The following is a 57,671-nucleotide window of genomic DNA, read 5'->3' on the forward strand; positions in this document are numbered from 1 at the left end:
ATGGAGAAGGTGACAGACTACTGCGGAAAAAATAACCTGGTTAAGCCGGCAATCGCAATTGAACCCGGACGCAGTGTTGTTGCGGAGGCAGGAATTACGCTGTATACTGTAGGTGCAATCAAAGAAATTCCGGGAGTCAGGAAGTATGTCGCCGTTGACGGGGGAATGACTGACAATATCCGGCCTGCACTGTATCAGGCAGTATATACAGGCGTCGTTGCGAACAGAGCAAACGAACCGAAAAAGGATACGTACACGATTTGCGGTAAATGCTGTGAATCCGGCGATATCGTGATAAAAGATCTGAAGGGGGCCGCTCCGCAGACCGGTGATATCTTTGTGGTATTCTCTACAGGGGCTTACGGCTATTCCATGGCGAGCAACTATAACAAAAATACAATTCCGGGGGTTGTATTCGTTCGGGAGGGTAGAGACCGTCTCGTGGTGAAGGCACAGAGTTACGAGGATATGATTTCCAGAGAGATATAAAGGAGAGCAGAGTACATGAGCAGATTTGTACGGAAAACAAAAGGCTATGATATTAAACAGGTGTTTGCTGATGAAAATTTTTCGTCCTGTCCGATCTGTGGAACAGGGACGCCGGAATGGCTCACCTCGTATAAATACCGGGGCCTGCTCAAATACTATCTGTTCAAGTGCAGCCACTGCGCCAGTGTTTTGTCAATCTCCGAAGCGGACGCTACCGGCTGGTCTTATACCAATGCATCGGTTTACGGCAAAATGAAGAGTAAGGATGGAAAGGAAGCCAGAACCAACTATATCCGTGTAGAAGAGATTGGCCTGGATATCCGCGATCCGTTGCTGCTGCGGCTGGAAAAGAGAGAGATTCCTATGGAGGAACTGAAAAACTATCGAAAAACCATAGAATGAGATGAATTTCTCAGTCCCATAACAACAAGAAAGCCGCTGTCGGATGACGGCGGCTTTTCCGTGAACAAAAATATTCGGGCGAGTTTCCAGAAACCGCCCGTAACCTCTCCCGGAACCGTCCGGATTTCAGGATGAAGGATATCAGAATCCGGACACCGGTGCATTTTCTTTGTCGCCGCGGGAAAGGAATAATCGCAAAATTTGAAGTATTTCAACCGGTGTCTTCTTGTGACGGCAACTCGGCATGATAAATGCTATGTATAAAAATATGTCAAAATGGTTACTGCCCAGAGTTACACAGAAACGGAGGAAGTGATGAAAAGAAAATTAAGCTGTATCTTTCTGAGTCTTGCGCTGATGATTACCATGAGCGCGGGGCTGACCGGTACCGCCTATGCAGCGGACCAGGGAAACCGGGTGAACTACAAGGTCTCGGTCGACGGCAAGGATTATACTGTCAAAGGATATAATGCGTCCTATACCTATAATACTTACGTTTCTCTGCGGGATCTCTGTGCGTCTCTGAACGGAACGTCAAAAAACATGAGCATGGAAAAAGTTGACGCGGAGGATCCTGAGGATGTTCAGTGGAATATCACGACCGGAAAGGATTACGCTCCCGTCGGGACAGAAAACAAACCGTTTGAAAGTGTGTATAAGGGCAGCTATGAGAACGACGATGTCGTGCTGGAAGCAGCCATATTTAACATTGACGGGAAAAAGCGGCAATACCGGATTTATTATCCGAAAACAGACAGCGGAGAGGCTACGGATGATCCGTATATGAAGCTGGTGGATCTCGGTCTGGTTTTCGGGATCAATGTCGATTATACCGATTATGACAGACTGACCGTCAATACAAAATCGAATTTCTCGGTGGATATGAAAAAACTGGAAGAAGATGAATATTTCCATGATCTTGACGGTGTTTATCTGGGAAATGCGACGACCGGGGAAAAGCTGTACTCCTGGGATGCGGATCATCAGACCGAAATCGCCAGCACCTCCAAGCTGATGACATTCCTTCTGGTCGAGGAGGCGATTCGGGACGGTAAGATCTCTTTGGACACCAGATACTCCATATCAGAGCATACAATGGAGGAGGCGAAATCAGAAGACAGCACCGGAATCTGCCGTAATAACTGGAAGACGGGAAAAGAAGTGACGGTACAGGATCTGATTGCGGGGATGCTGCTCCCGTCTGCAAATGAATGCGCAACGGCGCTTTCTGAAGTCGTGGCAGGGGCGTATGGCTGCAAAACCGATTTGGAAGCGAATTTTGTCAAAATGATGAACCGGAGAGCGAAAGAACTTGGACTGACCTCCGCGAAATTCATTAATCCCCACGGTCTTCCTCAGTATGTGAAGAGTCAGACTACCGGCAAACGGCAGAACAAGATGAGTGCCGGCGATATGTTCCGGCTGACCAGTTATCTGATCCAGAACTACAGGGCGCAGCTGACTTCATTTACGACGAAGGAACAGATTGAGGTACCCTCATTCGGTGAAGACGTATACGCCACTTCAACCTATCGCACTCTGATCTGGAACATGGGTGTGATCGGACTGAAGACCGGCACCACGAACCGTTCCGGCGCCTGCATCGTCACTGCGATCGACATCCCGTATAAGGGGCGGACGCAGACAGTCGTATCGGTTGTGTTCGGCGCGGAGAATAATATGCAGCGCTATGAGGCCAGCAATATGCTGCTGAAATATGCACAGCAATACTATGAGAAGAAAGCTCTCGAGCCGTCGCTGCCGGAAATTTCCGTAGAACAAAAGGAAGTTCAGAAGACCGGAATCAGGCTGACTGCAGCGGCGAAGAAGAAGGCCGTCCGGCTGAAATGGAAAAAGCGGGGTTCCGCAAAGCTTACGGGATACTATGTCTATAAGGCGACAAAGAAAAACGGAAAGTATAAGAAAGTCGCGACAACAAAAAAGACCGCTTATACAGTGAAAAAACTGAAATCCGGGAAAAAGGTTTACTACAAAGTAAGGGGCTACAAAAAAATCAACGGGAAGATCATCTTGACGAAATGGTCCAATGTTGTGAAGAAGGCAGCGAAATAGCTGTCAACACGGGGTTACCCGTTCGTCGGCGAAATTCGATGCAATCCCGTAGCAACGTATAGGGTATAACTGTCGGGGAGTGTTGTCGCATCCAGGGCGGTGAGCTCCCTGACTTTTTTACGGGGTACTTTTGCATGGCGCTGATAAACTATTAATGGAAAACGACAGCCGCCCGGCACATCACACCGGACGGCTGTCACTGCAGGAGCAAATAATGCGGGCGCTGTCTCAGTACTTCACGCATTTGAACTTATTGGCCTTCGCATATTTATGGGCGGCGCTGCCTTTTTTGCCGTAGATCTTGAAGCCGGGTCTCTTTACAACTATGTCGATGGTGGTATTTTCTTCTTTGACCACGGTATACGTGATTCCTTCGTGTTCGACTGTCTCGGGCACGATCAGCTCTCTGTCATCGCCGCGATAACTGTCCAGCCGGACGCTGTGATCGGACGTATTGATAATCGTATATATACAATTATCACTCATAAAGGACGTTTCGTCTTCCGCCATAGCCTTTTCGCCCATCACCGGCATCAGTGCCAGCATGAGCACCAGGGCCAGAATGATGGTCAGACCCTGTGCGGCAGTGTGTTTCAATCCATTCTTTTTCATGATATTTTCCTCCTCCGGATCTCAGTCCGTTTTTCGAAAGTACCCGAAGGGTACTTTGGTACTTCGCGTATGAAGGCGCACCTCGGAGAATTGGTTTTTGTTGCCCGGGGGCCAAAGGGAAAGTATAATAGTAATACAGATGAATTTCTCAGAGGAGTAAGTGTATAGAAAAGATGAATGAAGAGATGGATGATTCAACTGTCGCAAAATTTGCGACAGTGCAGAATGAAGACGGCGGAGAAGTTACACGAAATGTGAAATATGTAATCTGCATATGATCACCAGAATATTGAAAGACTGAAAAGAATGAGGCTGTTTATATATTGACAGTATGATCTTTTGTACCCGACGATATAAGGAGGAACCGGCATGCGGCATAATATGGCGAAGCACAGCAGACCCGGCACCCTGGAGATGCCGACGAAGAAACTCACGGAGAAATTCAATGAATTTCAGGAAAATGCGAAGGAAATCCTGAAGGATGAGAACAGGATCGAGGATCTTCTGCTGCAGGCGCGGCAGAAACTGAAGGAACTGCCTGCTGGCGGAGACAAACTGGCGTACATACCGGAACTCATCCTGATGATTCACAGCTTTGTGCGAGGGGAATACACGGCGATTTCCATGCCGCATCTGGTTGCGATTGTGGCGGCGCTTATTTATTTTGTGACTCCCCTTGATGTAATTCCGGATACTGTTCCCGGCGCAGGTCTTCTGGACGATGCGGTTGTGGCGGGCGCCGTGGTGAAGTGGTGTCAGGACGATATCGACAAATTTATGATATGGCTGGAAAATAAGCGTAAATAACGGCGCAGACCGTATGACGGAGCTGCCTGTGCGGACCGGTCGCGGATCATATGACAGGGTCGACGTCTGTGCAGTGCGCCTCGCTGAACCCGGCGCACAGGTCCGATTTACACCAAATTTACATTTTTTTTACGGTAGGCATAGTTTTGTTGCGGAATTTATTGTAGAATAAGGTGGAGTTATTTTTCAGGAGCATTAAGCATTGAACACTAGAGTTAAGGAAAAGATTATGAGAACACCAGAAGAATTACTTACAACCCCCAGCAATTTCGGCAACATTGGTCTTGTGGCGACGGAGGGCGCGGAAGAACTGGCGAAGATGGTCGACGCCTATCTGCGCCGCTGGACAGGAGAGAATGCTGAATCATATCTGGTCAGCAGCAAATGTCCCCGCTTTTCATCCGGCGACGCCAAGGGCATGATCAACGAAACAGTGCGCGGACGCGATCTCTATGTCTTTGTTGACGTCGGCAATTACGGATGCACTTACGACCTGTTTGGTTATGTCAATCATATGTCTCCGGACGATCATTACCAGGACATGAAGCGGCTGATTCAGGCGGCGGCCGGAAAGGCGCACAGAATTTCCGTCATCATGCCGATTCTGTACGGGGGACGCCAGCACAAAAGAAGTTTCCGCGAGTCGCTGGACTGCGCCTGCATGCTGCAGGAACTTCAGACCATGGGCGTGACAAACCTGATCTGCTTTGACGCCCACGCCCCGATGATCCAGAACGCGGTGCCCCTGATGGGATTTGACAATATCATTCCGTATTATCAGGTGCTGAAAAAGCTGAAACGGACCTTTCCCGACCTGAAATGCCGCAAGGAAAAGTTCATGATGGTCAGCCCCGACGAAGGTGCGATGAACCGGAACATGTATTATTCCTCTGTTCTGGGCGTGGACCTGGGGATGTTCTACAAACGACGGGATTACGCAACTATGGTGAACGGACATAATCCCATCGTCGCCCATGAATATCTGGGCGCGTCAGTGGAGGGGAAGGACATTTTCATCACCGATGATATCATTTCCTCCGGCGAATCCATGCTGGACATTGCCTATGAGCTGAAGCGCAGAAAGGCCGGCAACATTTACTGCTATGCGACCTACGGTCTCTTTACCAACGGACTTGCGGAGTTTGACAAAGCCTATGAAGAGGGCGTAATCAAGGGCATTCTCTGCACGAACCTGACTTATCGCAAGCCGGAGCTTGTGAACAAAGAGTGGTTCTACGAGGTGGACGTCTCCAAATATGTGTCCTACCTCATTGCGGCGCTGAACGGTGATATCTCCGTCAGCGATATTATCGATCCCAGAACGAAAATCGCTGCACTGCTGAAGGAGTAACGCAGCCGAAGAGACTTTATCGGCCGGAGAAACTGTGCCTGCCGGAGAGACTGTGCCGATTGGAGAAACTCCACCGACCGGAGAGACTGTGTCGACTTGCGGGTGCTTTATTTGTGCAATCGGAAACGGGCATCCGCCGGCAAACCGGCGAAACTGAGTGACAAACCCGCAGAGATAGGCATTAAATAAATCGAAACAAACCGAGGGCGGATTCCGAAAAAGAGAGTCCGCTCTTTTCATGCGCCGTGAAAAATGGTACAATGTCTTAATCAAAGGGAGGAATGGATATGTGGAGATCCAGAAAGAGCAAGGGCGACAGCCCGGCGGATCAGACACGGGTCTATCGCCGGGGGAGTTTTGAACAGGAAAACCATCGCCGCCGGTTCGCCGATGACGATTCGGGCGCAGGCGAGGACTTTGTTCCCCGCAACGCACGACGAGCGGAGGAGCCGGAAGAACCAATTTACAATTCTTACGAGGAATATCTGAAAGCGCACCAATGGCGGCGCAGCGACGATGAGATCGATCCGGCCGGTGCTGATTCCCGGCACGGCAGTACCGGAGAGAGCGGTATCAAAGAGCCGTCCTTCGGCGACGGCGATTTCGGCATGCCGGAATTCAGAGACGGCGTTCGTTCCCATGGGGCGAGACATTCCGCTGAATCCGGTCTGCTCGGTCTGACTGCCCTGCTGCGTGATAAATATGGCGAGGCTACAGACCGGATTCGTGCACTGCCCGGAGTCCTGCTGCGTTACCTGCACATCGGTTCCGGCTATACAGGCAAGCACTCGGACGAAAAAGAACGCGAGTTTGTAGCCTTTGAGGATTTGGATTTCTGGTCCAGATTCGACAGAAAAAATAGGAATTCTCAATCCGGCAGAATGACGCAGACCTCCTGGAATGCATGGGAGCCGGAGCCTAGGGGAAATGCCTGCGATGAATGGAATGCCGAGTCTCCGGAGAATGCTTATGACGAGTGGAATCAGGAGTCTCCGGAGAATGCTTATGACGAGTGGAATCAGGAATCTCGGGAGAATGCCTACGATGAATGGAATGCCGAGTCTCCGGAGGATGCTTATGACGGGTGGGTATCGGAGACTAGGGGAAATGCCTACGATGAATGGAATCCGGAGCCATGGGACGATTCGTGGAATCATCAGCCCGCCGAATCATCCCGAAGTGCATGGGAATCCCGAGAACCCGCGCATCGGGAACCGCCACGTTCCGGCCGAAAACTGCGGACGCAAAGAACCGGACGCAGACTGCGCCCCAGGCAGATCTTGATGATTGCGCTGCTTATCGTAATTGCGTGGGCGGCTCTGCTGGGAATCAGCATGAAGAACGGAGCCTCTTTTCTGGACGGGAATTCCGCGATGGTGGAAACAGCCCGACAGGAGCTGGGGAATGAGGGCGGCGAAAAGTTCTGGAGTTGGTACGGGTTTGATTCCGAGGTGGACTGGTGCGCCTGTTTCGTGTCCTGGTGCGCCGATCAGAACGGATACCTTTCAGAGGGGAAGGTTCCGAAATTCTCCTACGTGCAGACGGGTCTTAACTGGTTTAAGGACAAAGAAAAATGGCGGAACGCCGGCGAAAAACCGGTGGCCGGCGACATCATCTTTTTCGACTGGAATGACAACGATGTGGCCGACCATGTGGGTATCGTTGCCGGGTACCACTTAGGCCGTGTATTCACCATCGAGGGCAACGCCTCAGGCGATATCTGCAAGCGAAAATCCTACTGGGTCTTCAGTAAATACATTATGGGGTACGGAACGCCTGAAAGCGAATAATCATAGAGTGGGCAGTGCGCGGACATGCGATCGTTTCCCGACAGCCGCATTCCGGCTGATGGTTCCCGCCGGTTGCACCTCACCCGACGACGGCCTGTGCCGGCGGCTATTTCTCCAGTTCTCCGGCCCAACGGCTGATTCCACCCATGTTGACGACGTGCTCATATCCCATTTTCTTCAGATTGTTGCAGGCCTGCCGACTGCGCGCTCCGCTGAGACAGTACACGAAAAGCGGCGTGCTGACGGGACCGAGTTTTCCGATGGAGAACTGGATATCCGGCAGCGGGATATTGACGGCGCCGGGCAGATGCCCCTGCTCGTATTCTTTTCGGTTCCGAACATCTACAAGGACGGCTCCACTCGTGTCGCGGGCTTCCTTTGCGTAATCGTTGATATCTTTTTTGCTGAACAAAATAAAATCCTCCTGTGTTTCTATCCTGCGAACTATGACGGCCGGCGCTGAGGACTGCCTGCAGCCGCCCGGCCGCTTTCGATGCCTGCGCCCGGCGGCTTTACGGCCCGGCTATCTGCCCGGCGCTCTCTGAGCTGGCCGCGTTCGGCTGGCTTTACAACTCCGCCATGTCCTCCAGACGGCCGTGTTTTTCATAATTGGTGATGCGGCTGATCTGATTGTTTTCATCCAGAAAAACCACAGACGGACGATGCCGTTCGGCTTCCTCCGGCGTCATATGGCAGTATGCCATGATGATGATTTTGTCGCCGACGCAGGCACAGCGGGCCGCCGCTCCGTTCAGGCAGAAAATTCCGGATCCTCGCCGGCCGGCGATGGTATAGGTCGAAAAACGCGCTCCGTTGTCAACGTCGACGATGTCAACGCGCTGATATTCCGCGATTCCGGCGGCATCCATCAGTTCCTCGTCGATGGTGATGCTGCCGATGTAGCCCAGCTCGGCTTGGGTGACCGTGGCCCGGTGAATCTTTCCCTTTAACATTTCAATCTGCATTGGACTGTCCCTCCTGGAATTCGATGGGCGGCTGACCCACGGTGAAGTTGTCGATCAGACGGGTGCCGCCGATGCGGACCGCCATCGCAACCAGATCGCCCTCCCGGAACGTATCGACAGGCTGCATGTTTTCGCCGTTGACCACCTCTACATACTCCACGTCCGCCATCGGCTCCGAAGCCAGTTTTTCTCTCATGGCGGCGAGCAGCGTCTCACTGCTGCGTTCGCCCTCATCGGCAATGCTCTGACCGAGACGGACCGCTCTGGAAAGAATTCGGGCTGCCCGGCGTTCGTCCGGATTCAGGTATGTGTTTCGGGAGCTCTTCGCCAGTCCGTCCGCTTCCCGCACGATAGGACATCCGATGACCTCTACATTGAAGTTCAGATCCCGCACCATGCGTCGGATGATGGCGAGCTGCTGAGCGTCCTTTTGCCCGAAAAAGATTTTGTCCGGCGTCACGGTGTTCAGCAGTTTTGTGATAACCGTGCAGACGCCGCGGAAATGAATCGGTCGCGTCTTGCCGCACAGCGTCTTGCTCAGCACGTCGATGTCCACGAAAGTGCAGAAATCGTCCGCATACATCTCAGCCGGTTCCGGGTGGAAGACCAGGTCAACGCCATGGGCCTCCAGCAGTTTGCAATCGGATTCAAAATCCCGGGGGTACGTGGCCAGGTCTTCATTAGGTCCGAACTGGATCGGGTTTACAAAGACTGAAGCGACGGTGCGGTCGCAGCTCTTGACGGAGGCGTCCATGAGCGAGGCGTGCCCCTCGTGGAGATAGCCCATGGTGGGACAAAGGCCGATGGTGAGGCCTTCGGCCTTCCAGGCCCGGACCTGCTCGCGGAGCTCGTTGATTGTGTTTACAGTGTTCATAGTTTTTTCGTCCTCTTTTCCGTTTTCTCAATGTGATTTCTGATGTGACGCGGCGCTTCGGATTCGGCGCGGCCTGCGACCGGACGTCGGTCTGCCGTTACACCTGCCGCCGCGGCAGTCTTTCGTCTGCGGCGCGGCCTGCGACCGGACGCCGGTTTGCCGTTACACCTGCCACCGCGACTAATACAATCTTGAAAGAATGTCTTCGTTTTTCATTTTGAAGGAGTGCTCCTCGTCAGGGAATGCGCCGGAGCGGACTTCGGAGATATAATCCCGGAAGGCCCGGCTCATTTCTTCTCCGATGTTGCTGAAGTGTTTGACGAACTTGGGCGTAAAGTCGTTGAACATGCCCAGCATATCCTGGTAAACGAGAATTTGTCCGTCGCACCCGTTTCCTGCTCCGATGCCGATGGTGGGGATCTTAAGTTGCTGACTGATCCTGGCGGCCAGCGGAGCGGGAACACATTCCAGGACGACAGCGAAGGCTCCGGCGTCCTCGATTTTGTGGGCGTCCTCCATCAATTGCCTCGCGGCATCGTCAGTCTTCCCCTGGACACGGTGTCCGCCGAAAGCGTTTACTGACTGCGGGGTCAGACCCAGATGTGCCATAACGGGGATTCCGGCGTCTGTCATCGCACGGATCTGGGGACATACCCGGGCTCCGCCCTCCAGTTTGACGGCCTGACCGCGGGCTTCTTTCATCAGGCGTCCCGCATTCATCAGTCCCTGTTCCACAGAAAGCTGATACGACATGAACGGCATATCCATGACAACCAGTGCGTTTTCGCAGCCCCGGGCGACGCCGGTGGAATAGCGGATCATGTCCTCCATCGTTACGGAAAGTGTGTCCGGATATCCCAGCATGGTGTTGCCGAGGGAATCGCCGATCAGCACGCCGTCGATGCCGGCCGCATCCATCAGACGTGCGGTGGAATAGTCGTAGCATGTGAGCATGGCGATCTTTTCGCCCTTTTCCTTCTTTTCACGGAACGTCATAATACTGTTTTTCATTCTGCAAATTCCTCCAAGATTTTTTCGACCGCGGTATAGTCCCGGTCGGGGTGCTTCCTCTGCGCGATGTCTGCAAGGCGCAGGGACAAAAGAGAGTACAAAACTCTGTCGCGCCGGCTGTCCAGGGACGCCAGGTGTTTCCGGACGGTTTCGGTGTCGCTCCGTTCCACAGGTCCGGTCAGGGCCTGTACCGTCCCGTCCCGCAGCAGATGCCGGACGTTGCCGAGTACCAGAGGCGTCAGCGCCGCCCGTGCGTCTTCCTCGGAAAACCCGCATTCGCCCAGCATTGAAATGCTCTGATCCAGCAGCCCGATTACCAGGTTGCTTGCCGCCGCAGCAGCGGCGTGGTAGCGGGTTTTATCCGCCGGGTCGATGAGCCGCGTCTGAAGTCCGGCTTCAGAGAGCATCCCGCGGATGCCGTCCAGATGATCTTTGTTCCCCTCAATGGTAAAAAAAACATCCGGAAGTTCCTCGTAAGCATGGTATTTATCGCTTACGGCGAACAACGGATGAACGGAATATTCGTATGCACCTGTTTTGTCAATGTCCGGGAACGCCTCGGCAGAGGTCTTCTCTCCGCTGCAGTGACAAATGTATTTCCCCCGAATCGGATGTGCCGCGATCTCTTCGTATACGGAAGTGATGCTGCTGTCAGGAACTGTCAGGAACAACACGTCGCTTTCGTGAATGAGCTCTGCGAGCGAATCGCAGGCCTTCGTGTCTGTGAACTGTGCTGCCTCACGGGCAGAATGAGTGTTGCGGCTGTAATAGCCTGTAACCTTTTTTCCATGTTCTGTGAGATACTTCCCGAGGGTAAATCCCACTTTTCCTGCTCCTATAAATCCTGTCTTCAATCAATCACCTCTTTCGGGTGACGTGATGTCCTGGCCCTTCCGGCCGGTTCGGAGTTCTTCCGGTACAGTTTCCTTCTGGAATACCGTCCATCGGTTGCAGTATAACGCTGTCGGAGGGGTTTGTAAAGAGTTTTTTTAGGCGAGGCGGAAATACATGACGAGCGGGGGAACAAAGGCGGCGAACGGGGAAAATGTGCAGTGGTGAGTGGGAAAGTAATACGGCGGCGAACGGGGAAGGACTGAACCCTCCCTGCCCCCGAAATTTCACCGGACGTTCATCTGTGAAAACCCGGAAAGCCCCTTGACGGGAGGAAAAAGATAAATTATGCTTTGTAACAGAAGAAAACGCGGAAACGCAGTTCCGCCGGCGAACCCGGCAAACTGCAGCCGCGCTGTATATATTTTGTAAAAAATGCACTGAACAGGGGGACGCAAATGGATTACGCAAAAGAGTCGCTGAAACTGCATGAGCAATGGAAGGGAAAGATTGAGGTCATTGCGAGGACGCCGGTCGAAAATGAAGAGGATCTGTCGCTGGCGTATACGCCGGGAGTGGCGCAGCCGTGCCTGGAGATTCAGAAGGATCCGCGCAGGAGCTATGAGCTGACGCGTCGCTGGAATATGTGTGCGGTTATCACGGACGGATCGGCAGTTCTGGGACTGGGGGACATCGGTCCGGAGGCGGGGATGCCGGTCATGGAGGGGAAATGTGTCCTGTTCAAGGCATTCGGCGATGTGGACGCTTTTCCGCTGTGCGTCAGAACGCAGGATGTGGATGAATTCGTCAATGCCGTTTACCTGATTTCCGGCTCCTTCGGCGGAATCAACCTGGAGGATATCGCCGCGCCGCGTTGCTTTGAAATTGAGCGGAAACTAAAGGAAAAGTGCGACATCCCTGTTTTTCATGATGATCAGCATGGGACGGCGGTTATCACACTGGCCGGCCTGACGAACGCTCTGCGGGTCACCGGCAAGAAGAAAGAGGAGGTTCGGGTTGTCACCAGCGGTGCCGGGGCGGCGGCCATCAGCATCACCCGGCTGCTTTTGTCCGCGGGATTCAGGAATATCGTTATGACGGATAGGCGCGGAGCGATTTACAAAGGCCGCCAGATCGGAATGAACTGGATTAAGGAGGAGATGGCGGAGGTCACGAATCCGGAACGGGTCAAGGGCGATCTGGCCGAGGTAATCAGGGGAGCCGACGTGTTCATCGGCGTCAGTGCTCCGGGTCTTGTCACAAAGGATATGGTGCGCTCGATGAACAAAGACGCCATTATCTTTGCCTGCGCTAATCCGACGCCGGAAATTTTTCCTGATGATGCGCGGGAAGCAGGGGCGGCCGTCATCGCAACCGGACGGTCTGACTTCCCGAACCAGATTAATAATGTTCTCGCTTTCCCCGGAATCTTCCGCGGCGCTTTTGATGCCCGCGCCTGCGATATAAATGAAGAAATGAAGCTCGCCGCGGCACATGCGCTGGCTGATCTGATACCGGAAGACGAGCTCTCTGCAGACTATATCATCCCGAAAGCCTTTGACCCTGCCGTCGGCCCCGCTGTGGCACACGCAGTTGCTGAAGCTGCGCGACATTCCGGCGTTGCACGAGAGCAGGATTAGAAAATCCGCTGCAAACCCGTTCGCCGCGTCTGCCAAAGCTACTGCAGACCCGCAGCATGGGGCATGCGTCTGCTGAAGCTACTGCAGACCTGCGGCAGACTCACGGTATGGCGCACGCGGCCGCCTAAGCCGCGCAACGCCTAAGCCGTGCAACGCTGAAGATGCACACTGCTCCGGCGTGATACCCGCGCCGTAATTTTGTATTGCGTTCATTATAATCCTGCTGCAATTGGCGCTGCAATTAACCGTCACAATTCCGGACTATTACTGTGTCATTATCGCTGCAATTCCTTGTTTACAAACGACAGATTATGTTCTACAATAGAACCGTAAAGATTCTGAGACGGGAGTTTACCGTATTTTCCAAGAATTTATCAGTATTTTGAATCCGAGCGCCAACCGGCGTATTTTGTAGTTTTAGACAGAAGAGGTCATTATGCCCGCAAGAAAAAAAGAAGAATTAGAGCAAACCATTGTCGCAGACGAGATGGGAACCGAAGGTGAGAAGAGTACGCGCAAGTCGACAAGGACGACGCGAAAGTCCGCTGCAAAGTCTACTGCCGTTTCATCTGATGACATCGGTTCCGCCGTATCGTCCACTGCCGCATCAGCAGCAGGAACACCTGCGCCCGAGGGGGCGGAGCCGGCGGCAGAGGAAAAGCCGAAGCGCCGTACCGCACGCAGGACAACGACTCGTAAGGCGACAACAAAAGGAGGGTCAGGCACAAAGGCTGCGGCCAAAAAGAAGGTGGACGAGGCCGCTTCGCCCGATGCCGCTGACACCGAATCGCCAAATGACGATGCTGATGCTGTATCGACCGATGTCGTTGGCGATGCATCGTCGGCCACAGAATCAGAGGGGGCGGAGCCGGCGGCAGAGGAAAAGCCGAAGCGCCGCACTGCACGCAGGACAACGACTCGTAAGGCGGCAACGTCGACTGCTGCCCGAAAAAAAGCGTCCGCTGGGACGACCACTCGAAAAACAACCGCCCGAAAGACCACCACTCGAAGGAAATCCGTCGTAACCGCAGATCCTGATAGGGTGACTGCCGCACCCTCCGTTGTAACGTCTGCTTCGAGGTCTGCCGGCACTGACACCGCAGCTGTCGCGGATGCAACGGCTGCAGCGACGGCATCGAATCCCGACAGCGCCGCAGGCGCAGCAGCGGTTTCGAGGTCTGCCGGCACTGACACCGCAGCTGTCGCGGATATAACGGCTGCAGCGACGGCATCGAATCCTGACAGCGCCGCAGGCGCAGCAGCGGTTTCGAGGCCTGCCGGCACTGACACCGCAGCTGTCGCGGATATAACGGCTGCAGCGACGGCATCGAATCCTGACAGCGCCGGAGGCATTGTCGCCGGCGGTTCAAAATTGCCTGCTGTCCAGGGAGTTAGAAGCATCGTGGGTACCGGAGACTCCGGCGATTCTCCGGTGTCCGGAATGGAACCCTCTGCAGCAGCCGGAGCGGACTCGGCCCCGGGTGAGACTTCTGCAGGTACTGGAGCCGAAGGCACTGAGATGGATGAAACGAAGCCGGGAAATACTGGCGGGAATACTGCAGGAAACAGTGCCGCCGACAGGACGGAAGAAACGTCGGAGAGCCACGGTCATGAACAGTCTCGCAGCCGCGCCAGGGAGCATGAGACGCGGTATCAGCAGAGACCGCGGCCAGAGGTGACCGGGATTCTGGAGCTTGCGGACGGCGGGTTTGGGTTCCTTCGCTTCGATAATTTTCTGACGAGCGACAGGGATGTTTATGTGAGCCCTACACAGATCCGGCGTTTCCACCTGAAAACCGGTGACAAAATCAAAGGAATTTCCAGGCTGCCGAATCCCGGAGAAAAATTCGGCGCTATTCTCTATGTGGAATCAGTCAACGGCGACGAACCGGGTATCGCAATGCGGCGTCCAAATTTCAGCGATCTTACGCCGATATTCCCCAACGAGAGACTGACGCTGGAAGACAGCCCGTCTGATCTTTCGACCAGGCTGATCGACCTGATTGCGCCTATCGGAAAGGGCCAGCGGGGGCTTATTGTGGCGCCGCCGAAGGCCGGAAAGACGACCCTGTTGAAAAACATCGCCCACAGCATTGAGAAGAAACATCCGGATGTGGATCTGATTGTTTTGCTGGTGGACGAGCGACCGGAGGAAGTCACTGACATGAAGCGCTCTCTGAGCCGCGGTGAAGTCGTATACAGCACCTTTGATGAACAGCCGCAGCACCACGCCAAGGTGGCGGAAATGGTGCTGGAGCGCGCGCGCCGTCTGGCGGAGCACAAACACGACGTGGTTATTTTGTTAGACAGCATCACACGCCTCGCCCGCGCTTACAACCTGGTGATTCCGCCGTCGGGCAGGACTTTGTCCGGAGGCCTCGATCCGGGAGCTTTGTACAAACCGAAGCAGTTCTTCGGGGCGGCCAGAAACCTTGAGGAGGGCGGAAGCGTCACGATCCTTGCAACAGCCCTGATCGACACCGGAAGTCGTATGGACGATGTGATTTTCGAGGAGTTCAAGGGTACCGGAAACATGGAACTGCATCTGGACCGCAAGCTGCAGGAGAAGCGGATCTTCCCGGCCATCGATCTTTCCCGGTCCGGAACGCGGCGTGAGGAACTGCTGATGAATCAGGACGAGCTGGAAGCGATCTGGATCATGCGCAGGGCGCTCGCTAACGAATCCACACAGGACGCCGGCGAGGAAATTATCGACAATCTGGCGCATACCCGGACGAACCGCGACTTCATCGAGATTATCAAGAAGGTGTTCAGCACCAGAAGAAGGATGTATTAGAATATGGACATGAGCAGAATTTTCCTGAAAGGCGCGTGCCCCACTCCGATCGGCGGGCAGGCGGTTCTGGAGGGTGTCATGATGCGCGGAATGGAGCGGACGGCCATCGCTGTGCGGCTTCCGGACGGGCGGATCCATATGAAAACAAATAAAAACACGGCCAGCGCCCGCTGGACGAGGATACCGCTCCTTCGGGGCGTGGTTTCCTTTGTGATATCACTCGTGGAAGGCACAAAGACTCTGACATGGTCTGCGGATGTGGCGGAATATTTTATGGAGGATGACGAGGAGGAGTACGAGCCTGGACGTTTTGAGACCTGGCTGACCGGCAGAATCGGAGAAAACGGGGTCTGGCAGCTGATGATTTTCTTGTCGGTGCTGATTGCGCTGGTCTTTGCCATCGGCGTGTTCGTGCTGCTTCCGACTGCTGCAATCGGATGGCTGAAACCTTTTGTGTCGGGAGCGGTGACGCTGAATCTTATTGAGGGAGTATTGCGCATTATCATGTTCATCGCGTACATCGCGGCAATCTCCCGGATGAAGGATATCCGCCGGGTGTTTGAGTATCATGGCGCGGAGCACAAAACCATTCACTGCTTTGAGAACAATCTGGAACTCACGCCGGCCAACGCGCAGCAGTTTTACACGCTGCATCCCAGATGCGGCACCAGTTTTCTGATGTTCGTCATGGTGGTGAGTCTGGTTCTGTTTTCCCTTCTGGGGTGGCCGGATCTGCTGATGCGAATCGTGTCGCGGCTCCTGCTTCTGCCGGTGGTAGCGGGGGTGTCCTATGAGCTGCTGAAGTGGGCAGGGCGCTCCGACAACTGGCTGGTAAGGGTTTTGAGTATTCCAGGGCTGTATCTGCAGAAACTGACCACGCGGGAACCGGATGATTCTCAGCTGGAAATTGCCATCGCCGCACTGAAGGGGGTTCTTGTGGAACCTGACGCTCCCTGCATCGAGGGAATTGTGGACCGGGACGGACAGCTGCTGGAACCGATGAATCTGGCGGCGCTGAAAAAGGAACGTGAAGAGATCTCCGGCACCGACGGCTCCGGAGAACGAAACGATGCGGAAAGGACGTGCGATGACGGCAAGGGAACTGATCAATAAGGGCGCGCAGGAACTGGCAGAACGGGGCGTTGCCGATGCAGAGACAGACAGCCGGCTTCTGTTCTGTCACTTGACGGGCGTCAGCCGCTCACGCCTTTTTATGGAATATCCGCGCAAGATGACGGACACAGAGATCGCCGCGTACAAAGCCCTGATCCGACGCCGCGGCACCGGTGAACCCCTACAGTACATTGTCGGCGAGACGGAGTTCATGGGTTTGCGGTTTCGCGTCGATTCACGGGTTCTGATACCGCGCCCGGAAACTGAGCTGCTGGTAGAAAAAGCACTGGAGCTTCTGAAGGGCTTTTCGACAAAATCCGAACAGGGCAGCCCGTCCGCCTCGGGCGAGCCGGCTGCTGCAGGCGAGCCGGTTACTGCAACGCGTCAGAACCCGCTGGGTTCCCGGCAGCCGGTGCGGATTCTGGACTGCTGCTGCGGCAGCGGAGCCATAGGTCTGTCTGTAGCTGCGTTGGCTGAAATGCCGGTGCATGTTATCTGTACGGATATCAGCTCAGATGCTCTTGATGTGGCTCGTGAAAATGCCCGGAATCTTCTGGGTACTAGTATGTCCAGAACTGAAGGTTTTGTCGAAAGCGACGAGCCCGAATCTGACGGCTCGTCCGGAGCCAGCCGCCGGAGAGGCTGGGGAGATAAAAACCGGGGGAAGGTTGAATTTTTATGGGGCAGTTTCCTGGAGCCGGTTGCTGGGAAACGGTTTGACATGATTTTGTGCAATCCCCCCTATATTCAGGACGGAGTCATCCCGGGACTTCAGCGGGAGGTTCGGGAGCATGAGCCTCTGCTGGCGCTGGCCGGAGGCGCGGACGGGATGGATCCTTACCGGGAGATGATCCCGCGGCTGACGGAGCACCTGACGGACGGCGGCGTCGCGATGTTTGAAATCGGTCACGATCAGGGAGAGGCGGTTGCGAATATGTTTGCCGAGACGGGAGAATTCGAGTCTGCGCAGGTCATGCGCGATCTGGCGGGCCGCAATCGCATCGTGTGGACGCGGCGGAGGTATCCGCAGAGTGCGGTGTGAAGTGCGGGACGGAACAGAACCGGGACATGACGGAAACAAAGTAAGGCGCGCCGGAGAAAACAGAAACGGGATAAAAGCGGAAAAAGAACAGGAGAGGGCTATGAAAACACTGAGGATTGCGCTGCTCGGCTTCGGGAACAGCGGGAAAGCGCTTGCTGAGCTGCTTGCCGACAAGCAGCAGGAAATTATTGAAACATATGACTGCAAAGTGATTGTCACGGCAATCGCAACGGGCAGCCGTGGGATCGTGCTGAATTCCGAAGGCATCGATCTGCGTCGGGCCGTTTCGGACATTACGGAGAACGGGGCGTTCAGCGAGGGCACTCCGGGGCTCGAAACGGGACAGGAGCTGCTGGGAGACGGCGGTGCGGAGCAGGTTCTGGCGAGGGGCGATTTCGACGTGCTTTGTGAGCTGACGCCGCTGAACATTAAGACGGGGCAGCCGGCCATCGGGCATATTCGCAAGGCGTTTGCCCGGGATGCGCATGTCGTTACGGCGAACAAAGGACCGATTGCCTGGGCGTATCGCGAGCTGCGGGATACGGCGGCAGAGCGCGGACTGCGCTTTTACTATGAAACGACGGTCATGGACGGAACGCCGGTATTCAATCTGGTGGAGCATACCCTGAAGCTCTGCAGAGTACAGGAAGTGTCCGGTATCCTGAACAGCACGACGAATTTTGTTCTTGAGGAAATGGAAAAGGGCGTGCCTTATGATGAGATTATGCGTTCCGGCAGAGAAAAGGGGTTTATTGAGGCGGACCCGGCGATGGATTTGGAGGGCTATGACGCGGCTGCCAAAATCACCGCACTTCTCAATGTTCTGATGGATGCCGATATGACGCCGGATCAGGTGGACCGGAAGGGCATCGAGAATGTTACTCCGGAACAGGTGCGGGCGCTGGCGACGGAAGGGAAGAGTCTCAAACTCCTGTGCCGGGGCTGGCGGGAGAACGGCCGGGTATTTGCCAGGGTCGCACCGGAAGCCGTCGAGAAAACGGAGTTCCTGGCGACTGTTCACGGGACGACATCGGTTGTGACGATTCAGACGGATCTGATGGGGCGGCTTTCCATCGTGGAGGAAGAGCCGGAAATCCTTCAGACCGCCTATGGAGTTTTCAGTGATCTGCTGCGAGTGATTACGGAGTGAACAAAGCCAGGGCCCGGGGGTGTAAAAAATCCCCCATCCGACTGCGCCAAAATTGGCGTGCGGCTGCGCTAAAATTCGACACAGCGCTGCACCAAAATTTCGACACGGCGCTGTTGACTCGGGACGAAACCTGTGGTATCATAATTAGGCTGCATTTGTGCAGACAAAAATATGCCGGGTGAACACCTGAGCAGGAAAGAGGTAATAGCATGAAGGAAGGAATCCATCCTGATTACATGGAATGTAAAGTAACTTGCGCATGCGGAAATTCTTTTGTTACGAGATCAACCAAGCCGGAACTCCGTCTTGATGTTTGCTCAGCATGTCATCCGTTCTTTACAGGTCAGCAGAAGTTCGCGCACAGAGGCGGACGTGTTGAGAAGTTCAAGCAGAAGTACAACCTGGACTGATCCTGTCAATCAGAAGAGAATCCGAAGAGGCTGTTGCACGAACGATGAAAATCGTCCGAGGCGCGGCCTCTTTTCATGTGCTGAAAAAACCTTGATTTAACAGCGCGTACGCACCGGAAAACCAGAAAGTTCAAGGGTTTACAGCAGACTCGCCGGGATAATACAGTCAGACCCGAGAGAATAATGCAGATTTTTTTGACAATTCCGCCAAAAGATGCTATACTTTAGTTGATGTTGGGATGCTGTAATGTTTTGTAATGTCATATTCAGTTTATGCCGCCTGCGGTAAAAGCACAAAGAATATTCGGGCGTTTGAATCGGAACATGAGGACTGTAAAAAGAGTAAAAAAGTCAAAGTGAAGCACAGCTGGAAAACTACTTGGTAGAAGGGGGGATACAAAATGCCGTTCTTTAATGTAATCGTAACAATAGTGGGCCTGGTTATATGGATAGTGATAATTGCGCTGGTAATACGCGTCGGCTTAAAATTTTATCGGAAAATCAGCAATATCGAAAGAAACGTAAATGCAATCTTAGAAGTATCAAACGAAGACAGTGACAGCGCGGAGGCGTCTGAAACAGAAAACGGTAAATGATAAAACTTCGGGGAATCCTGCGGCGGACTTCCCCGGGAATCCTGCGGCAGCCTATACGAGAATTCGAAACTGGCGGTTCTTACTTTCGATGAGCCCGTCATCCTTCATGGCGCGAAGCTCCCGCATCATGGAGGAGCGGTCCACCATCAGATATTCGGCCAGTTGTCCCAGTGTCATAGGAATCGTAAAAAGACGATCTGGAGGTGAGGACAACGTGTTCGGCGTTTTTTTTGTGCCTCCTTCCCCGGAACGGACAGCGGAGGATCTGTCTACGGCGATGCCGCTGCCCGCGAGACGGCGGCCGGTCTGAGAGCGCACATGCTTCAGATAAGTCATAAGCTTGTCGCGGGTGGAATTCTGCCCCAGAATTGAGATGTGCAGCGACAGCTCCTGAGCCTTCTGAGCCGTCATCATGAAAAGGTTGCTGATGAGCTGGCTGTGATGGGCGCAGAGATTCTCGCAGGGCGTGATGATATGATTGTAATCCAGATAGACGACAGTGCAGTCCGTAAGTGCCTTGACGATGTATTCGAAGTTTTCCAGCGGCAGGGAAAACAGCTCTCCGAAGACATCTCCGCCCTCGTATCTCTCTAACAGAAACAAATCCCCCTCCTCGTTGAGAATCTCCAGACGCGCCTGCCCGCGGAACAAAACCGCGACGCTGGCGGGCACGCCCGCCGAGTAGGACAGGATAGTGTCGTCTTTTCTGTATTTTCTTGTGATCGGTTTGAAGCAGGGAATCATCATGTCGATGGAATCCTGACCGATGTTGTCCAGCAGACTGACTTTTTCCATAGGTGCCTCCGTACAAAGTGAATTAAGGGGTGCGCGTTCCGTGTTTTTTTAATAATATCACAAAAAGTTGCAAATGTCACAACATCGCCTGCAAAAGTAGGATATAATTTCGGTACAAAATATTCAGACAATACTATTAACTTTTGTCCGGCTGCCCGGCAGGGACGCCGGAAATACAGGAACTTTTGTGAATCCGGGAGGTGACAGACAAATGCTTTTTAAAACTACAGAGGCTCATGAAGAGCTCAGGGCTAAGGTCAGAGCGTTTGCAGAGGAGGAAATTAAGCCTATCGCGTTTAAGCTGGACCAGAGCAATGAATTCCCCCACGAGGCAGTAGCCAAGATGGCGAAACTCGGTCTGATGGGAATACCATATCCGAAAAAATACGGCGGAGCGGAGCTTGATGTTCTAAGCTACGCGATTGCAGTCGAAGAACTAGCCCGCGTGGACGGCGGCGCAGGCGTTATTCTGTCCGCGCACACATCGCTGGGAACTTATCCTATCGCGGCTTATGGAACTGAAGAGCAGAAGCAGAAGTATCTGGTTCCTCTGGCGAAAGGTGAGAAGCTGGGAGCTTTTGGCCTGACGGAGCCCAACGCAGGATCAGATGCGAGCGGAACAGAGACCACTGCGGTGCTTCAGGGCGATCATTACATCCTGAACGGCGGAAAGGTGTTCATTACCAATGCGCCGATCGCAGACACTTACGTTGTCTTTGCGGTCACCACGCCTAACATCGGGACGCACGGAATCAGCGCGTTCATTGTCGAGAAGGATTACGAGGGCTTCGAGTTCGGCGACCACTATGACAAAATGGGAATCCGCTCATCCTCAACTGCGGAGCTGATTTTCAATGATGTGAAGGTACCGAAGGAAAATCTGCTGGGCCACGAGGGAGAAGGCTTCAAGATCGCCATGTCCACGCTGGACGGCGGCCGCATCGGAATCGCCGCGCAGGCACTGGGAATCGCACAGGGCGCCTTTGAACATGCGAAGGAATACGCACTGGAAAGAGTACAGTTCGGGATGCCGATCGCATATCAGCAGGCAAACCAGTTCAAGTTCGCCGATATGGCCATTAAACTGCGGAACGCACGGTTCCAGGTCTATTCCGCAGCAGAACTGAAGCAGGCTCATGAACCCTATGGAATGGAGGCCGCAATGGCGAAGGCGTACGCGTCGGATATTGCGCTGGAGGTCTGCAACGATGCCCTGCAGCTCTACGGAGGAAACGGCTTCCTCAAGGGAATGGAGGTAGAGAGAGCTTACCGCGACGCCAAGATTACTACGATCTATGAAGGAACAAATGAAATTCAGAGGATCGTAATCGCTGCGAATATTCTGGGTAAACCGCCAAAAATGAATGTGGCGGGAGGAAAGCAGAAGGGACCCATCACCGGAGCCCGGAAAAAGGAGATCTACAGCAAAGGCAGCGCACAGGAACGAGTGGATCAGCTGGTAGAGGCTCTGAAGGCAGACGGCTATGACTTCACAGTGGGAATTGACCCGATGACGCCGATTGTCGATGCGGACCGCGTCGTTTCCGCCGGAAAGGGGATCGGCGATAAGAAGAACATGAAACTGATCGAGGATCTGGCGAAGCAGGCCGGCGCAGCCATAGGCTCCTCCAGACCGGTGGCGGAGACGCTGAAATATCTTCCGCTGGACCGCTATGTCGGTATGTCCGGGCAGAAGTTCAGCGGCAATCTGTACATCGCCTGCGGAATCTCCGGAGCAGGTCAGCATCTGAAGGGGATCCGGGAGGCTACCACCATCGTGGCCATCAACAAAAATAAGAATGCACCGATTTTCAAGAATGCGGATTACGGCATTGTAGGAGATGTGATGGAGATTCTTCCTCTGCTGACAAAGGCACTGGACAACGGCGAGGAGAAGAAACCGGCGCCGCCGAGAGTCAAGATGAGAAAGGCAACCATTCTGAAGGAGCCCTCTCACTGGACGACGTATGTATGCGACGGATGCGGATACGAATATGATCCGGCCGTCGGTGACGAAGAAGGCGGCATCAGCCCGGGAACCACATTCGAGTCACTGCCGGAAGAGTGGATCTGCCCGGTATGCGGCGAGGAAAAGACCGCGTTCATCGAGGTTGAAAAAGTATCGAATAAGGAGGATCAGTAATGCATTGCGTAAGAAAGGTAACCGACGACCTGTACTGGGTCGGAGCGAACGATAAAAGACTGCATCTGTTTGAGAGCATCCATCCGATTGAAGACGGCGTTTCCTACAACTCGTATCTTCTGATGGACGAGAAGACCGTTCTGTTCGACACGGCAGACTGGTCTGTAGGACGCCAGTTCTGCGAGAACGTGGAATATGTTCTGAACGGGAAACCGCTGGATATCATGGTAATCAACCATCTGGAGCCGGATCATGCGGCCTCTATCAACGAAATTATCCTTCGGTATCCGGACGTCAAGGTGGTCTCCACAGAAAAGGCGTGGCTGCTGATGAATCAGTTCAACTTCGGCGTTGAGGAAGAGAACTTCATCATGGTGAAGGAAGGCGACACCATGAAATTCGGAAAGCACGAGGTCACCTTCGTGGCCGCTCCGATGGTTCACTGGCCGGAGGCCATGGTCACCTTCGATCTGACCAACGGCGTTCTGTTCAGCGCGGATGCCTTCGGTTCCTTCAAATCGCTGGACGGCGCTTTGTTCGCGGATGAGGTGGACTTCAAGGACGAGTGGATCGATGAAGCCCGGCGCTACTATACAAACATCGTCGGCAAATACGGACCGCAGGTCATGGCTTTGTTAAAGAAGGCCTCCGCCATCGATATCAAAATGCTGTGCCCCCTTCACGGACCGGTGTGGCGCAAAGATATTCCCTGGCTGTTGGATAAATACATCCACTGGGCGACATATACGCCGGAAGAAAAGGGCGTGATGATCGTATACGCTTCCATGTACGGCAACACGATGAACGCCGCTCAGATCCTGGCTGCGAAGCTCCATGAAAAGGGCTTCCACAATGTCCATATGTATGATGTGGCGGAGACACATGTGTCTTATCTGATCGGACAGGCTTTTAAGCTGAGCCATATTGCGATTCTGTCCGTGACCTATAATCTGAACGTCTTTCCGCCTATGCAGAACTTCATTGACGATATGAAGCGCTTGAATATGCAGAAACGCGTGGTCGGCGTGGTGGAGAACGGCTCCTGGGCGCCTCAGGCCGGCACTCTGATCTGCGAGGAACTGGACGAGATGAAGCAGATGACTGTGCTGAACGAGCAGGTATCCCTGCTTTCCGCCGTGAACAAAATGACTGCGGATGAGCTGGACGGACTAGCTGACAGCATTATCGAGTCGATGAAGCAGGATTATTAAGCAGCGTCTGCTCATTAAGTCCCCACCGGACTTAATGGCTGGGCACGCATTAAGCAAATACTGCACTGATTGCATAACAGATCTGCCATTGCTTCCGGCCGGGCGTGAGCGCCCGGCCGGAAGACTGCTGCGCTGAGTAATCAGCGCGGTTTTTTTGTTTCTGTACTTCTCATTCCCCGCGATCCTTCAGGAGAGATCCTGCGTGTTCGGCTAATTCATTGAAGTCGATGCTGCAGCTGCCGTCCCAGATTCCAACAGGAACTCGGTCGCTGAAGGTGCAGATAAAAGGAACGTATGTTCGTGCTTCCTGTTGAAAAACCCCGCGGCTTATTGTATAATGAATCATCAGATTCAGACAGGAGTGAATGTCTTGCTGTGAAGGAGGAGCGTTCGTGATCGACTATAAAATCGTAAGGAAACGGGGAGAAAAGGAATATCACCGGGCGGTGGCCAAAGGACGTTATCCGTACCTGCCGGCGCTGGACGACCTGCTTTCCATGGAAGAGACCGTGGGGGAGGAATATCTGGGAACGATGGAGATCCCGGTTCACATGATTCGCGGAACGAAAACCGTGGGGAGGAAGGAATCCTTTTCCTACGGGTTCATGCCTCTCCTGGAGCCGGGCAGCGAGTTTGCGGCTAAGTGGGTTAGTCTGTATGATATTCAGATGGATACAGGGTTTACCGATCCCGTCAAAGTTTATGAATATATGAACTGCTTCTATGTGGCTGAGGGTAACAAGCGGGTTTCGGTGATGAAGTACCTGAACGGAGACTCGATTCTGGCGGATGTGACACGGGTGATTCCCAAAAAGACGGAGGAGAAAGACCGGATGATTTATTATGAATTCCTGGATTTTTACCGCGTCACGGGGGTTTACGGAATAACATTCTCGGAACTGGGCTGCTATAAACGCCTGGCGGAGTATTTCGGACGGGATCTCCAGACGGCCTGGCCGGAGGAGACGGTACGGCTTTTGAAAACAGTCTTTGTTTATTTTGGCGTGCTTTTTGCGGAGAAGGGAGGCGGGCGGCTCGATATAACGGCGGCGGATGCGCTTCTGATTTATCTGTCCGTTTACAGTATCGACTCGCTGACCTGCAAACCTCCGGAGGAGATCCGCCGAAGGATGGACAAGCTCTGGAAGGAATTCCGGACGGGCATCCGGGAGGAGGCGATTGACATTGTCGATACGCCCGAACTCTTCGGCGGGACTCGGTCTTCCGGGATTTTCAGTCTCTTTGCAGGAAGCGTTTACAGCGAGGCGAAGCCTCTCCGGGTTGCCTTTGTACATGAGAAAAACGCAGAAAACTCCAGCTGGGTCTATTCCCATGAGCTGGGGCTGGAATACCTGGAGGAATGTTTCGACGGAATCGTAACGACGGAGGTTTTTTCGGACTGTGGAAACGACGAAGCCGTCCGGGCGGCAATTGACCGCGCTGTGGAGCATGGCGCCGAGGTGATCTTCACAACGTCTCCGTCCCTGATGGCGGAGACCTTCCGTTCCGCAATTCATTATCCGAAGATCAGATTTCTGAACTGCTCGGTCAAACTGCAGCATCAGGCGGTCAGGACCTATTACACCCGCTCCTATGAGGTCAAATTCGTTCTTGGAGCACTGGCGGCGTGCCTTGCGGAGAACCATCGTATCGGTTATCGGGCGGATTATCCGATATACGGGTATATTGCCAATATCAATGCTTTTGCGGCCGGAGCGGCTATGATTGATCCGCAGAGCAGAGTGATTCTGACCTGGGCTACAAAGGAGAAATCAGACTGGCGGCGGGAACTGGCGGAGCAGGAGGTTTCGGTGGTTTCCGGAGCGGATATGCAGCCTCTGCACAGCACCTCCCGGGAGTACGGCCTGTACCGGTATGAAGCCGGAGAACCGATGAATCTGGCGGTTCCCTGCTGGAATTGGGGAAGATATTATGAGCTGATCCTCCGGACGGTGATGAACGGAACCTGGGATGGACTGAATGCGGTGAAGAGGCATCAGGCGGTTAACTACTGGTACGGGATGAGTTCGGGAATTCTGGATCTGCAGCTGCTGCGGGACTTCAGCCCCGGAACGCGGCGTATGGTGAAATACCTGCGGGACGGAATCGTTTCCGGAAACATCTATCCGTTTGAAGGCGAGCTGAAAGACCGGCAGGGGAGAGTACGGCAGAGGGAAGGCCGGATGAGCAACGAGGGAATCATCGGTATGGACTGGCTGCTGGATAACGTGGACGGCTCGCTGCCTAAACTTGAAGAACTGAAGTCTACCGCGAAGAATGCGGTAAGCGTCAGCGGGGTAATAGAAAAATGAAGATACTGGCGATATCCGATATTGAGGAAGAATATCTGTGGGGGCATTTTGCGGCAGAAAGGCTGGAGGGTGTGGAACTTATTCTCTCCTGCGGTGATCTGGCTCCGGAATATCTGGAATTCCTGGTGACCATGACCAATGTGCCGCTGCTTTACGTACATGGAAATCATGACCAGAAATATGATTTCCGCCCGCCTCAGGGATGCGTGTGCATTGACGGAAGCACGGCATCCGTTCGGGGACTTCGCATTGCCGGACTGGGCGGGAGTATGCGCTATAAAGAAGGAACTCATATGTATACAGAGGAAGACATGTGCCGGAGGGTCCGGCGCCTGAACCGTCAGATCCGGCGGCAGGGAGGACTGGACGTTCTCGTGACCCATGCACCGGCGGCAGGATGGGGCGATCTGGAGGATCATGCACATCTCGGATTCGGATGCTTCAATGATATTCTGGAAAAATGGCAGCCGGCACTGATGCTTCACGGACACGTTCACAGCAGTTACGCAAGGGGAATTCCGACAGAGACGCAGCATGACTGCGGAACGAGAATTATCAATGCCTTCGGATATGCTGAGGTGACATGGACGCGAGGAAAGGAAGAGAAGAGGGAGGCGAAGGAGCGGAAATGATTTTGTACGATGAGGAAAAAAGAATTTTTACGATTCATACTGACCATTCCACATATCAGATGATGGCGGATCATTACGGCTATCTGCTGCATCTGTATTACGGCAACCGCACTGACGGACAGACGGATTACCTGCTGACATACCGGGACCGAGGGTTTTCCGGGAATCCGGGATGTGCCGGAAGGAACCGGACATATTCGCTGGATGCGCTGCCCCAGGAGTTCCCTTTTCAGGGCGGCGGCGATTTTAGGAGCACGCTTCTGTGTGTACGGGATTCAGCGGGAATTACAGGATGCGATCTGCGATACCGGGAGCATCGCGTTCGGAATGGGAAATACGGACTGACGGGTCTTCCGGCGGTGTACGCTGGGGAGAAGGACGATGCAGTCACGCTGGAGATTGTTCTGGAGGATCGGCGGCTTGGACTGGAGGTGACGCTTCTGTACGGCGTGCTCCCGCACTGCGATATCATCACCCGCAGTGTGATTCTGCGGAACAAAGGAAAAGACGGATTTTTCTTCGACAAAGCGCAGACGGCGTGCCTTGACTTTGTTCACGGAGACTTTGATTTTACAGTGTTTCAGGGGAGGCATGCGATGGAGCGCATTCCCCGGAGACAGAGGTTGATCGGCGGAAATCAGGTTATCGGCAGCCGGCGCGGAGCGTCCTCCCATCAGTATAATCCTTTTGTGATTCTGTCGGAGCATGATGCCGGGGAGCACGCCGGGAGATGCTGGTCAATGCAGCTTGTATATAGCGGCGGCTTTGAAGCAGAAGCCGGACGGGATCAGTACGGGCAGACCAGGATGCAGATGGGAATGGGAGACGGCCAGCTGGATTATCCTCTTGGAGCCGGAGAGGAACTGACGCTTCCGGAGGTGATCATGAGCTTCAGCGGGAACGGGCTGGCCGGACTCAGTCAAAATCATCATCGATGCATTCAGCGCCACGTCATCCGCGGAAAGTACCGCGACTGCCCCAGGCCGGTGATTCTGAACAGCTGGGAGGCGTCGTACTTTGATTTCACCGGGCGCACGGTCGTTGAACTCGCGCGGCAGGCCAAGTCCCTCGGAATCGATATGGTCGTGATGGACGACGGCTGGTTCGGAGAACGCCGCGATGATCTGCGGGGGCTGGGAGACTGGTTCGCCAATGAAGAAAAGCTGGGCGGTACGCTGGGCGATTTAGTGAAACAGGTGAATGCGGAAGGTGTACGGTTCGGAATCTGGATGGAACCTGAGATGGTCAGCGAAGACAGCGAGCTGTATCGGGAGCATCCCGACTGGACGCTAGCGATTCCCGGCGCGGAACCGGTGCGGGGGCGGTATCAACTCGTTCTGGACTTTTCGCGCTCTGAGGTTCGGGAATATATTTTTCAGAGAATCTGTGAGGTGCTTGATCAGGGGAATATCGAGTATCTGAAATGGGACTGCAACCGGAATATCGTTGAGACATATTCGGACCCGGGAAAGCAGGTGCGGGAGCACAGAGGCATGTCTTCCGTGAGTCGCGGAAAGGTTCTTCACGAATATATTCTCGGCCTGTATGATGTACTGGAGAGACTTCATCAGCGCTTCCCGGAACTGTTGATTGAAGGCTGCTGCGGAGGAGGGGGCCGTTTTGATGCGGGAATGCTCTATTATACGCCACAGATCTGGTGCAGCGACAACACAGATGCTGTAGATCGTCTGCTGATTCAGTACGGTACGAGCTTCGGTTATCCCGCAGCTGCGATAGGCGCTCATGTGTCTGCCTGTCCGAACGGGCAGACGGGTCGGACGGCACCGCTGGCAACCCGGGGTGCTGTGGCGATGGCAGGAACCTTCGGATATGAATTGGATCCCGCGAAACTCTCGGAGGAGGAACGGCAGGAGATCAGGCGGCAGATGACCGTATATCGGGAAATGAGACGACTGGTACAGGAGGGATTGTATTTTCGTCTGTCAGATCATCTGAACTGTGATGGATCGGCCGGACCGCGCACTGACGAGTTCGTCGCGTGGGAATTTGCGGAGGAATCCGGTCGGCAGGCGGTTGTCACGGTGGTGACGACTGGGATTCACGGTAATATGCCGACGCAGTATGTGAGACTGCGGGGGCTCACGCCGGGAGCTATGTACAAAGTGGAGCCGGAAGGCGAGTCGGAACTGTGGAGCGAGGCGCTGCGGCAGGTATACCCGGCAGAGGCGCTGATGGATATGGGACTTCCGCTTCCGGAGATGCAGGACGAGTATCAGAGCGTTATCTTCCGGCTTCTTCGTGAGGATGCGCATAGGGAGGGCAGGAAACACCCTTTGTGAGAGAATGCGCATCGGAAGGATGCGCATTGAAAGAATAGGCAGAGCCTTTTGCGGGAGGTCACAAAGGCAGTCCGACGCGTCACGGACGGCTGGTGCCGCGCGGCATCAGGATGGGCGGAATGATTCTGTGTTCGGGTTTCAGCGAAAAAGAGTCTCCGCCGTTTACCGCATTTTCCGTGTTCCCTGCGGAATCGGCTTCCCGTGCGGATGCACCCGTTGCGTATTCGGAGATCTGTCTGACGAGAAGTTCCATAGCGGATTCTACGAGCTTATCCGTCTGCTGCGCTACCGTACTGATCGGAACGACCGCCTGCCTCGCGGCGGGGGAACCGTCGAATCCGATGATCTTGAATTCGTCGGGAAGATGACCGTACTTTCGGAGAATGTGATTCAGCACGATACCGGCGGTTGTGTCGTTGCTGCAGAAGATTCCTTTTCGCTTTCCGGGATATGAAGCGATGATGTCTTCGACAATGGTTTCAACCTTCGTCTGAAGGTCATCGTAGCTGTTGCCGAGCGTATAGGGAAGGATTCTGCAGTCCATACCGTGCCGCTCGCATACGTCGGTGAAGCCGGTGATGCGGGCGCTGGCGGGAACCTGCGGATCATAATCCTGGGAATTGATGTGAAGACAGATGTCGCAGCGGCACTGGTACAGAAGTTCTGTCGCCTGAACGGCCCCGGAATAATTATCGGTATTGACGCTGCTGATATAGCGGTCCTCCCGTTCGACGGCGACGACGGGAATGCCGTAGGATGCCAGCTCGATGGAAGGAATCGTATGGCTGAGAACAATGAGTCCCTCTACTTTGTAGGATAGGAGTTCGCTGATGTAGCGGCGTTCCGTTTCCTCGTGACTGCTTCCGCTGAAGACGATGAATTTGTACCCGTATTTTTCATAGGTGTTCAGGAAGAGGTTCAGAAGCTCTGCGTAAAAACCCAGGTAAAGATTCGGCACGATCAGCCCGATGAATTCCGTCTGACCGTTGGCGAGTATCCGGGCAACCTTGTTGCTTTTGTAATCCAGCACGTCAAGCGCGTCCCGGATCTGTTTCCTGTGATCGGGAGTAACCGATTCGGGACGATTAAAAAATCTTGATATTGTTGTCTTCGAGAAGCCTGTATAACGTGCTATGTCCTGGTAGGTCACGTTTCGTTTCGCCATGGGATATACAGTCACCGCCTTTCACACTGTTCTTGTCTAAAGCGATTATAAAACAGTTTTTTTCCGGTTGCAATAGTGAAAGTAATCGGTTACTTGAATTTTTATTCTGTGCAAAAAAGGGAGAATGTGGAAGAATCGAGAGGAACTGGTTAGATTTGTTAGAAATTAGACAATATTAGAAACAAACCGGTTGACAGAGAATTACAAACAATGTAAAATTATTGTAAAAAATAACCGGTTACTTTGTTAGGGATTCAGACACACAGCGCATGCGCTACGGCACCGGGGGTATGCATCCCGCACAGTCTGAAAACGATGCTCCGGCATCAGGGAAATGCACCCCGACAGGCACATCTGCGGAAGGACGCGTGCCGTGAATATGGATCCCGGGAAAGAACATGGAGGTAGCAGAGTGAAGAAAAGAATTCAAAAGCTGATTGCTCTGACTGTGATTGCGGCGATGTCAGGTTTCCTTCTGACAGGCTGCGGAACCTCATCTGATACGGATTCCCAGACTTCGGGAAGCAGCAGCGGAATTACGATTTTCAATTCCAAGATGGAAATTCAGGATCAGATGCTCGAAATGGCAAAGAGATACGAGAAGGAGACGGGCGTGAAGGTGGAGGTCTATTACTCCAGCGACACGGTCTCGGCTCACCTGGCTACAAAGTATGCGTCCAACAATCCCTATACCATCTCGATGGTCGACGCCAAGGATGTTTATTCACTGGCGAAGGAGCACGCGGTAGATCTCAGTGATCAGAAATGGGTCAGGGACACCGACTATGAGATCAGTATCGACGGCAAAGTCTACGGTTTTCCGGTTTGCGTAGAGGCCAGAGGTCTGATCTATAACGCCGATGCGATTGAAAAGATCACGAAAGAGAAATTTAACCCATCCGATTATTCCACACTGACAGAATTCAAGGGGCTTCTTGCGAAGCTGAGAAAGGGCGGAATGAAGCATCCGACCGGCATCATGAAGGAAGACTGGTCCCTGGCGGCGCATTACCTGGCGCAGGTCTATGAAGAGAGAAAGAATCCCGACGCCTTTGTCCGGGGACTGAGCAGCGGCTCCATCGATCTCAGCAAAGACAAAAAATTCAATGCGCTGATGGACACGTTTGATGTTCTGATGGCAAACAATTATTCCAAGGACAGCGCGATCTCCGCAGAACGTGAGGTTTCCGAGCAGAAACTTGCAGAGGGGGAAATCGCATTCATGTTCGGCGGCAACTGGGACTGGTCCGTGCTCAGCGCATATGATTACAGCAAGAACATGGGGATTATGCCGGTTCCGCAGAATATCGACGATGGAATGAACAAAGAATTAGTGGGCGGCGGCTCCAAATTCTTTTTCATCGATTCCTCGAAGCACACCTCGGACAGGCAGAGGAAAGAGGCGAAGGCCTTCCTCAACTGGCTGGTGTATAACAACGAAGGACAGAAGTTCATCGTAGACGACTGCGCGCTTGTTCCCGCGTACAAAAATATTCGCCTGCAGGTGAAGGATCCGCTGGGCCGGTCCGTCAAGAAGTATGCGGATGCCGGGAAGCTTATTCCTAACTACAATTACCTGCCGGACGATCATTACGCGATTCTGGGCGCAGCCTTCCAGAAATATCTGGCCGGCATGGATACCCGCAAGGGGTTCGCGAAGGCGGTAACCACTTACTGGAAGACTAAGACGTTAACGAAACATGAGGACGAATGAGGGATTCGTAAGGAGAACATCTAATGGAAAGAAACACGATGTCATATAAGACAAAACAGTTCCTGATGTTTGCCGGTCCGGCTCTGATCCTTTTTTCAATGGTGATCATTATTCCATTCGTATATGGACTATATCTGACCTTCACCAGCTGGGACGGAGTCTCTGTAAGCAAACCTTTCGTGGGATTTGCGAACTATATTTCGGCATTCAAGGACTACTATTACTGGGCGGCGATCGGAAGGACACTGATCTATTCCGCGTTTGCCGTCATACTCATCAATGTGGTGGCCTTTCTGCTGGCGTATCTTGTGACCAGCGGAGTCAAAGGTCAGAATTTCTTCCGGGCGGGATTCTTCATTCCGAATCTCATCGGAGGAATCGTTCTGGGATATGTATGGAAATTCGTATTCAACCGTGCTTTTGTCGCACTGGGAGAGGCCATCGCGGCGGGAACCGTCCCGTCTCTTCTGTCAACGCCCTCCGGTGCGCTGTTCTGCCTGGTACTGGTATCGGTATGGCAGTATGCGGGTTATATGATGCTGATTTATGTGGCGGGCTTCATGGGCGTTTCCGACAGTCTGAAGGAGGCGGCCATGATCGACGGATGTACGCCCTCGCAGGCTATGTGGAATGTGACGATCCCGCTGATGAGGACTTCCTTTGTAACATGTATATTCCTGAGCATTACCAGATGCTTCGTTGTATACGATGTCAACCTGTCGCTGACCAAGGGCGAACCGTTCAACTCTTCCGTTCTTGCCGCGATGCACGTATACAACAAAGCCTTTGTCTACAAAGATTATGGCACCGGCCAGGCAGAGGCGCTGATTCTGTTTGTAATCTGCGCGGTCATAGGAATTACCCAGGTCTATGTCGGTAAGAAGGGGGAGGTGCAGGCATAATGAATGCGAGTGAACAGGCCGCAAGAAAAAAGAAGATTCAGCATGTGATCATGATCATCGTGCTGATTCTCGTATTCCTGCTCTTTATCGCGCCGTTTATTCTGGTACTGATTAACGTATTCAAGACCAAGGGCGATATCAATTCGGATCCGCTGGCGCTCATCGGCGCCCATGGATTCACACTCCGGAATTTCCCGGATGCGATGGCCAAGATGGATTTCTGGAACGTGTTCAGGAACTCCGCAGTCATCACCTTCTGTGCGACCGTGCTGACGATTCTGTTTTCGGCGATGGCGTCTTTTGTAATCGTTCGCAACGGAAGATGGAAGGCGTGTGCGATTCTGTTCGCAGCGATGATCGCGTCCATGGTCATCCCGTTCCAGGTGCTGATGGTACCGCTGGTATCCGTATACGGCGGAATTTTCCATATCCTGAACAGCAGGATCACGCTGATTCTGATGCATACCGGATTTTCTGTTTCCATGGCGACGTTCATGTTCCATGGAGCGATTAACACGAATATTCCCCTTGAACTGGAGGAGGCCGCTCTCATTGACGGCTGCTCCAGGTGGCAGACCTTCTGGAAAATCGTGTTCCCGCTGCTGAAGCCGACGGTGGCGACGGTGGCGATTATCGACGCGATGGCCTTCTGGAATGACTACCTCCTGCCAAGCCTGGTGCTGGGTGAAAAACAGCTGTACACCATTCCGATTGCGACACAGATGTTCTACGGGACGTATTCCACAGACATCGGTCTGGTGATGGCGGCGCTGCTGCTGGCAATGCTGCCGATTCTGATCCTGTATCTGTTCCTGCAGAAATATATCGTCGCAGGAGTTACGGCAGGCGCGGTCAAGGGCTGATAAACAGGAGCCGGAGAGAATATGGAGCGGTTTTTTGACACAAATAATCCGATTATGCGTTTCCTGTCGCGGCTTGTGGATCTGGCGGTTCTGAATCTCCTGACGCTGGCGTGCGCTCTTCCGGTCGTAACGATGGGAGCGTCGCTGACTGCCATGAACTATGTGATGATTCATCAGGTGCGGAATGAGGAGACCTACATCACAAAGATGTTTTTCAGGTCTCTGAAGGACAACCTGCGGCAGGGAATCGGGCTGGGCCTGATTTACGCCGGTTTCGCGGCGATGGCTGCGGTGGATCTGCTGGCGCTGCGGCGGTTTGATACAAAGGAAACAACGGCGCTGATGCTGTTTCTGACATTTGTATCAGTCTACGCGGTGGCGCTGGCGGCATACAGCTTCGGTCTGCTGGCGCGGTTTGAAAACACCGTCCGGGAAACGCTGAAAAACGCGGCGCGGCTTTCAGTAGGGAATCTGCCCCGGACAATGGGGATGATTCTGGTATGGGTCGTGTGGGGCGCGGTACTGCTGTATCTGCATAAGGCGGCTCCTCTGGCCATTCTGCTGTACGGGGTCAGCCTTCCGGGATATCTTTGTACGCTGCTCTATGATCCGGTTTTTAAAAAAATGGAAGCAGGGATAAATCCCAAATCCGGGGCTGTCTCGAAGGAAGAGAAATAAGCTGCGGAGAAGACTGCAGAACTGCAGCCATCTGAAGAGGTGACAAGATGAGTCAGGCATTGAATGAAGCAAGACATTATGAAGAGGAGACTGAACTGCAGATCGACGAGACGGAACGACCGGCGTTCCATTTGTCGCCTCGGATCGGATGGATGAATGACCCCAACGGGTTCTCGTTCTATGGAGGAAAATACCATCTGTTTTATCAGTATTATCCGTACAGCTCACACTGGGGTCCCATGCACTGGGGACACGCCGTCAGCGATGATATGATCCGATGGACGTATCTGCCGGCAGCACTTGCGCCGGACGAGTCCTACGACAGGGACGGCTGTTTCTCCGGAAGCGCGGTGACAATGCGCGACGGGAAACAGCTGCTGATGTATACCGGTGCGGTATCCGAGAAGGAGTTCGGGGGAGCCTTTGTACAGACGCAGAACCTTGCCGTCGGCGACGGACTGGATTATGTGAAATACAAAGGAAATCCGGTAATTACTGCGGCAGACCTCCCGAAGGGTGGGAGCCCGTATGATTTCCGGGATCCGAAGATGTGGCGGGAGGAGGACGGAAGCTATGGCGTCGTCATCGCCTGCCGCAATGAAGGCGGATACACGCAGGTTGTGCTGTTCCGCAGCGAGGACGGGATGCGATGGGATTTCGATACTGTCCTGGCAGAGAATCATGACCGCATCGGCCGGATGTGGGAATGCCCCGATTTCTTCCGGCTGGACGGGAAATATGTGCTGCTGGTCAGCGCCATGGACATGCTGCCGTCAGGGATGGAATATCACAGCGGAAACAACTGCGTGTACTTTGTCGGCGAATACGATCGGGAAACAGGGATCTTCACGGAGGAATGCGACCATGCGGCGGATTATGGCATCGACTTCTATGCGGCGCAGACAACGCTGACGCCGGACGGGAGAAGGGTTATGATCGGCTGGATGCAGAATCCGGACACGACGAGTCTGCGGACGCTTACACATCCGGTATTCGGGCAGATGAGTATCCCGCGGGAGCTTTCGGTTCGGGACGGGGTGCTGTACCAGACTCCGGTCAGAGAACTTTCCGCATACCGCACAGACCCGGTGGTGAGAGAAAATGTTCGGCTGGATGACGCAGATCTGAGCATTCACGGAATCAGCGGCAGGCTGGTGGATCTGGAGGTGGAGATCCGGGCGCAGGACCCGGTGGAAGGATACAGAGAGTTCCGGTGCCGCTTCGCCTGCGATGAGAGGTTTTACACGGAGTTCTGCTTCCGCCCGAAGGATTCGGTGATTTCCATCGACCGGAAATTCTCGGGCCAGAGACGGGCGATCATCCGTCACAGAGAGGCGGGTATCAGCCACGAGAACGGGAGGCTTAGTTTCCGGATGATCCTGGACCGGTACAGCGCAGAAGTCTTTGTAAACGGAGGAGAAAAGGTCATGACCGTCACCCTGGAGACGCCCCGGGAGGCGGAGGGAATCTCCTTCCATGTAAAAGGAAAAGCGATACTGAATATAAAAAAATACCGCCTGGAAATCTGATTCAGGACGGAACCGTTATCGGGATAAGAAAAAGGAGAGAAGAAATGGCAAATTTGTCTTTGAAGGGAATTCAGAAAATATATCCCAACGGCTATCATGCCGTGACTGATTTCAATCTGGAGGTGGAGGATAAAGAATTCATTATCTTTGTCGGACCCTCCGGCTGCGGGAAGTCTACTACGCTGCGGATGATCGCGGGTCTGGAGGACATTTCAGAGGGTGAATTCCGCATCGACGGGAAGTTGATGAACGATGTGGAGCCGAAGGATCGGGACATCGCCATGGTGTTTCAGAGCTATGCGCTGTACCCGCACATGACCGTATATGACAATATGGCCTTCGCGCTGAAACTGAGGAAGCTGCCGAAGGACGAGATCGACCGTAAGGTTCGTGAGGCGGCCCGTATTCTGGATCTGGAGAAACTGCTGGACAGAAAACCGAAGGCGCTTTCCGGCGGTCAGCGTCAGCGTGTCGCCATGGGCCGTGCCATCGTCAGAAACCCCAAGGTATTCCTGATGGACGAGCCTCTGTCCAACCTGGACGCCAAGCTGAGAGTCCAGATGCGGATTGAAATTTCCAAAATCCATGAGAGGCTGGGCGCTACGATAATCTATGTAACACACGATCAGACAGAGGCGATGACGCTGGGAACGCGGATCGTCGTCATGAAGCAGGGCGTGGTGCAGCAGATCGATACGCCGGATAATCTCTACAGCAGACCGTGCAATCTGTTTGTCGCAGGATTCATCGGCTCGCCGCAGATGAATTTCATGGATGCGAAGGTGAGCGTTGACGGCGAGAACGTGACTCTTGCTGTCGGAGAGCATGTACTTCATGTGCCGGAAGACAAAAAACAGGCTCTGATCGACGGCGGCTATGACGGCAAAACCGTCGTTCTCGGCATCCGTCCGGAGGATATTTCCGATGACGAAGAATTCATCAAAGCCAATCCGGACTGTGTGATCCGTTCGAAGATTAAGGTGTACGAGATGCTGGGGGCTGAAGCGTATCTCTACTTTGATGTTGAGGGAACGCAGGTCACCGCGCGGGTGAATTCCAACACGCAGCTGCGTCAGGGCTCCGATGCGGTGTTCGCGCTTGACATGTCAAAGATTCACCTCTTCGACAAAGAAACCGAGAAGAATATTCTTTTCTAAACTGCTCTATACTACAGCGAAAGCGGGTGTTCTGCTATGGCGGGATGCCCGCTTTTGCTGTGGAGGAGAATATCCCCCGTAATGAGTAAAAATTTAGAATATTACAAATCAACCTTTAGGGGGATATGCAAAGAATAATTTTTACGAATAAAATATATTGTTAATATTTTATGACGGATCAGTAACGAAACGAGGTGATAGTGATGAAAACGCTTTTGGACAAAAGGGATGGCATTGGAATTATAACAATGAACTGTCCGGATAATCTGAATGCGATTGATGTAGAGATGTCTGCAGAGCTTCTGGAGAGACTGCAGTCATGTGATCAGGATGATGAGATCAAGGTGGTTGTTCTGCGTTCTGGCGCAAAAGCTTTTTCTGCGGGAGGGGATCTGGTATATAGTTACAAAAAACTTCAGGCAGGAGATGACATTGATTTTACCGAGCTGGTGGAGAATGTGGGTAAACTGGTTTTAGAGATAAAGACAATGAGGAAACTGGTCATCACACAAGTGGATGGTGTCGCCGCAGGAGCAGGAGCCAGTCTGGCAATTTCAGGAGATATTGTTCTTTTGTCAGACAGAGCAACGCTGGTACAGGCTTTTGTTAATGTAGGGCTGGTACCAGACACCGGTGGAACGTATCTGTTAACCCATTCTCTAGGTATGGCACAGGCGATGAAATTTATGATTACAGGAGAGCCGATGAAATCGGCGGATGCTTTGGCTTTCGGCTTGGCAACAGAGGTTGTGGAGTCTAAGGAACTGGAGGCTGTAACGGAGAAGTGGGCGAATAAAATCGCAAAAGGACCACTGAAAGCATATGAGAATTTGAAGCGGCAGGTTTATTACGCAGCCTATCGAGAGTTGCCTATGTATCTGGAAAATGGTGAAAAACCGACACAATTGAAGGTTAGCCATAGCAGTGATTTCAGGGAAGGTGTTGCAGCCTTTGTCGAAAAAAGAAAACCGCAGTTCCAGGGAAAATAGATGACGGTATGAGCAGAGGAGAGCATTCGAAGAATCATACAACATGAAAGAGCAGACGCGAAAGCGATCTGCTCTTTTAAAAAATCATAAAAAGGGGTGATACGGGCCGAGAAGAACAACATCATTCCGGGGTGCGATGTAGAAGCGAGGGAGGTCTGATAGGATGGTTACAACGTAAACAAAATCGAAAGAGGAGGTAAACGAATGGTAAGTATCGAACTGAAGGATCGTGTCGCAATTCTCACCGGTGCTGCGACCGGGCTCGGTAAGGAGACGGCATGTCTAATGGCAGATTGCGGTGCCAACATCGTGATAGGCGACATGAACGTTGCGGGAGCAGAAGATGCAGCTAAGGAGATTGCAGATAAGTATGGTGTCCAGGCATATGCAGCAGAGTGTGATGTAACTGATGCAGTTCAGGTAAAGAAAATGTTTGAACTTGCGAAGGACAAGTTTGGCAAGATTGACATCGTTGTAAATGCCGCAGGAATATGCGTTTATCAGATGTTGCACGAGGCGGATCCGGATGCAGTTGCAAAGATGATGGACATCAACATCAACGGTACTGATATTATCGACAAGCTGGCTCTTGCGTATATGAAGGAACAGGGAGAAGGAAGAGTTATCAATTTTTCATCCGTGGCAGGCCGTGGCGGAAGCATTCTGGTTCCCCATTATGCTATGACGAAGGCTGCGATCATCAACTTGACCCAGAGTTACGCTATGTTGGGAGCCAAATTCGGTTTGCAGTACAATGCAGTGTGCCCAGGCATCATCAAGACAGATATTTGGATGAAATATTTGAGGCAGATTATTCCGGGTGATGAGGAGAAGCAGGACGCATTCTTTGACAAATTCTGTTCTGATCATATTCCGCTTGCGAGACCGCAGGAGACAACAGATATTGCAAATGCGGTGCTGTTCCTTTCTTCTGATTTGGCAAAGAACATTACAGGACAGGCATTGAATATTTGTGGCGGTATGCACATGGATTGATAAAAAGAAGGGAGAAAATAATGGCTAAGTATGAGGTAAACATGCCGAAATTCGGCGCGACGATGGAAGATGGAGAGATTGTTGAGTGGTATAAGAACGTCGGAGATCCGGTGAAAAAGGGCGACAAACTCTGCAGTATTATGACAGAAAAACTGACCAATGACCTGGAAGCGATGCATGACGGGACTCTGACGGAGATCAATACGCAGGTTGGTGAGAAGGCTAACTGCGGCGACATCATCGGATACATCGAGGACTAAAAGGTGGTGAAATCATGCAGGTGGGCGAAACTACGCAGGATGGTAAAACTATAAGTAAAATTGAGAAGATGATCGGAATCCGCAAGTTGACACTGGATTCTCTTCAGGAAAGTATGCGCAGAGCACCTCAGGTTTCGGGGTTTGTTCATGCAGATGTGAGCGGTGTGGTCAAACTGAGAGCGAAGTTAAAAGAAGAGGGATACAAAGTAAGTATCACAGATATTTTTGTAAAGCTCGCAGCTATGGCTATCGAGAAACATCCTGAGGTGAATTGCTCTCGGACAGAAAGTGAACTGATTTACTACTCTTCGATCAATATGGGTGTCGCCGTGGGTACACCCACGGGACAGCTTATTGTTCCAGTAATCAAAAACTGTGAAAGTAAGTCTTTGCTGGACATTTCTGCGGGAATGAAGGAAATCCAGGAGAAGGTCAAGAGCAATCAGCTCACCATGGATATGATGGAGGGTGGAACCTTCACATTGAGCAGCATTGGGATGTTTAATGTGGATAATGCGGATCCCATTCTGAATGTGCCCCAATCTGGAATCATCGCTGTTGGACGAATTCAGAATGAGCCGGTGGTATTGGAGGACATGTCCATTGGGATCTGCCCCAAAGCTTACCTTTCAATTACCCTTGATCATGGCGCTATCAACGGTGCCCCAGCCTCGATGTTCATGAGGACGTTCTCGGAGATGGCCGCGGTGGCGGATCAGATAATCACGATAGAATAGGAGGATCATTATGAAATATCCAAAAGAATACTACATGGACACATATGAGAAGCTGACTTTTGCCAGGCAGTATGAGATGAAGGTCCCGGAACTGCTGGCGACAGGAAAGCTCCCTGGATTTTACCACCTGGCTGTTGGTCAGGAGGCGATTCAGATGGCAATCTATCTGGAGAAGGAGGACGCCGACTGGCTGAGTCCGCACCCGAGATGTCATCCGCTGTATGCGTTGACATGCGGAATTAACGACTTTACTACCGAGATGATCGGCAGAAAGAGTTCCTTGTGTGGGGGAGTTGCCAGCTATGTGCATATCTTCTCGCCAGAGCATCACATTTGCCCATCTAACGGTCTAATGGGCGAAAATCAGGCTATCGGCGCAGGTTTCGGTTTGGCTCTAACCGAATTTGATGACACTGAAGGTTGTTTGATTCTGGGAATCGGCGATGGGACTCTGGAAGAGGGTGCAGTCAACGAAGTGATGAATGTGATTGCATCAAGAAATTTGAAGGTTTGCATGATCATCGAGAACAATGATATTACGATTTCCACACGCAAGCACGATGTCAGTCGTCTGAGGGATCCGGGAGAAAGAGCATATGGAATGGGTCTTCCCGTCATGTTTGGAGACGGTAATGATATCTTCGAGGCAAGAGAACTGATCCGTATCGGTCTGGAGAAAGCTCGTAGAGGTGAGCCGAATGTGATATCGCTGAAAACCTATCGTCTGAGAGGACATTTCGAGGGTGATCCTACTGTGTATCGGGATCCTGCCGAGACAGAAGAAGCGATGAAGCACGAGCCGGTGAAACGTTGCCGCGAATTCCTGATGTCCAAAGGCATTGCTACGGAAGAAGAGTTAAATGCTATCGATGAGGCACAGGGCAAGATAGTCAACGCCGCCTTTGAGCAGGCAGTGCAGGCGGAAATTCCTACACCGGAAGACGTTATCGGGCCGGAACTTGTTTTCGCAGACTGAGAAAGGAGATGGAAATCATGGCAGAAATGACAATGATACAGGCTCTGAATACCGCATTGAAAGAGGAAATGGAGCGTGACGAAAACGTATTTCTGATGGGCGAAGATATCAGAGAGATGGGAAGTACTTTTGGCGTAACCACCGGACTCTATAAGATATGGCCGGATCGTGTGATCAACACACCTCTTGCAGAGGCTGGAACCGCCAATATGTGCGTGGGGGCAGCGCTGTACGGGAAGCGTCCGGTGTTTGAGATCATGTTCGCAGACTTTAGTACTTTGATTTATGATGCCATTGTCAATCAGGCATCCAAGATGAGATACATGTCTCACGGAAAGGTATGCTGCCCGGTGGTATTCCGCGGACCTCAGGGTGCTGGCGGAGGAATTGGTGCGCATCACAGCCAGACCGTAGACAGCTGGTTCATGAATGCCCCGGGTTTGAAGATGGTAGAACCCTCTACTCCACAGGATGCTTACGGATTGATGAAGGCCTCTATCAGGGACAACAACCCGGTGCTGTTTTGGGAACACAAAGCGCTGTATAGGGTTCCCGGTGATGTACAGACTGGTGAAGATCAGATCGTTCCTATCGGAAAAGCTAAGGTATGCAAGGAAGGAACAGATATTACAGTCGTTGCAGGACAGCTGATGCTCATGCGCATCTTCAAGCTCCTGCCTGAGCTGGAAAAGGCCGGAATCAGTATTGAACTGATTGATCCGAGGACAATCAAACCCTTTGATTATGAAACCGTTGAGGCATCTGTACGGAAGACAGGAAGACTGCTGATGGTGGCAGAGGGCTGCCGTGAAGGTAACTGGACTGCGGACATAGCCTCCAATATTGGGGAAACATGCTACAATGCTTTGAAGGGACCGATCAGAAGACTGGGTGCAATCGATTCACCAATACCGTATGCGACAGCAGAGCTCTTCATGATTCCAAGTGAAGACAGTATTGCTAAGACCATTAAGGAAATGGTGAAATAGGACACTGACAAAAAAGACGATACCGGCAGTTGATGCCGGTATCGACGATTATAAACCCTAATACTGAGACTTGCTTTCCTCGGAAAGAAGCTGCATAAGAGAAACACGGTTTTGGACGTTCAGTTTTTCGTAAATATGCTGAATGTGAGTTTTCACCGTGTTCAGACTGATAAAGGTCTGTTCCGCGATCTTGGCGTTGGTCAGCCCCTGAGAAATCAGTTTTGCAATCTCCCACTCCCGATCCGTTAGTTTCTGCCGGATTCTGGAATATCCCAGTTTTTCGGACTCTGAGATATAAGAGGATTGGAAAATGAAGAGAAGATAATTCAGGCTGATTTTGCTGAAGTTCTCATCGATGGAAATGAAGGAATTAATCCGAAATTCGAACAGGGCATTGTCGATGGGAATAGTGATGTGCTCGTTGTCAGTGACAAGTCGTTCCTGAAACTGTGTCATCACATACTGTACAGTGTGCAGATTCTCAGAGGCGGATTCATCTGACAACGGATCGCACTCGCGGAAAAGAGCATTGTATATGATATCGCAATACTTCTGGGCGCAATCGTTTGCTTGGACAACGTCCCTCTTGTTGTCTAATATCATGGCGCCGAAGTCTACATTTTGGTAGCAGGAGTTGAAGAGTTCCTCGGCAAGATGCCGACTTGTCTGGGAGATAGCAATCATATAGTGCTGTGCGATGAAGCGACTGAGCTCCTCAAGGATCCATATTTCATCCCGGGACAAAGGTCCTTCCTCTTCAGATCGATAGATGGAAATGACTCCAAGTCTGACCTTATCGTATACCAGATTCAGGATCGTCTGATAAGGAACATTTGCATCCCGCAGGAAGGAATGGTACCTGGCGCTGCGAGAATTTTTTTCCGGGAAGGCTTCTTCTACCTGAATGACCGGTCGGAAACGCAGTTGAGCAGGGAGATTACGAGCCCGAAAGGGGTCTAGATCCACGGCTCTGGTGTAATACTGTTCCAGCAGTTGTTCACTGAGACCGCGCGTGCGGATTTCGTTGAACCAGGTGTCCGGATTGGAACTGTTCAGTGTGGCAAAACTGGAATTCAGCGGGATAAAGGTCAGTTTATGAAACGGAAAATATCGGTCGATCAACTCCAGAACATGATCCGGGTAGTTGGTATAGTCATTGGGCAGTTCATAGAGAAAATTCAATAATGCCGAAACTTCCTTGATGGATGACGGTTGCATAATTTACTCCTTTTGTACGTGCAATAGTTGTATTGATATTATACAAAAAATGAAAGAAGATTGCAATTAATTGCAATATGAGAGTGACCGAAACGGAGGTGTATCCATGAAAGCACTGAGATTAGTGGAACCGAAGAATTTTCAGATCGTTGATATTCCGGAGCCGATCCAGGACGGAAACCATGTGATCATTGATGTGGAAAGGGTTGGACTGTGTGGCTCTGACCTTACGCTGTGGAAGGGAACCAGAATTTTCGGCAGTGGGCACATAATGGGTCATGAATACTGTGGGACGGTGGTTGATCCAGGGCCACGGAAAGATCTGTGCATTGGTGACAGAGTTGCCGGAATTCCTGCGAATTATTGTCGAAACTGCTTTTTTTGCAACAATGGAATGGAAAATTTGTGTAATGAAACGGTCACAAAGGGTGGTCCCGGCGTGACGATTGATGGAGCGTGTACAGCCCGCTTTGCGGTTCTTGCAGACAAAGCATTCAAGCTGGGCAGCGGTGTGAAACCGGAACTGGGTGCACTGGTAGAGCCTATCGCCAACGGGCATCACGCGGCGATCACCCGGGGAAACGTGCAGGCCGGGGAAAAGATCCTAATCATCGGCGGCGGCATCATAGCTATACTCACGGCATGGTGGGCAAAAAAACAAGGCGCTTATATTGTAATGTCTGAAATCAATGAGGGTAGGATTGCACACCTGAAGAAGTTCGGCGTGGCTGATGAAGTCGTCAATCCTATGGAAGAAGGATCGCTGAAGGCGGTTCAGGCGAAGACAAGAATCGGATTCGACAAGATCTTCGAGTGCAGCCATCCCAATGATAAGCTGTTTAACGAGACGCTGATTCCTATGGTGCGAAAAGGCGGGACAATAATTCAGGTCGGCAGCATGGAGGGTGTTCTCAGTTTCAATTTCTTCGCATTTCAATACAAAGAACTGTCGTATGTCTCTAGTTGGAGTATCACTGAAAATGATTTTACCGAAGCGATTTGGGCGGTTGAGAAATATCCGGAAGAGTTTCTTCCGCATATCACCAGTGTGATCTCCATGGAAGAGGTTCAGTCGCGGATGACTGCAATGGCTTCCGGAAAACTTCAGGATGTCAAGGTTATAATTGATCCTCATCGGTAAAGTGACAGAAAGGATTTTCAGCAGTGGATTACAAAAAAATTTACAGAGAAAAAATCGTTAGTGTAGGGGAAGCGCTTTCTCATATTCATCAGGGTGACCGCATTATGACTTCGCTCTGCGCACAGGCACCGTTCCTGTTGCTGAAGAATCTGCATAAGGTTGCTGGGGCAGGGGTAGGATTCAAAATATATAGCAACATGGATCTGTTTAACTATCCATACTTGGTGGAGGAAAAATACAGAGGCTTGATTGACGTGGACAGTCTGTTTGAGATGGACGGTGACCGGGCTGGACATCGTAAGGGAATCGTGAACTATGTTCCGGGACACCTTCACGATGGGTCCTGGCGCTGGGCGGATTATTATAAACCGAACGTCTTTATAGGTGCAGTGTCCTCTATGGACGAGCATGGATTTTGCAGATTTTCCCTAAGCAACATACACGAAAAAGAGTTTGCACGCCGGGCGGATGTTGTGATTTGCGAGGTGAATCCAAATCTGCCTCAAGTAAATGGGGATACAGAGATCCATATCAGTGATATTGATTACATCGTAGAGTCCAAGGAGCCGATTCCTGTTTTGCCGGAGACACTTAAATTGTCCAAGGAGGATGAAGCGATCGGGGGTTATGTTTCCACTCTGGTGAACGATGGCGATACCATCCAGCTGGGGATTGGCAAGATCCCGGATGCTGTGGCGAACGGACTGATGGAAAAACAGGACCTTGGAGTGCATACAGAGCTGATGACCGATGCCATCTATCGATTGACGGAAGCCGGGGTAGTAACGAATAGGAAGAAAACACTCTTTCGCGGAAAGAGCATCGCAACATTCGCTTTGGGAAGTCAAAAACTGTATGATATGATGCACCAGAATCCGGGTGTATGGATCATGCCGGGGGATCTGGTCAATGATTCCCATATCATTGCTAAGAATGACAATATGGTGTCAATCAATACGGCTATCGAGGTGGATCTCACCGGTCAGGTGTGTTCGGAATCCATCGGAACTTTGCAGTACAGCGGCACCGGCGGTGCCGTGGATACTTCTGCAGGAGCAGGAGCATCAAAGGGCGGGCGGTCTATTATTTGTCTGCATTCTACTGCCAAGAAAGGAGAGTGCTCCACAATCAATGCCATGCATACCCCCGGAGCCATTGTCACTCTTTCTCGAAACAATGTGGATTACGTCGTCACAGAGTACGGGATTGCACCCATGCGGGGACGTAATATCCGACAGAGGATACAAAATCTGATTGCGGTGGCTCATCCGGACTTCCGGACGGAAATCAGAAAGGACGCAGAAAAATATCAACTTTGGTAAGGAGGCCATGAATGAATTTTGAACTGACAAAAAGACAGGAATTCGTGCGGAAACTGGTGCGGCGTTTTGTGGAAAACGAGGTAGCACCTATCGCGGCAGAGATTGACCAGGAACATCGCTTTCCTCGGGAGACCATTGATAAGATGGGTAAACTGGGGATGATGGGAATTGCCTATCCCAAGAAATACGGCGGGGCCGGCGCGGATTACGTTTCCTATATCATCACTATTGAAGAAATTGCCAAGGCGTGTGCCACAACAGCCACGGCTTTTGCCTGCCACAACTCTCTCTGTTGTTGGCCTATTTACACTTTTGGCAGTGAGGAGCAGAAGATGAAATATCTGCCGGAACTCTTTTCCGGACGGAAACTGGGTGCCTTCGGACTGACTGAGCCGGGAGCAGGCTCCGATGCGGGAAGCCAGCAGACCAAGGCGGTTTTGGAAAACGGTGAATGGGTACTGAACGGAACTAAGTGCTTTATCACAAACGGTGGTCAGGCTCAGGTATACGTCATCATTGCTCAGACCGACAAGGATCTGGGAAACAAAGGTATTTCTGCCTTCATTGTGGAGGATACGGATCCGGGATTTTCCATCGGCAAGATCGAATCGAAGATGGGCATCCGGGGATCAGCGACGGCAGAATTGGTGTTCCAGGATTGTCGCATACCGGAGGACAGACTTCTGGGGAAATACAATCGTGGTTTCAACATTGCTATGGAAATCGTAGATGGCGGACGGATCGGCGTTGCTGCGGAGGCAGTGGGTATTGCTGAGGGAGCATTGGAAACAACTGTTGAATATATGAAGCAAAGAAGACAGTTCGGTAAACCTCTGACTAAATTCCAAGGACTCCAGTTTGATATTGCAGAGATGAAGGCCAGAACAGAATGCGCCAGAATGATCTGCTATAAGGCGGCTCAGGAAAAGAATGATGGACTTCCCTATATAATGGATGCATCTATTGCTAAATACTATGCTGCAGAGACGGCAATGTTTGTCACCACAAAGGCTGTACAGTTGCATGGCGGATACGGGTATACAGAGGACTATCCGGTAGAGCGGATGATGCGGGATGCGAAGATCACCGAGATCTATGAAGGAACATCGGAAATTCAGAAAATGATTATTGCCGGGCAGGTATTTAAATAGAGTGTTACAGGAGGAAAGAAGATGGCTTATAAAGTTATTGTATGTGCCAAGCAGGTACCTGACACTAATGTTATTAGAATCGATCCCAAAACAGGGACACTGATTCGTCAGGGCGTTCCGAGCATATTGAACCCTGATGATGCAAATGCGCTAGAAGGTGCTTTGACCCTGAAGGACCGCTATCCCGGATCCACCGTCACGGTGGTGACTATGGGACCACCTCAGGCAAAGGATATTCTGATCGAGGCGATCGCCATGGGAGCGGATAAGGGCGTCCTGTTGACGGATCGCGCAGTTGGTGGTTCGGATACATGGGCGACATCCAATGCTCTGGCAGGAGTGATTCAGTATCTGGGGAACTTTGATATTCTTATTGGCGGTCGGCAGGCTATTGATGGGGATACGGCGCAGGTAGGACCGCAGATCGCTGAGAAACTGGGGATCCCTCAGGTCACTTATGTAGAGGGTCTGGAAATAGAAGAGGACGGTCGCACGGTTCTCGCCAAACGGCAACTGGAGGATGGATACGAGACAGTCGAGGTTGCCCTTCCTTGCATGTTAACTTGCGTGAAGGAATTAAATGAGCCCCGATATATGACTTATGCGGGAATTTTTGATGAAGAAATGGATGAAAAAATTATCACCTTGAGTGCCACGGATGTGAACCTGGATCCTGCGATTGTCGGTCTTAAGGCTTCTCCAACCAATGTGTTCCGTTCCTTTACACCTAAACCGAAGGGACGAGGGATCATGCTGGACGGGAGCGACGAGAAGGAACTGGCGACCAGACTTCTGGTCAATCTGAAAGCAAAGCATGTGATCTAAGGGGGACAAAAATGAATCGTTTTGAAGAATATAAAGACATTTGGGTATTTGCAGAGCAACGTGACGGAAAACTGGCTAATGTCGCCCTGGAGTTGATCGGCGAAGGACGGCGACTCTCCAGAGATATGGAGAGGAATACAAAGGTGTATGCTATTTTGGCAGGCACCCAAGAGGATGTGGACTCCCTGGCGAAGGAGTGCTTCGAATACGGTGCAGATGGCGTGATCTCCTTGCAGCATCCTTTGTTGAAGCAATACACCACTGATGCTTACACAAAAGCCCTGACAGAGTTGATCATCCAGCGCAAGCCGGAGATCGTTATCTATGGAGCTACTCATATCGGACGAGATCTTGCGCCGCGGATCGCAGCTCGTGTCAACACCGGACTTACGGCAGACTGCACTCATCTAGATGTGAACCTGGATAAATATGTTGATTACGCAAATAAGAATACCACATTGGATACTAGCAAAATTGATCCGGCATCAGATGACGGGGGCCTGAAGATGACCCGTCCAGCGTTTGGCGGGAATCTGATGGCGACTATTATCTGCCCTAATACAAGGCCGCAGATGTCAACAGTGCGCCCTGGCGTCATGCAGAGGCTGGAACGAGATCCTCAGGCAGATGGGGAAGTAGAAGTGGTTGTGCCCCAGTTGGAAGAGAAGGATATTCGGGTCAAAGTCTTGGAGGTTATCAAGTCGGCGAAGGAAATGGTTTCTTTAACGGACGCAGATATTATCTGTTCCGGCGGACGGGGACTGGGCGGCCCGGAGGGCTTCGAGCTTATGCGGAGATTTGCTGAGAAAACCGGCGGTGTGGTGGGAGCCTCCCGTGCGGCGGTGGATAGTGGCTGGATTGATCATTCTCATCAGGTTGGGCAGACAGGAACTACAGTGAAACCGAAAATTTACTTTGCCTGCGGTATCTCCGGCGCAATTCAGCACTTAGCCGGCATGCAGACTTCGGATATCATTGTAGCCATTAACAAGGATCCGGATGCGCCCATCTTCACGGTTGCAGATTTTGGCATCGTGGGGGATCTGTACAAGGTGGTTCCGACGATCATTAATTTGTGGGACGATGCTGAGGAACTCTACGAGACAGATTTAAGGAGGCAGTAGAATGAGCAGAAAAAAAGTAGCAGTGATCGGTGGGGGTCCCGGTGGCTATATTGCCGCCATTCGGGCGGCGCAGTTGGGTGCAGAGGTCTCTGTGATTGAAATGGATAAATTGGGCGGAACCTGCCTAAATATTGGATGTATTCCTACAAAGTGTATGCTTCACAGCGCAGAGCTTCTGGAGCAGATCCGGATTCAGGGTCCTCAGATAGGTGTGGATGTGGAGGGAGCGCAGATCAACTTTCCCCAGGTGATGGCAAATAAGGATAAGGTATCCTCCCAACTGGTAAATGGAATAGGCGGGCTGATGCACGCCAATGGAGTCAGTGTGATTTACGGGAAAGCAAGTTTTGTGGCTCCTGGGGAACTGGAGATAGAGGGCGCCAATGGCGAGACGGAGCCTGTAGAAGCAGATGCGGTGATTTTGGCTACGGGTTCCGTCAACGCGACGCCTCCTATCCCCGGAGTGAATTCCACTTCAGCGTGTCTGGATTCGACGGGAATGCTTTCCCTGACGGAACTGCCGAAGAGCCTGGTGGTCATTGGAGCAGGTGTGATCGGTTTAGAACTGGCCTGCGCCTACGCATCCTTTGGAACAAAGGTAACCGTGGTGGAGGCCATGGATCATGCACTTCCTATGTTGGACAGAGAGATCACGGCAGTGGGCATGCGCCACATGAAAGGCATGGGGATCGATATCCGGATGGGAACACCGGTTAAGTCCATTGAAGAGACAACGGAGGGTGCCCGTGTAATATGTGAGAAGAAAAACGGGGAAGAGGTTTCTTTCCAAGCGGAAAAAGTCCTGGTCGCTGTAGGAAGGAAGGCGAATACAGAGTTTCTGAAACTGGCGGCGGGCGGTATTGAAAACAACAAAGGGAAGATTATCGTAGATGATCATATGAGGACGAATGTGGAAGGAATCTACGCCATTGGAGACTGCGTGGAAGGACATGCTCAACTTGCTCATACGGCTTCCTGTATGGGTGAGGTCGCTGCAGAGAATATCATGGGGATAGATTCTGTGTACGATGAGTCCACCAATCCCACCTGCGTATATATGGAGCCGGAGGCGGCGGCAGTGGGGCTTCGGGAGGATCAGCTTGAAGAAGGAAGCTATAAAGTTGGGAAGTTTCCTATGCTCGCCAATGGAAAAGCCATAATCATGAACGGTGGAGAGGGCTTGGTGAAAATCATTGCAAATGCTGAGACAGAAAAAATCCTCGGTATGCATATCATCGGACCGAGAGCGACGGATTTGATTGCTGAGGGCGCTGTGGCAATTCGTATGGGCATGACAGTAGAGCAGTTGATCACAACGATTCACTCTCACCCGACTATCTCAGAAACGGTTCGAGAAGCGGCACTTGATTTGCAGGGGCGTACCCTGAACATGCCGCCTGTAAGGTGATAAATATGGATTGCAAAATAACATTAAGCGTCAATGCAGGTGTTTCGATACAGATTGAGGGGAAGAAGATTCTTGTGGATGCGTTCTTCGAGGCGGCGGATGAAGGGATTTCTGTGATGACACAGGAGTTGTTTCACCGCGTTATGGAGGCGCCGGAATTTCAAAATGCGAACTGCCTTTTCTTCACACATGCCCACAAGGATCATTATTCCGCTGGGATGACGAAGGCATATCTGGAAAACTATCCGGAGTGCCTTCTGATTGGCCCAGAGACTGTTTCTCCGGATGAGACCATTCGAAACCCAAGGGTTGTTTTATCTGAAGATGTCTCTATGAAAATCCATGGAATAGATTTCGACTTCTTCTCGCTGCTTCATGAGGGTGGTCCCTCAAAGGAAACTCCGCATTTTGGATGTATGATCTCTGTGGGGGGGAAAACCATTTTGATGCCTGGCGATGGGAAACTTTTCACGGAGGAACTGGCAGCGAAGGTGAAAGGAAGAGAGATCAATCTGGCCATCTTGGACTTCCCTTGGCTGACTGCGCCGGGAGGCATTGATTATGTATATGGAAAAATAAATCCGTCGAATGTGATTCTGTACCATCTTCCTACGCCGGAGGATGATAAATTCCGTTATCTTGCGGCAGTGGACTATGCTTTGGCAAAACTTCCGGAGGAGAAGAACGCCCAGATTCTGTGCCGACCGCTGCAGACAATAGAAGTCCATCTATAAGGAGGAAAATTATGGTGACATATATGGAAACAGGATCAATTGATCCCCGATACAATCTGGCTTTCGAGGAGTATGTTCTTTGTCACCGGACCACAGGCGATATTCTCATTCTGTGGCAGAACGAGAATTCTGTGATCATCGGACAGAATCAGAATACGTTGGAGGAAATCAATGTTCCCTTTGTGGAAAAGCACCACATCAATGTGGTTCGCCGGACGACTGGCGGGGGCGCAGTGTATCACGATCTGGGGAATCTGAACTATTCATTCATCACAGATCTGGAGGACCCGGAAAAGCTTACAATAAATAAGTTTACAATACCGGTCATCAATGCTCTGGAGCAGTTGCATGTACATGCGGCGGCTTCCGGCCGAAATGATATTCTCATTGACGGGCGTAAAATTTCCGGCACGGCTCAACGTATTGAAAAAAGCAGAATACTGCACCATGGAACTTTGCTGTTTCGCTCTAATCCGGGGATGATTGACGGAGCGTTGAACGTTGATCCGCATAAGTTCCGTTCGAAGAGTGCTAAGTCAGTGAAGAGCAGAGTAGGTAATATCGCGGATTATATCGACGAAGATATGACCCTCCGGGAGTTTTGGGAGCATTTGAAGGAATCCCTTTCCGGGGAGGGCTTTGTGCAGGGCTCTCTGACAAAGGAGGAACTGAGGGGCGTAGAGGCGCTGAAGAGGGATAAGTACGATACATGGGAATGGAATTACGGCAGGTCTCCGGAGTTTCAGATGCATCACAAGAGTTACTGGGACGGAGGTGCTCTTGAGATCTACGGAGATATGAAAAAAGGAAGGATCGAAGCCCTCAAAATATATGGCGATTTTCTGGCAGTGAAATCCATGGAGGAAATTATTCCTTTGTTTACCGGAAAGGAGTTTACTAGGGCAGCTTGCAAAGGGGTCCTGGATGGAATCAGACTGTCGGATTATTTTGGGACGATCACAGAAGAAGAAATTTTATCAACAATGTTTGAATAGGAGGAAAAGTTATGGGTGCAAACAGTTTCATGATGACATTCCCCCAATTTTTCGGACGAGGCTGTTCTAAGGAGGCAGGCGAAAAACTGGCGGCGATGGGATGTAAAAAAGTTCTGGTCATGCATGGGAAAGGTGTAGAAGCGGCGGGTCTTCCGGCTCCCATTGTACAGGCAATTGAAAGTGCGGGACTGGAAGTTGCAGAAAACAATGAGGTAGAATCGGATCCCAGCGACCGGATCATAAAAAAGATAGCGGACTTTGGGCGGGCTGCAGGAGTTGACAGCGTTGTCGCCATCGGAGGAGGAAGCTGCATGGATGCAGCGAAGTGCGTTAAACTTCTGCTGGACAATGATGAACCGCTGGAAGTATTTTATGACATTTCCCATTCACAGAAAACGGCGATACCGCTGATTACTATTCCTACAACCTCCGGAAGCGGAAGCGAAGCATCGAAGGGCGCGGTGGTGACGGATACGGTGAACGGAATCAAACGCGTAATCATTGGGGCGGGAACGACTCCCGCAATGGCATTGATTGATCCGGAACTCACTCTGGGCGTACCTCCGAAGGTCACCGCAGCATGTGCTTTTGATGTACTGGCTCACGCCATTGATGCTATTACTTCGAAAATGACCTGCAGAATCACTCAGGCGGTTTCCTATGAAGCGATCCGCCTGATGGAGAGCAGTTACAAGCAGGCTGTGGAGCATGGAGATGACATCAATGCCCGAGAGGATATGCAGCTAGCCTCCAATCTCGGAGGATACGGGATCGGAAATGCCAAATGCTCTATGTCTCATGCTTTCGCTCATGCTCTGGGTGCGCTGTACCATGTTCCCCACGGTGTATGCTGTGCGATATTCACGCCGGCATCGCTGGAATATGTTTCAGACACCTGCCCGGAACAGATTCGTGCGATCGCAGAACTTCTTCATACCGCGTATGATGCGGAAGATTCCACCCGGGAGATCGCACGTAAGACCGGTGAACAGATCCGCAGGATGTATAGATCTGTAGGAATTGATGATATCACTGCCTATATACCGGATGAAGAGGAGGCCATTAAGAGGTTGACTCCTGTTGCGGAGAAAGATATTATGGCGTTGTTCAGTCCAAGACCCATCGACGGTGAATCCTGCGAGTGGGTGATCCGAAGAACCTATGAACTTGCCAGATCATAGGGATACGTGGGATAGGAAAAATGTTGCCAAAAAGTACTCATATATAACCCATAGAAGAAGGGGCTGCTGCGTTGAATTGTGGTGGTCCCTTTCTCTATAGTGTAATATCCTCGGACGGAACGTCTGAAAGCGACAACTTTGATGTATCCTCTCATCGAGATGTTGCTTTTTGTTTAAACAGCATTCCATCGTGTCTGCATTTGTGCAGGGTAACAGGATAAAATGTTCTGAAAGCGCATTCGAAATTCTTTTGATATATTTTCTCCGCTTATATTGGAGAATTCCCGCCTCTGACCGTGACAACTCCATCGTTCTATGCTACAATACTATGTTAGGAATTTGCGGCATTAGCGGAGGTTCGGGGAGGGAGCCCTGCTTCGGGGAATCGTGGCTGACGGATCGGAGAAGCCTTGCGGCGCCGGCACCGCCGCGCGGCTGCACAGAAGGAGAGAAGTGGAATATGTTTGAAAAACTGGATTCTGTCGTCGATAAATATGATGAGCTGACCAGGGTCGTTGCAGATCCGGATGTCATTGCGAATCAGAGTGTCTGGCAGAAGCATATGAAGGAGATGGGCGAGATGGAGCCCATCGTCACGAAATATAAGGAGTATAAAAAGGCAAAGGAGGAACTGGACTTCGCACGTGAAATCGTGGAGAATGAAAGCGATGAAGAGATGCGGGATCTGGCGAAGGCGGAGATTGCGGAGCAGGAGGACAGCATTTCCAAAATCGCGGAGGAACTGAAGGTCCTGCTGATTCCGAAGGATCCCAACGATGAGCGCAATGTCATCCTCGAGATCCGCGCCGGTACCGGCGGGGACGAGGCTGCTTTGTTCGGCGGAGACCTGCTGCGCATGTATACCCGGTATGCCGAGAGAAAACGCTGGAAGGTGGAGATTATGGATCTCAATGACACCGGCATCGGCGGCGTCAAGGAGGCGGAAGTGCTGATAAAGGGCAAGGGAGCATACTCCAGACTGAAGTATGAGAGCGGTGTTCACAGAGTACAGCGGGTGCCGGAGACGGAGGCGTCCGGACGGATTCATACGTCGGCCGCGACCGTAGCGGTGCTGCCGGAGGTGGACGATGTGGAGGTTCACATCGATCCCAACGACGTCAAGGTGGACGTATATCGGGCGTCAGGAAACGGTGGGCAGTGCGTCAACACGACGGATTCCGCGGTTCGGCTAACGCATCTACCCACAGGACTTGTGGTCACCTGCCAGGACGAAAAATCCCAGATCAAGAATCGTGAAAAGGCGATGAAGGTTCTGAAGGCCAGGCTGTATGACAAGATGCAGCGGGAGCAGGCGGCGGAGATTGCGGCGGAACGGAAGGATCAGATCGGTTCCGGCGACCGGAGTGAACGAATCCGCACCTACAATTTCCCTCAGGGGCGCTGTACCGACCACCGCATCGGACTGACGCTGTACAAGCTGGATTCCATTCTGGACGGCGATATTGACGAGATAATCGACGCCCTGACTACAGATGACCAGGCAAGGAAGATGAACAATTTCTGATGAAGACGAGATTACTGAAGGATACAGAAGAAGATATCCGCATCGCAGCGAAGATTATCGAGCAGGGCGGGCTCGTGGCGTTTCCGACGGAAACGGTCTACGGTCTGGGCGCCAACGCGATGGATGCCGATGCTGTGCGGAAAATCTACGAGGCTAAGGGGCGGCCTGCCGATAATCCGACGATTGTGCATATCGCGGAGCGGGAGGAGCTGGGGCAAGTCACGTTCCTCGTGACGGAAGACATGAAGACACTGATGGACCGGTTCTGGCCGGGTCCGATGACCATGATCGTTCCCCGGGGCGAATATATTCCCTACGTCACCACCGGAAATCTGGAGACGGTCGGAGTACGAATGCCGGAAAACGAGGTGGCCAGGGAGCTGATCCGCCGGTCCGGTTGTCCTATCGCGGCGCCTAGCGCCAATCTTTCCGGGCGGCCGAGTCCGACGACGGCGCAGCATGTTATCGACGATCTGGACGGACGCATCGACGCGGTGATCCAAAGCGGGCCGTGCCGGATCGGAATCGAGTCTACCGTTATCGATATGACCGGCAAGATTCCGATGATCCTGCGTCCGGGGTATATCACAAAGAAAGACTTTGAGGAGGCGCTGGGTCAGGAGATTCTGCTTGACCCGACGCTGAACAGAAAGCCGCGGGAGGGAGAGGATTTCCATCCCAAAGCGCCGGGGATGAAGTATCGGCATTACGCCCCCAGAGCGGAAATGATTATTTTTAAGGGAGACCGCATCCGTGTGGAGGCGGCCATTGACCAGGAGCGTGCGGAGCGCGAAGCGCTCGGTCAGAAGGTCTTTGTTATTGACTTCGACGAAGACAGGGAAACCGTGGCGGCGCATGAGATATTCGCCATGCTTCGTCAGGCGGACCGGGAAGGTGCGGACGTGATTCTCGCGGCGGCGCTTCCACAGCGGGGAGTCGGATTTTCCGTAATGAACAGGATGCTGAAATCAGCAGGTTTTAACGTAAGAGAGGTGTAGAAATGGTTATAGCGGTAGCAAGTGATCACGGCGGATTCAAGCTGAAACTGGCGGTGAAGGAGCATCTGATTGAGCGAGGATACAAGGTTGTGGACCTTGGAACAGATACCGAGGATTCGGTGGATTACCCGGTTTACGGGCAGGCCTGCGGCGAGGCGGTCGCGGCGGGCAAGGCGGATCTGGGCGTGGTCTGCTGCGGCACCGGAATCGGAATTTCCATTGCTGCGAACAAAGTAAAGGGCGTGCGCTGCGCTCTTTGTACCTCGGTGGAGATGGCGGAACTGGCGAAACAGCACAACAATGCGAATGTGCTGGCGCTGGGAGGCCGGATCCTGGAAACGGAGGAGGCGATCCGCATCACCGACGCGTGGCTGGACAGCGAGTTCCAGGGCGGGCGCCACAAGAGAAGAACGGATATGCTGGACGCAATGTAATCTGAGGAGAGAGGAGTCACATTATGGGTAAAGTTTATGTTTTTGATCATCCGTTGATTCAGCACAAGGTGGCGCTGATGCGCATGAAGGACACCAGTGTTAAGGATTTCCGGGAGCTGGCGAAGGAAGTGGCCATGCTGATGGGCTTCGAGGCGACTCGGAATCTGCCTCTGAAGGAGGTGGAGATTGAAACGCCGATCTGCCGGACCAGAGTCCGTATGCTGAAGGGTGAAGATATCGCGATCGTGCCGATTCTGCGGGCCGGACTGGGCTTTGTAGACGGAATGCTGGCTCTGGTCCCCAACGCCAAGGTCGGGCATGTAGGACTTTACCGTGATCCTGAGACTCACGAACCGGTGGAGTATTACTGCAAACTGCCGAAGGACATCGAGAAACGGCAGATTTTCGTGGTTGATCCCATGCTTGCCACCGGCGGAAGTGCGGTGGCGGCCATCGACTTCATCAAGAAGCGCGGCGGCCGGAACATTACTTTCATGTGCCTGATCGCGGCGCCGCAGGGAATCGAGACGCTGCAGAAGGCGCACCCCGATATCGATATCTACATCGCGTCCAAGGATGAGACGCTGGACGAGAACGCCTACATCGTGCCGGGCCTCGGAGACGCCGGGGACAGGCTGTACGGAACAAAGTGAGGAACAAGACAACATTAATGAGGAGAGTGCTTTTTAAATGAAAAATTTTATACCGGATAACATCAGCCAGTATGATAACGTCTATGACGTTCTGAAGGAGCGCGGCTTCATCGAGCAGGTCACCGATGAGGATGCGGTTCGCAGTCTTTTGGGACGGGAAAAGATCAAATTCTACATCGGATTCGATCCCACGGCGGACTGCCTGCATGTGGGTCATTTCATGCAGGTCATCATCATGATGTATATGCAGAAATTTGGCCATACCCCGGTGGTGCTGCTGGGCGGAGGAACCGGCATGGTCGGAGATCCGTCGGGACGCACGGATATGCGGCAGTTGATGGATGTGAATACCATCGATGAAAACTGCCGTCAGTTCAAGAAGCTCTTCGAACGCTTCCTTGAATTCGATGAGGAGTGGGAATACACCGGAAACAACGGGGTGTTTGCTCCCGGACATGAGAATAAAACGCCCGAACCGGGAAAGGCTATCTGTGTCAACAACGGACACTGGCTTCGCCCTCTGAACTACGTGGAGTTCGTCCGCACCGTCGGTACTCACTTCAACGTCAACCAGATGCTGCGGGCGGAAGCTTTCAAGCAGAGAATGGAGCGGGCCGGCGGCCTGACGTTCTTCGAGTTCAACTATATGCTGATGCAGTCC

At 52.3% G+C, this 57,671-nt stretch carries 51 protein-coding genes and 1 pseudogene (2 of these 52 cut by a window edge); 43 read left to right on the top strand and 9 right to left on the bottom strand.

Annotated features, from left to right (window positions below; translation table 11 throughout):
* The 3 genes from lysA to FYJ64_RS02910 all read left to right on the top strand — a co-directional run.
* A protein-coding gene (gene lysA / locus FYJ64_RS02900; RefSeq protein ID WP_154573759.1) for a diaminopimelate decarboxylase crosses the window boundary here: on the top strand, positions 1 to 489 show its end. The gene continues 789 nt to the left of window position 1, outside the view; 489 of the gene's 1,278 nt are visible here — the last part of the coding sequence; its start codon lies off the left edge, out of view; it ends in the stop codon at positions 487 to 489.
* A 15-nt stretch (positions 490 to 504) separates the two neighbouring features.
* Complete coding sequence (locus tag FYJ64_RS02905) at positions 505 to 891, top strand: hypothetical protein (protein WP_154573760.1); 387 nt, start codon at positions 505 to 507, stop codon at positions 889 to 891.
* 315 nt (positions 892 to 1,206) lie between these two features.
* Positions 1,207 to 2,964, top strand: coding sequence for a D-alanyl-D-alanine carboxypeptidase family protein (locus tag FYJ64_RS02910; RefSeq protein WP_206045517.1), 1,758 nt, complete (start codon positions 1,207 to 1,209; stop codon positions 2,962 to 2,964).
* Between the two features lie 228 nt (positions 2,965 to 3,192).
* Here FYJ64_RS02910 and FYJ64_RS02915 read toward each other — a convergent pair whose 3' ends face one another.
* Complete coding sequence (locus tag FYJ64_RS02915) at positions 3,193 to 3,576, bottom strand: hypothetical protein (protein ID WP_154573762.1); 384 nt, start codon at positions 3,574 to 3,576, stop codon at positions 3,193 to 3,195.
* Between the two features lie 369 nt (positions 3,577 to 3,945).
* Between FYJ64_RS02915 and FYJ64_RS02920 the strand changes: the two genes are divergently transcribed.
* The 3 genes from FYJ64_RS02920 to FYJ64_RS02930 all read left to right on the top strand — a co-directional run bounded on the left by FYJ64_RS02920 (position 3,946) and on the right by FYJ64_RS02930 (position 7,524).
* Positions 3,946 to 4,383: a YkvA family protein gene (locus FYJ64_RS02920; protein ID WP_154573763.1), complete on the top strand. Its 438-nt coding sequence runs from the start codon at positions 3,946 to 3,948 to the stop codon at positions 4,381 to 4,383.
* Between the two features lie 229 nt (positions 4,384 to 4,612).
* The gene (locus tag FYJ64_RS02925; protein ID WP_154573764.1) at positions 4,613 to 5,734 is read left to right on the top strand and encodes a ribose-phosphate pyrophosphokinase; all 1,122 of its coding nucleotides are present in this window, start codon (positions 4,613 to 4,615) and stop codon (positions 5,732 to 5,734) included.
* A gap of 287 nt (positions 5,735 to 6,021) precedes the next feature.
* Positions 6,022 to 7,524 carry a CHAP domain-containing protein gene (locus FYJ64_RS02930; protein ID WP_206045518.1) on the top strand — a complete coding sequence of 501 codons (1,503 nt, stop codon included), beginning with the start codon at positions 6,022 to 6,024 and terminating at the stop codon, positions 7,522 to 7,524.
* Between the two features lie 106 nt (positions 7,525 to 7,630).
* Here the strand turns inward: FYJ64_RS02930 and FYJ64_RS02935 are convergent, their stop codons facing one another.
* The 5 genes from FYJ64_RS02935 to FYJ64_RS02955 all read right to left on the bottom strand — a co-directional run bounded on the left by FYJ64_RS02935 (position 7,631) and on the right by FYJ64_RS02955 (position 11,228).
* Positions 7,631 to 7,936, bottom strand: a complete 306-nt coding sequence (locus FYJ64_RS02935) for a rhodanese-like domain-containing protein (protein ID WP_154573766.1) — start codon at positions 7,934 to 7,936, stop codon at positions 7,631 to 7,633.
* A 154-nt stretch (positions 7,937 to 8,090) separates the two neighbouring features.
* Complete coding sequence (panD, locus tag FYJ64_RS02940; RefSeq protein ID WP_154573767.1) at positions 8,091 to 8,489, bottom strand: aspartate 1-decarboxylase; 399 nt, start codon at positions 8,487 to 8,489, stop codon at positions 8,091 to 8,093.
* Positions 8,479 to 9,363: a pantoate--beta-alanine ligase gene (gene panC, locus FYJ64_RS02945; RefSeq protein WP_154573768.1), complete on the bottom strand. Its 885-nt coding sequence runs from the start codon at positions 9,361 to 9,363 to the stop codon at positions 8,479 to 8,481. The genes panD and panC overlap by 11 nt, the downstream gene beginning before the upstream one ends.
* A gap of 180 nt (positions 9,364 to 9,543) precedes the next feature.
* Positions 9,544 to 10,374, bottom strand: coding sequence for a 3-methyl-2-oxobutanoate hydroxymethyltransferase (gene panB / locus FYJ64_RS02950; protein WP_154573769.1), 831 nt, complete (start codon positions 10,372 to 10,374; stop codon positions 9,544 to 9,546).
* Positions 10,371 to 11,228 carry a Rossmann-like and DUF2520 domain-containing protein gene (locus FYJ64_RS02955; protein WP_154573770.1) on the bottom strand — a complete coding sequence of 286 codons (858 nt, stop codon included), beginning with the start codon at positions 11,226 to 11,228 and terminating at the stop codon, positions 10,371 to 10,373. The genes panB and FYJ64_RS02955 overlap by 4 nt, the downstream gene beginning before the upstream one ends.
* A 435-nt stretch (positions 11,229 to 11,663) precedes the next feature.
* Here FYJ64_RS02955 and FYJ64_RS02960 point away from each other — a divergent pair, with 435 nt between their 5' ends.
* From FYJ64_RS02960 to rpmE, 6 genes and pseudogenes are all read left to right on the top strand, one after another.
* Positions 11,664 to 12,845: an NAD(P)-dependent malic enzyme gene (locus tag FYJ64_RS02960; protein ID WP_154573771.1), complete on the top strand. Its 1,182-nt coding sequence runs from the start codon at positions 11,664 to 11,666 to the stop codon at positions 12,843 to 12,845.
* A gap of 1,672 nt (positions 12,846 to 14,517) precedes the next feature.
* Positions 14,518 to 15,642 (top strand): annotated as a pseudogene (gene rho, locus FYJ64_RS11870) (transcription termination factor Rho); the annotation flags it as partial.
* A 3-nt stretch (positions 15,643 to 15,645) separates the two neighbouring features.
* Positions 15,646 to 16,755: a DUF1385 domain-containing protein gene (locus FYJ64_RS02970; protein WP_154573772.1), complete on the top strand. Its 1,110-nt coding sequence runs from the start codon at positions 15,646 to 15,648 to the stop codon at positions 16,753 to 16,755.
* Positions 16,712 to 17,797 carry a N5-glutamine methyltransferase family protein gene (locus FYJ64_RS02975; protein ID WP_154573773.1) on the top strand — a complete coding sequence of 362 codons (1,086 nt, stop codon included), beginning with the start codon at positions 16,712 to 16,714 and terminating at the stop codon, positions 17,795 to 17,797. The genes FYJ64_RS02970 and FYJ64_RS02975 overlap by 44 nt, the downstream gene beginning before the upstream one ends.
* Positions 17,798 to 17,897: 100 nt before the next feature.
* Positions 17,898 to 18,947 carry a hypothetical protein gene (locus FYJ64_RS02980; protein WP_154573774.1) on the top strand — a complete coding sequence of 350 codons (1,050 nt, stop codon included), beginning with the start codon at positions 17,898 to 17,900 and terminating at the stop codon, positions 18,945 to 18,947.
* Between the two features lie 209 nt (positions 18,948 to 19,156).
* A complete protein-coding gene (rpmE, locus tag FYJ64_RS02985) occupies positions 19,157 to 19,357 on the top strand; it encodes a 50S ribosomal protein L31 (RefSeq protein WP_075713010.1) in 201 nt (66 codons plus the stop codon).
* A gap of 647 nt (positions 19,358 to 20,004) precedes the next feature.
* Here rpmE and FYJ64_RS02990 read toward each other — a convergent pair.
* Positions 20,005 to 20,748, bottom strand: a complete 744-nt coding sequence (locus FYJ64_RS02990; RefSeq protein WP_154573775.1) for a Crp/Fnr family transcriptional regulator — start codon at positions 20,746 to 20,748, stop codon at positions 20,005 to 20,007.
* Positions 20,749 to 20,959: 211 nt separating this feature from the next.
* Here FYJ64_RS02990 and FYJ64_RS02995 point away from each other — a divergent pair, with 211 nt between their 5' ends.
* The 5 genes from FYJ64_RS02995 to FYJ64_RS03015 all read left to right on the top strand — a co-directional run bounded on the left by FYJ64_RS02995 (position 20,960) and on the right by FYJ64_RS03015 (position 29,346).
* Positions 20,960 to 22,891 (top strand): acyl-CoA dehydrogenase family protein, encoded by a 1,932-nt coding sequence (locus FYJ64_RS02995; protein ID WP_154573776.1) that lies wholly within the window; start codon positions 20,960 to 20,962, stop codon positions 22,889 to 22,891.
* Positions 22,891 to 24,102, top strand: a complete 1,212-nt coding sequence (locus tag FYJ64_RS03000; protein WP_154573777.1) for an FprA family A-type flavoprotein — start codon at positions 22,891 to 22,893, stop codon at positions 24,100 to 24,102. The genes FYJ64_RS02995 and FYJ64_RS03000 overlap by 1 nt, the downstream gene beginning before the upstream one ends.
* Before the next feature lie 392 nt (positions 24,103 to 24,494).
* Positions 24,495 to 26,414 (top strand): BMP family ABC transporter substrate-binding protein, encoded by a 1,920-nt coding sequence (locus tag FYJ64_RS11715; protein WP_206045519.1) that lies wholly within the window; start codon positions 24,495 to 24,497, stop codon positions 26,412 to 26,414.
* Positions 26,411 to 27,046: a metallophosphoesterase family protein gene (locus FYJ64_RS03010; RefSeq protein WP_154573779.1), complete on the top strand. Its 636-nt coding sequence runs from the start codon at positions 26,411 to 26,413 to the stop codon at positions 27,044 to 27,046. The genes FYJ64_RS11715 and FYJ64_RS03010 overlap by 4 nt, the downstream gene beginning before the upstream one ends.
* On the top strand, positions 26,998 to 29,346 hold the full coding sequence (locus FYJ64_RS03015) for an alpha-galactosidase (RefSeq protein ID WP_407928757.1): 2,349 nt from the start codon (positions 26,998 to 27,000) through the stop codon (positions 29,344 to 29,346). Before FYJ64_RS03010 ends, FYJ64_RS03015 begins: the two co-directional genes overlap by 49 nt.
* Positions 29,347 to 29,425: 79 nt before the next feature.
* Here the strand turns inward: FYJ64_RS03015 and FYJ64_RS03020 are convergent, their stop codons facing one another.
* On the bottom strand, positions 29,426 to 30,511 hold the full coding sequence (locus FYJ64_RS03020; protein ID WP_154573780.1) for a LacI family DNA-binding transcriptional regulator: 1,086 nt from the start codon (positions 30,509 to 30,511) through the stop codon (positions 29,426 to 29,428).
* Positions 30,512 to 30,923: 412 nt separating this feature from the next.
* Here FYJ64_RS03020 and FYJ64_RS03025 point away from each other — a divergent pair, with 412 nt between their 5' ends.
* The 12 genes from FYJ64_RS03025 (at position 30,924) to FYJ64_RS03080 (ending at position 42,301) form a co-directional block, all read left to right on the top strand.
* Positions 30,924 to 32,225 (top strand): ABC transporter substrate-binding protein, encoded by a 1,302-nt coding sequence (locus tag FYJ64_RS03025; RefSeq protein WP_328596980.1) that lies wholly within the window; start codon positions 30,924 to 30,926, stop codon positions 32,223 to 32,225.
* Positions 32,226 to 32,248: 23 nt separating this feature from the next.
* Positions 32,249 to 33,127, top strand: coding sequence for a carbohydrate ABC transporter permease (locus FYJ64_RS03030; protein WP_154573781.1), 879 nt, complete (start codon positions 32,249 to 32,251; stop codon positions 33,125 to 33,127).
* Positions 33,127 to 33,990: a carbohydrate ABC transporter permease gene (locus tag FYJ64_RS03035; protein WP_075712990.1), complete on the top strand. Its 864-nt coding sequence runs from the start codon at positions 33,127 to 33,129 to the stop codon at positions 33,988 to 33,990. Before FYJ64_RS03030 ends, FYJ64_RS03035 begins: the two co-directional genes overlap by 1 nt.
* Positions 33,991 to 34,011: 21 nt before the next feature.
* Entirely contained in the window at positions 34,012 to 34,668 is a 657-nt protein-coding gene (locus FYJ64_RS03040) for a YesL family protein (RefSeq protein WP_154573782.1), read from the top strand.
* Positions 34,669 to 34,715: 47 nt separating this feature from the next.
* On the top strand, positions 34,716 to 36,197 hold the full coding sequence (locus tag FYJ64_RS03045) for a glycoside hydrolase family 32 protein (RefSeq protein WP_154573783.1): 1,482 nt from the start codon (positions 34,716 to 34,718) through the stop codon (positions 36,195 to 36,197).
* A gap of 44 nt (positions 36,198 to 36,241) precedes the next feature.
* A complete protein-coding gene (locus FYJ64_RS03050) occupies positions 36,242 to 37,354 on the top strand; it encodes an ABC transporter ATP-binding protein (RefSeq protein WP_154573784.1) in 1,113 nt (370 codons plus the stop codon).
* Positions 37,355 to 37,557: 203 nt separating this feature from the next.
* Entirely contained in the window at positions 37,558 to 38,343 is a 786-nt protein-coding gene (locus tag FYJ64_RS03055; protein WP_154573785.1) for an enoyl-CoA hydratase/isomerase family protein, read from the top strand.
* 204 nt (positions 38,344 to 38,547) lie between these two features.
* Complete coding sequence (locus FYJ64_RS03060) at positions 38,548 to 39,339, top strand: SDR family NAD(P)-dependent oxidoreductase (RefSeq protein ID WP_154573786.1); 792 nt, start codon at positions 38,548 to 38,550, stop codon at positions 39,337 to 39,339.
* A 20-nt stretch (positions 39,340 to 39,359) separates the two neighbouring features.
* Positions 39,360 to 39,599: a lipoyl domain-containing protein gene (locus FYJ64_RS03065; RefSeq protein ID WP_154573787.1), complete on the top strand. Its 240-nt coding sequence runs from the start codon at positions 39,360 to 39,362 to the stop codon at positions 39,597 to 39,599.
* 14 nt (positions 39,600 to 39,613) lie between these two features.
* Positions 39,614 to 40,336 carry a 2-oxo acid dehydrogenase subunit E2 gene (locus FYJ64_RS03070; protein WP_154573788.1) on the top strand — a complete coding sequence of 241 codons (723 nt, stop codon included), beginning with the start codon at positions 39,614 to 39,616 and terminating at the stop codon, positions 40,334 to 40,336.
* A gap of 10 nt (positions 40,337 to 40,346) precedes the next feature.
* A complete protein-coding gene (locus FYJ64_RS03075; RefSeq protein WP_154573789.1) occupies positions 40,347 to 41,312 on the top strand; it encodes a thiamine pyrophosphate-dependent dehydrogenase E1 component subunit alpha in 966 nt (321 codons plus the stop codon).
* Between the two features lie 17 nt (positions 41,313 to 41,329).
* A complete protein-coding gene (locus FYJ64_RS03080; RefSeq protein WP_206045520.1) occupies positions 41,330 to 42,301 on the top strand; it encodes an alpha-ketoacid dehydrogenase subunit beta in 972 nt (323 codons plus the stop codon).
* Positions 42,302 to 42,358: 57 nt separating this feature from the next.
* Here FYJ64_RS03080 and FYJ64_RS03085 read toward each other — a convergent pair whose 3' ends face one another.
* The gene (locus FYJ64_RS03085; RefSeq protein ID WP_206045521.1) at positions 42,359 to 43,483 is read right to left on the bottom strand and encodes a LuxR family transcriptional regulator; all 1,125 of its coding nucleotides are present in this window, start codon (positions 43,481 to 43,483) and stop codon (positions 42,359 to 42,361) included.
* Positions 43,484 to 43,625: 142 nt separating this feature from the next.
* Between FYJ64_RS03085 and FYJ64_RS03090 the strand changes: the two genes are divergently transcribed.
* From FYJ64_RS03090 to tyrS, 14 genes are all read left to right on the top strand, one after another.
* Positions 43,626 to 44,660, top strand: coding sequence for a zinc-dependent alcohol dehydrogenase (locus tag FYJ64_RS03090; RefSeq protein WP_154573792.1), 1,035 nt, complete (start codon positions 43,626 to 43,628; stop codon positions 44,658 to 44,660).
* A 23-nt stretch (positions 44,661 to 44,683) separates the two neighbouring features.
* Positions 44,684 to 45,982: an acetyl-CoA hydrolase/transferase family protein gene (locus tag FYJ64_RS11720; RefSeq protein ID WP_328596981.1), complete on the top strand. Its 1,299-nt coding sequence runs from the start codon at positions 44,684 to 44,686 to the stop codon at positions 45,980 to 45,982.
* Between the two features lie 11 nt (positions 45,983 to 45,993).
* Positions 45,994 to 47,133, top strand: coding sequence for an acyl-CoA dehydrogenase (locus tag FYJ64_RS03100; RefSeq protein ID WP_154573793.1), 1,140 nt, complete (start codon positions 45,994 to 45,996; stop codon positions 47,131 to 47,133).
* A gap of 21 nt (positions 47,134 to 47,154) precedes the next feature.
* Positions 47,155 to 47,958: an electron transfer flavoprotein subunit beta/FixA family protein gene (locus FYJ64_RS03105; protein WP_154573794.1), complete on the top strand. Its 804-nt coding sequence runs from the start codon at positions 47,155 to 47,157 to the stop codon at positions 47,956 to 47,958.
* A gap of 11 nt (positions 47,959 to 47,969) precedes the next feature.
* Positions 47,970 to 49,082 (top strand): electron transfer flavoprotein subunit alpha/FixB family protein, encoded by a 1,113-nt coding sequence (locus FYJ64_RS03110; protein ID WP_154573795.1) that lies wholly within the window; start codon positions 47,970 to 47,972, stop codon positions 49,080 to 49,082.
* A 1-nt stretch (position 49,083) separates the two neighbouring features.
* Positions 49,084 to 50,490, top strand: coding sequence for a dihydrolipoyl dehydrogenase (gene lpdA, locus FYJ64_RS03115; RefSeq protein WP_154573796.1), 1,407 nt, complete (start codon positions 49,084 to 49,086; stop codon positions 50,488 to 50,490).
* Between the two features lie 5 nt (positions 50,491 to 50,495).
* On the top strand, positions 50,496 to 51,224 hold the full coding sequence (locus FYJ64_RS03120; RefSeq protein WP_154573797.1) for an MBL fold metallo-hydrolase: 729 nt from the start codon (positions 50,496 to 50,498) through the stop codon (positions 51,222 to 51,224).
* A gap of 11 nt (positions 51,225 to 51,235) precedes the next feature.
* The gene (locus FYJ64_RS03125) at positions 51,236 to 52,219 is read left to right on the top strand and encodes a lipoate--protein ligase (RefSeq protein ID WP_154573798.1); all 984 of its coding nucleotides are present in this window, start codon (positions 51,236 to 51,238) and stop codon (positions 52,217 to 52,219) included.
* Between the two features lie 11 nt (positions 52,220 to 52,230).
* Positions 52,231 to 53,400, top strand: a complete 1,170-nt coding sequence (locus FYJ64_RS03130) for an iron-containing alcohol dehydrogenase (protein ID WP_154573799.1) — start codon at positions 52,231 to 52,233, stop codon at positions 53,398 to 53,400.
* 460 nt (positions 53,401 to 53,860) lie between these two features.
* Positions 53,861 to 54,925: a peptide chain release factor 1 gene (prfA, locus tag FYJ64_RS03135; protein WP_154573800.1), complete on the top strand. Its 1,065-nt coding sequence runs from the start codon at positions 53,861 to 53,863 to the stop codon at positions 54,923 to 54,925.
* A complete protein-coding gene (locus FYJ64_RS03140) occupies positions 54,925 to 55,923 on the top strand; it encodes an L-threonylcarbamoyladenylate synthase (RefSeq protein WP_154573801.1) in 999 nt (332 codons plus the stop codon). The genes prfA and FYJ64_RS03140 overlap by 1 nt, the downstream gene beginning before the upstream one ends.
* A 2-nt stretch (positions 55,924 to 55,925) precedes the next feature.
* On the top strand, positions 55,926 to 56,357 hold the full coding sequence (gene rpiB, locus FYJ64_RS03145; RefSeq protein WP_154573802.1) for a ribose 5-phosphate isomerase B: 432 nt from the start codon (positions 55,926 to 55,928) through the stop codon (positions 56,355 to 56,357).
* Positions 56,358 to 56,380: 23 nt separating this feature from the next.
* Positions 56,381 to 57,010 carry a uracil phosphoribosyltransferase gene (gene upp / locus FYJ64_RS03150; protein WP_154573803.1) on the top strand — a complete coding sequence of 210 codons (630 nt, stop codon included), beginning with the start codon at positions 56,381 to 56,383 and terminating at the stop codon, positions 57,008 to 57,010.
* Positions 57,011 to 57,047: 37 nt separating this feature from the next.
* On the top strand, positions 57,048 to 57,671 hold the 5' portion of the coding sequence (tyrS, locus tag FYJ64_RS03155; RefSeq protein ID WP_154573804.1) for a tyrosine--tRNA ligase. Its footprint extends 711 nt past the window's final position; only the first 624 of its 1,335 coding nucleotides appear in the window; the start codon lies at positions 57,048 to 57,050; its stop codon lies off the right edge, out of view.

Origin of the sequence: Hornefia butyriciproducens, from assembly GCF_009695915.1 — a bacterium.
Classification (GTDB): Bacteria; Bacillota; Clostridia; order Peptostreptococcales; family Anaerovoracaceae; genus Aminicella; species Aminicella butyriciproducens.

Bases quoted from the DNA above. Each gene is read 5' to 3' on its own strand.
- FYJ64_RS02905 (WP_154573760.1), top strand. From the start codon at position 505: ATGAGCAGATTTGTACGGAAAACAAAAGGCTATGATATTAAACAGGTG.
- FYJ64_RS02910 (WP_206045517.1), top strand. From the start codon at position 1,207: ATGAAAAGAAAATTAAGCTGTATCTTTCTGAGTCTTGCGCTGATGATT.
- FYJ64_RS02915 (WP_154573762.1), bottom strand. From the start codon at position 3,576: ATGAAAAAGAATGGATTGAAACACACTGCCGCACAGGGTCTGACCATC.
- FYJ64_RS02920 (WP_154573763.1), top strand. From the start codon at position 3,946: ATGCGGCATAATATGGCGAAGCACAGCAGACCCGGCACCCTGGAGATG.
- FYJ64_RS02925 (WP_154573764.1), top strand. From the start codon at position 4,613: ATGAGAACACCAGAAGAATTACTTACAACCCCCAGCAATTTCGGCAAC.
- FYJ64_RS02930 (WP_206045518.1), top strand. From the start codon at position 6,022: ATGTGGAGATCCAGAAAGAGCAAGGGCGACAGCCCGGCGGATCAGACA.
- panD (WP_154573767.1), bottom strand. From the start codon at position 8,489: ATGCAGATTGAAATGTTAAAGGGAAAGATTCACCGGGCCACGGTCACC.
- panC (WP_154573768.1), bottom strand. From the start codon at position 9,363: ATGAACACTGTAAACACAATCAACGAGCTCCGCGAGCAGGTCCGGGCC.
- panB (WP_154573769.1), bottom strand. From the start codon at position 10,374: ATGAAAAACAGTATTATGACGTTCCGTGAAAAGAAGGAAAAGGGCGAA.
- FYJ64_RS02960 (WP_154573771.1), top strand. From the start codon at position 11,664: ATGGATTACGCAAAAGAGTCGCTGAAACTGCATGAGCAATGGAAGGGA.
- FYJ64_RS02970 (WP_154573772.1), top strand. From the start codon at position 15,646: ATGGACATGAGCAGAATTTTCCTGAAAGGCGCGTGCCCCACTCCGATC.
- FYJ64_RS02975 (WP_154573773.1), top strand. From the start codon at position 16,712: ATGCGGAAAGGACGTGCGATGACGGCAAGGGAACTGATCAATAAGGGC.
- FYJ64_RS02980 (WP_154573774.1), top strand. From the start codon at position 17,898: ATGAAAACACTGAGGATTGCGCTGCTCGGCTTCGGGAACAGCGGGAAA.
- rpmE (WP_075713010.1), top strand. From the start codon at position 19,157: ATGAAGGAAGGAATCCATCCTGATTACATGGAATGTAAAGTAACTTGC.
- FYJ64_RS02990 (WP_154573775.1), bottom strand. From the start codon at position 20,748: ATGGAAAAAGTCAGTCTGCTGGACAACATCGGTCAGGATTCCATCGAC.
- FYJ64_RS02995 (WP_154573776.1), top strand. From the start codon at position 20,960: ATGCTTTTTAAAACTACAGAGGCTCATGAAGAGCTCAGGGCTAAGGTC.
- FYJ64_RS03000 (WP_154573777.1), top strand. From the start codon at position 22,891: ATGCATTGCGTAAGAAAGGTAACCGACGACCTGTACTGGGTCGGAGCG.
- FYJ64_RS03010 (WP_154573779.1), top strand. From the start codon at position 26,411: ATGAAGATACTGGCGATATCCGATATTGAGGAAGAATATCTGTGGGGG.
- FYJ64_RS03015 (WP_407928757.1), top strand. From the start codon at position 26,998: ATGGACGCGAGGAAAGGAAGAGAAGAGGGAGGCGAAGGAGCGGAAATG.
- FYJ64_RS03020 (WP_154573780.1), bottom strand. From the start codon at position 30,511: ATGGCGAAACGAAACGTGACCTACCAGGACATAGCACGTTATACAGGC.
- FYJ64_RS03030 (WP_154573781.1), top strand. From the start codon at position 32,249: ATGGAAAGAAACACGATGTCATATAAGACAAAACAGTTCCTGATGTTT.
- FYJ64_RS03035 (WP_075712990.1), top strand. From the start codon at position 33,127: ATGAATGCGAGTGAACAGGCCGCAAGAAAAAAGAAGATTCAGCATGTG.
- FYJ64_RS03040 (WP_154573782.1), top strand. From the start codon at position 34,012: ATGGAGCGGTTTTTTGACACAAATAATCCGATTATGCGTTTCCTGTCG.
- FYJ64_RS03045 (WP_154573783.1), top strand. From the start codon at position 34,716: ATGAGTCAGGCATTGAATGAAGCAAGACATTATGAAGAGGAGACTGAA.
- FYJ64_RS03050 (WP_154573784.1), top strand. From the start codon at position 36,242: ATGGCAAATTTGTCTTTGAAGGGAATTCAGAAAATATATCCCAACGGC.
- FYJ64_RS03055 (WP_154573785.1), top strand. From the start codon at position 37,558: ATGAAAACGCTTTTGGACAAAAGGGATGGCATTGGAATTATAACAATG.
- FYJ64_RS03060 (WP_154573786.1), top strand. From the start codon at position 38,548: ATGGTAAGTATCGAACTGAAGGATCGTGTCGCAATTCTCACCGGTGCT.
- FYJ64_RS03065 (WP_154573787.1), top strand. From the start codon at position 39,360: ATGGCTAAGTATGAGGTAAACATGCCGAAATTCGGCGCGACGATGGAA.
- FYJ64_RS03070 (WP_154573788.1), top strand. From the start codon at position 39,614: ATGCAGGTGGGCGAAACTACGCAGGATGGTAAAACTATAAGTAAAATT.
- FYJ64_RS03075 (WP_154573789.1), top strand. From the start codon at position 40,347: ATGAAATATCCAAAAGAATACTACATGGACACATATGAGAAGCTGACT.
- FYJ64_RS03080 (WP_206045520.1), top strand. From the start codon at position 41,330: ATGGCAGAAATGACAATGATACAGGCTCTGAATACCGCATTGAAAGAG.
- FYJ64_RS03090 (WP_154573792.1), top strand. From the start codon at position 43,626: ATGAAAGCACTGAGATTAGTGGAACCGAAGAATTTTCAGATCGTTGAT.
- FYJ64_RS03100 (WP_154573793.1), top strand. From the start codon at position 45,994: ATGAATTTTGAACTGACAAAAAGACAGGAATTCGTGCGGAAACTGGTG.
- FYJ64_RS03105 (WP_154573794.1), top strand. From the start codon at position 47,155: ATGGCTTATAAAGTTATTGTATGTGCCAAGCAGGTACCTGACACTAAT.
- FYJ64_RS03110 (WP_154573795.1), top strand. From the start codon at position 47,970: ATGAATCGTTTTGAAGAATATAAAGACATTTGGGTATTTGCAGAGCAA.
- lpdA (WP_154573796.1), top strand. From the start codon at position 49,084: ATGAGCAGAAAAAAAGTAGCAGTGATCGGTGGGGGTCCCGGTGGCTAT.
- FYJ64_RS03120 (WP_154573797.1), top strand. From the start codon at position 50,496: ATGGATTGCAAAATAACATTAAGCGTCAATGCAGGTGTTTCGATACAG.
- FYJ64_RS03125 (WP_154573798.1), top strand. From the start codon at position 51,236: ATGGTGACATATATGGAAACAGGATCAATTGATCCCCGATACAATCTG.
- FYJ64_RS03130 (WP_154573799.1), top strand. From the start codon at position 52,231: ATGGGTGCAAACAGTTTCATGATGACATTCCCCCAATTTTTCGGACGA.
- prfA (WP_154573800.1), top strand. From the start codon at position 53,861: ATGTTTGAAAAACTGGATTCTGTCGTCGATAAATATGATGAGCTGACC.
- FYJ64_RS03140 (WP_154573801.1), top strand. From the start codon at position 54,925: ATGAAGACGAGATTACTGAAGGATACAGAAGAAGATATCCGCATCGCA.
- rpiB (WP_154573802.1), top strand. From the start codon at position 55,926: ATGGTTATAGCGGTAGCAAGTGATCACGGCGGATTCAAGCTGAAACTG.
- upp (WP_154573803.1), top strand. From the start codon at position 56,381: ATGGGTAAAGTTTATGTTTTTGATCATCCGTTGATTCAGCACAAGGTG.